The organism is Streptomyces sp. NPDC002125 (assembly GCF_053593715.1).
Window position 1 is genome coordinate 56890 of the sequence record NZ_JBSFDD010000016.1, and the last position, 54528, is coordinate 111417.

A 54528-nucleotide genomic window follows, 5' to 3' on the forward strand; every position below is an offset into this window, starting at 1 on the left:
GCCGGAGGTCAGCGAGGGCGACGACGCGGCCGGGGCGACCGCCGCTCCCTTCGCCGCGTTCCGCGCGGCCTTGCGCTCCGCGCGGGTCGAGCCGGAGCGGCGCTCCACGGCGCGCGTGGTCATGAAGAGCAGCCAGGCCAGGCCCAGCAGACCGAAGCCGAGCCAGACGCTGGGCTTGAAGACGATGCCGGACAGCCACTCGACGACACCGGTCATCACCAGGCCCACCGGCACCAGCGAGTAGGCGGCGATCCGGGTCGCCGTGAGGAACCGCTTGCGGTACGCGGTGATCGCGGCGATGCCCAGGCCGGCCGCAGACACCGCGGAACAGATGGTCTCGGCAAGCATCGGGGCCTCCAGCGATCGGGAAACGTCCCTTCCATCCTGCACCGGCCGTGGCCGGCGGGGCCACGAATGCGGACCACATCAGGGACATTTCAGGGCCGCCGTCCTCCCCAGGTCCCGATTGGGACGCGCGGGTCGCGCCTGAAAGACTGATTCCATGAGCGATTCCCCCTCCGCAGCGCCGGTCGTCCTCGACCTCTGGTGCGAGCTCCAGTGCCCCGACTGCCACCTGGCGCTCTCCGACGTCCGTGCCCTGCGTGCCCGCTACGGCGACCGTCTGGAGATCCGGCTGCGCCACTTCCCGCTGGAGAAGCACAAGCACGCGTACGCGGCGGCGCAGGCGGCCGAGGAGGCCGTCGTCCAGGGCGAGGGATGGCCGTACATCGAAGCGGTCCTGGCCCGCACCGCCGACCTCGCCCGCACCGGAGAGCCGCTGCTGGTCGAGATCGCGGGCGAACTGGGGCTGGACGCCGAGGAGTTCGACACCGCGCTGATCGACGGCCGCCATCTGCTGATCGTGGACGCCGACCAGGCCGAGGGCAAGGCGATCGGGGTCACCGGGACTCCGACCTATGTGATCGGCGACGAGCGGCTGGACGGCGGGAAGAGCCAGGAGGGGCTCCGCGAGCGGATCGAGGAGATCGCCGACCGGCTGCTCGCCGCCCAGGACTGAGCACCGGCCCGCGGCCCGCCGGCTGCCGGCCCGCGATGCGGGGCCCGGCGGCCGGCGGGCGTTCGTCACAGCGCCTTGGCCAGGTTGTACTGCGTCACCTCGTAGCCGAGCGACTCGTACAGTCGCAGCGCGGGCGTGTTCGAGGCGAAGACGTGCAGGCCGAGCAGGCCGAGGCCCGCGTCCAGCGTGATCTCCTCCGCCAGGCGCATCAGCGCCCGGCCATATCCGCGCCCCCGGTGCTCCTCGCCCACCTCGACGTCGAACACGTAACCGAGGTCGTCGCCGTCCGTCCCCTCGCGCCGGGCCACCCAGACGTAGCCGACGACGACTCCGTCGTGGACGAGGACATGGAAGTACATGCCGGGGGTGGCGAGGCCGTCCGGCAGGTTCATGGCGTGGTCGCGCTCGGACTTTCGCCGGGCCTGCTCCTCCGGAACGCCGCGCTCCATCCATTCCCGCGCGTACGTCCCGACGCTGGTGGCCGCCCACGCGGCGTACTCCTGCTCCGTCATCGGACGCCCCGTGACCCCGGCGGGCAGCGCCGGGGCGGTCCGGCGGAGGGGCTTCAGCATGTTCCGGCTGCGCTCGGTGTAGCCGAGCACGGCGGCCAGGGCCCGGGCGGCGTCGTTGTCCACCGGGGCCACCAGGCGGACCTGGGTGCAGCCCCAGCTGCGCAGCACCTCCTCGGCGGCGAGCGCGGCGATCGTGCCGCGCCCGCGCCTGCGGTGCGCCTCCTCGATGGCGAGCGAGTGGAGTATGCCCGCCGTGGGCCCGAACGCCGGGTCGGTGGAGACGCCGACGGTGCCCACGGCCCGCCCGTTGTCGCACACGTCGTACATGCGTTCCTGTGCGCCGTCGGCGCCTTGCTGGATCGGCCCGGACGGCCGGAGGGTCGTGGTCATCAGGGTGTTCTATCCGCTGGAGGGCGGCACGTCACCCCGTTTGTGGTTCGCGGGCCGCCGGGCTCACGGGTCGAGGTCGTCCGCCGAGCGCTCGTCGAAGACCCGCATGGCCTTCGCGGTGACCGGCCCCGGGGCTCCCGGCAGCTGCCGCCCGTCGACCCGGTGGACGGCCTGGATGTCGCGGAGCGTGGAGGTCAGGAAGATCTCGTCGGCCCGTTCGAGCACGTCGAGCGGGAGGTCGGTCTCCTCGGCGCCCGTCCACTCCACCGCCAGGGCGCGGGTGATCCCGGCAAGACACCCCGAGCTGACGGGTGGGGTGTGGACGTGGCCTTCCAGGACGACGAAGACGTTGGAGCCGGTGCCCTCGCAGAGCTGCCCGACCGTGTTGGCGAAGAGTGCCTCCGAGGCACCCTGCTCGTGGGCGCGCGCGAGAGCGATGACGTTCTCGGCGTACGAGGTGGTCTTGAGTCCCGTCACCGCGCCGCGTTCGTTGCGCGTCCAGGGGACGGTGACCACGGCCGTGCTGTCGGGGCGGCGGGCCGCCTCCCCCAGGGCGACGACCAGGCTGGGGCCCGCGTCGCCGCGGTCGGAGCCGAGCGGGGAGAGTCCGCCGGTGTAGGTGATGCGGAGCCGGCCCAGCTCCATCGGGTTGGCCTCGACAACGACCGCGACCGCGCGGCGGACCTCGTCGTGGTCCGGGTCGGCCAGGCCGAGCCCCCTGGCCGAGCGCGTCAGCCGGTCGAGGTGCCGGGTCAGGGCGAAGGGGCGGCCCCCGGCGACCCTGACGGTCTCGAAGACGCCGTCACCCACGGTCAGCCCGTGGTCGAGCACGGACAGCCGTGCGTCATCGGCATCGCGCAGCCCGCCGTTGACCCAGATCCTCATGACGCGGTCCTTCCTGTCTCCTCGTAGGCGCCTGACGCTACAGCGAGCAGCCGGGATGCCTTGAGCTCGGTCTCCGCCCATTCGCGTGCCGGGTCCGATCCCCAGGTGATCCCGGCGCCGGTGCCGAAGCGGAGCAGGGGCGCGGGGCCGGTCCTGTCGATCCAGAAGGTCCGTATCCCGACGGCCAGTTCCGCTGTGCCCCGGTCGGCGTCCACCCAGCCGACCGCTCCGCAGTAGGGGCCCCGGGGGGCTGTCTCCAGCGCCTCGATGATCCGCAGCGCGCTGGACTTGGGCGCACCGGTGACCGACCCGGGCGGGAACGCGGCGCCGAGGAGCTCGGGCCAGCCGGCGCCGTCGGCGAGCCGTCCGCGCACGGTGGAGACGAGGTGGACGAGTCCCGGGTGCTTCTCCACCGCGCAGAGGTCGGGGACGCTCACGCTCCCGGTCGCGCAGACGCGGCCCAGATCGTTGCGGACGAGGTCCACGATCATCACGTTCTCGGCGTGGTCCTTGTCCAGCAGGTCGTCCTCGGTGCGGCCGGTTCCCTTGATCGGGCCGGACTCGACGGTGCGGCCGTCGCGTGCGAGGAAGAGCTCGGGGGACGCGGTCGCGATCTCCACGCCGTGTCCGGGGATCCGGATCGTGCCCGCGTACGGGGCCGGGTTGCCCCGGGCGAGCAGGGCGGTGAGGGCGTCCACGTCGGCGGCGGGGTCCGGCAGCGGCGCGGAGAGCACCCGGCAGAGGTTGGCCTGGTAGACCTCGCCGGCCGCGATGTGTTCACGGATCCGTCGGACGCCCGACGTGTAGGCGTCCTCGTCCAGTGATGACGTCCAGTCCGCCGGGGCGGGACCCCGCCAGGCGCCCGGCACCGGGAGGGGCACCTCCTCGGACCGCACATCGGCGAAGCGGGCGCAGACGAGGCGGCCCTCGAAGTCGGCGGAGACGGCCCAGAAACCGGAGGACCCGAGGGCCGCGGGATCGCTGGTCACATCCCGCAGACCGGTGGCCACGAGGCCGCTGAAGCGGGCGAGGGGGGTGAGGTCGTGCACGCCGTCGAGTCTAGGACGGCGGGCGGTGAGCCGCGGGTGGGCGGCGGTGGCGCAGCACGCTGCGCAAACGCGTTTTTGTACTGGCCCGGGAATCCGCTAGAGTTCAACACGTCGCCGGGACGCGCAAGCGGACCGGGAAAGACAAGCGGACGTAGCTCAGTTGGTAGAGCGCAACCTTGCCAAGGTTGAGGTCGCCAGTTCGAACCTGGTCGTCCGCTCGCAGAAGGTGGGGGATCTTCCCGAACCCCCATCCCTGGTGGAGTGGCCGAGAGGCGAGGCAACGGCCTGCAAAGCCGTCTACACGGGTTCAAATCCCGTCTCCACCTCCAAGGACGATTAGCTCAGCGGGAGAGCACTTCCCTGACACGGAAGGGGTCACTGGTTCAATCCCAGTATCGTCCACTGATCCGCAAGGATCCCCGCGCGATTAGCTCAGCGGGAGAGCGCTTCCCTGACACGGAAGAGGTCACTGGTTCAATCCCAGTATCGCGCACGCAGTACACGCAGGGTCACCCTGCGCGATTAGCTCAGCGGGAGAGCGCTTCCCTGACACGGAAGAGGTCACTGGTTCAATCCCAGTATCGCGCACCAGCCGAAAGCCCCGGTCGTCTCGACGACCGGGGCTTTTGTCGTGTGGGGCGGGTTCAGCCGGTGAAGAGCTGGGTGGCCTTGCGAGCGAGCTCGTACAGCCCGTAGGCGAACGGCACGGCGACCCAGAGCCAGACGAACACCATGAGTGGCTTACGACTGCTGGTGGACACGGGGGCTCCCTTCCTGTGCCTCGTGGAATCGTGCGTGGACGGGGCGGATGCACTCGTTGGCGACGAAGCCGACGACGAGTAGTCCGATCATGATGGTCAGCGAGGTCGTGTAGAGGCTGGGCCCGGTGTGGCCGGCGCGCTCCCCCGCGTCCGCGACGCGGTTGACGATCAGCGGACCGAGCACACCGGCCGTGGACCACGCGGTGAGCAGCCGGCCGTGGATGGCTCCCACCTGGTACGTGCCGAAGAGGTCCCGCAGATAGGCGGGGGCGGTCGCGAACCCCCCACCGTAGAAGGACAGGATCACCAGCGCGCAGCAGATGAAGAGCGGCTTGGAGTCGTTGCCGAGCTGGGCGATCACTACGTACATGAGGGCGCCGACGCCGAGGTAGATCCGGTACATGTTCTTGCGGCCGATCAGGTCCGATGTGGAGGACCAGAGGAGCCTGCCGCCCATGTTGGCCAGCGAGAGCAGCGCGACGAAGCCGGCCGCCGCGGAGACCGAGACCGGGGTGGAGGTGTCCGAGAAGAAGTCCTGGATCATGGGGACGGCCTTCTCCAGGATGCCGATGCCCGCCGTGACGTTCATGCACAGGACCACCCACAGGCACCAGAACTGGGGCGTGCGCAGGGCGTTGCGCGCGGAGACCTGGGCGTTGGTGACGAGCCTGCGGGTCTCCTGCTTCGGCTGCCAGTCGTCGGGGAGCCAGCCCTCGGGCGGTACGCGCACGAGGAGGACGCCGAGCGTCATGAAGGCGGCGTAGACGACCCCGTGGACGAGGAAGGCCGTGGCGATGCCGGAGCGGTCGGTGCCGAAGCTCTCCAGCATCCCGGTGGACCAGGGCGAGGCGATGAGGGCGCCGCCGCCGAAGCCCATGATGGCGATGCCGGTCGCCATGCCGGGGCGGTCGGGGAACCACTTGATGAGCGTGGAGACCGGGGAGATGTAGCCGATGCCGAGGCCTATGCCGCCGATGAACCCGTAGCCGAGGACGACGAGCCAGTACTGGCCGGTCGCGGCGCCGAGCGAGGCGACGAGGAAGCCGGAGGAGAAGCAGACCAGGGAGACGAACATCGCCCAGCGGGGGCCGTTGCGTTCGACGAGGGTGCCGCCGAAGGCCGCGGAGAGCCCGAGCATGACGATGCCCAGCTGGAACGGGAGGGCGCTCGCGGTGCCCGAGAGGTCGAGAGCGGATTCGAGCGGCGGCTTGAACACGCTCCAGGCATAGGCCTGTCCGATGGAAAGGTGTACGGCGAGCGCGGCGGGCGGCACGAGCCAGCGGCTCCACCCCGGGGGCGCGACAGTTCGGGACCTGTCGAGGAAGTTCATGATCCCGCACTCTAGGCATCAGCCATGGCCATGACCAGATCATGAACGAAGTCCGTCGACCGTATGCAATGCGGGTCCGGGCGCTGGGCCCGGACCCGCCCTGCGGCAACGGCCGCGCTGCGGACCGGTCAGGAGGAGAACAGCATCCTGCCGAAGCTCTTCTGACGGTGGTGGCCGCCGTGGTGGCCGCCCTGGTGCGGCGCGCCCCAGGCGGGAGCCTGTGCGGCGGGGTAGGCCTGCGGGGCGGGCGGCGGGGGCGGGGCCTGCTGGGCCCACTGCGACTCCAGGCGGGTCAGGGACTCCAGCTCGCCGTAGTCGAGGAATATCCCGCGGCAGCCGCTGCACTGCTCGATCTGGACACCGTTGCGGTTGTATGTGTGCATCTGTGCATGACACTTGGGGCACTGGATCATCAGGTCGGCTCCTTCGGTCGTGAAGTCGTCGCCGGAAAGCATGCCCGGCGGCGATCGGTTCACCCTACGACGCCCGCCCTTCGGCCAACTCGGGCGGGAGGGAGGCAATTCGGGCACATGCGTCGATCATCAACTGTTCCACCTCATCTGGACGGCGCCCCTCCGCCGCGGACTTGGCGAGAGCGAGGGCGGCGGTCTGCACGGTGAGCGCCCGCGCCGGGACGTCGAGTTCGGGCCAGGGGTCCCCTTCGGCGCGTACCGCCGGGCCGCCGGCGGCCCGGTAGGCGTCCAGGAAGCGCAGCCAGACCTCGGGGGGCAGCAGCCCCGCCGCGAACCAGGCGGCGGGCCGGGCGAGGTCCCAGGCGGGGTCGCCCAGGCCCGTGTCGTCGACGTCGATCAGCAGCCAGGGGCCGTGCGGGGCGGGGTGGCGGACGAGCTGGCCGAGGTGCAGGTCCCCGTGGCAGAGGAATCCGTCCCGGCCCGCCGGGCCCGGCTCCTCGGCGCGGGCCCAGCCGGGCAGCCCGTGCCAGGCGGCGAGCACGGGTGCGACGGCCGGGTTCCCGGGCAGCGCGGCGCACATCCGCGCGACGGCCCTGGCGGCCTTGGCGGGGCCGCGCATCGGCGGGAGCGGGTGGGGCGGCGGGGTGCGGTGCAGCCGGGCCAGGAGCAGTGCGGCCTCCTCCCAGGGGGCCGCCTCGGGGTCCGACGAGTCCACGGGTACGCCGTACGGCCAGAGGCTCACGGCGCGGCCCTCCGCGTGGAGCGGTGGGCGGCCCTCCGCGTGGAGCGGTGCTTCCTGGGCGGAGCACTGATCGGGCGGCGCGTACGACGGGCCGGCCTGGGCCGGGAGCAGCGCGTCGCGGGCCCGTAGCGGCGGGAGCAGGATGCCCGCGAGGCCGGGGGACGCGGCCAGGGACAGGCGGGCGGCCAGCGTCCGGGGCTCGGTGTCCGGGGCGTGGGCCTTGGCGACGACGTCACCGACGCGGACCACCGTGCCGTCGGGCCGGTCGGCGAGCACCTGGGGCGGGGCGCAGGCACACGCACTGCCGGCCGCGTGGGCGCCGGTGTGCGCGGGGTCCGTCGCGTGGGCGCCGGTGTGGGCGAGATCGCCCAGTGCGCGGACGACAGGGGTGGTGGTCATCTGCTCGGCTCCCCCTGCGGTGGTCGGCCGGCCGCGCGGCCGGTCCCGGCGGTGATCGTACGCGTCAGCCGCGAAAGGCCTCCCGCCCGGATCGCGTCCGCCGTGAAAGGCTTCCCGTCCGGATCGCGACCGCCGCGAAAGGCCCCCCTGTCCGGATCGCGTCCGCCGTGAAAGGCCTCCCGTCCGGATCGCGCCGGGCTCGTGTCGGCCCGGAGGGCCCGGCGGACGGCCCCGGACAGCGCGATGTCCGGCCAGCTCCCCAGCTGGCCGGACAAACGCTGCCGCCCGCCGCACCCCCGTCCCCACGGGGCTGTTGGCCGGGATGTCCGGTCCGGACCGCTCTTCCGGACCCGGGACGCCTCTCAGCGACCCAGCATCACGCCCACGGACGACGCCTGTGTGACCACTGCCTCCCAGCCGCCGAAGACGACTACGAGCAGGGCCGCCAGGGGAAGAACCATCGCCGTCGCCACCAGCGGGTGACGACGACCGGACGGACGTACGCCGAACGAGGCGTAGGCCCTGCGTCCCTGCGTGCGGACCATCGTCCGTGCTGCCGTGTCGGCCATGGTTCCTCTCCCGGTCAAGATCTGGAGCGGCGGGCGCCTGGCCTCGGGGGACGAGTTCCACGCCCACCGCTCACGTTCAAGACTAGGGAGACGGAAACCGCCCGGCGTCATGCCCGCGTACCGAATACCGGGCCTCCCGGAGGATGAGCCGGCGGCCTTCGGTGTACTCCCCTGGGTGGAGAGGCGGTCACAGATGCGGTACCCGGCACCTAGGGGGTGCCCCGGGGGCCTGACGTGTACCCGTCGGGCCCTGGTCCGGGCCTTCCGCCGGGGTGGGCGTCAGAGGTCGCCGTCCGCCATGGCGAGCAGCCGGTCGAACACGGCCGGGTCGGCCCGGACGCCGTCGTGGGCGTGATCGGGGCTGACCCAGGTGCGCAGGCCCCGCACGGCTTCGGCGGTGGCGAGGGAGTGGTCGCGGTCGACGTACATGTCGTCCTGGTAGACGGCCGCCACCACGGGGACCTCGTTGGCCGCCAGCCGGCCGAGGTCGTAGAGAGGCGGCCAGTCCGTACGCGCGGCAAGGAGCTCCGCGGCGCCACGCAGCGGGACGAGTGCGGGGTCCTCGTCGAACTGCCAGGGGTAGACCATCTCGCCGGTGAAGCGGACCGGGCTTCCGGGCCGGGCGTCGAAGGCGGGGAACTCCTGCCGGACCCGGTGCGCCGACCAGTCGGTGGGGCGGCCGCCCTGGGCGTAGATCGGCTCGTGGAGCGCCGCGTAGAGGGGGCGTTCGGCGAAGGACACCGCGGCGTCGACGCCCCGCAGGAACGTGTCGGTGAGTCCGGGACCGCGGACACCGTCGGCGAAGGCGGTCTCCAGGAGGTAGTGGAGCGAGTCGAACTTCGCGGAGGTGCCGAAGGTGATGCCGAGCGTCTGGAAGCGGCGCACGGTGAGCCGTTCACCGGTCGGCATGCGTACGTCGCTCGCTTCGAGGTGCGCGGCGACGGCGTCGGCGATCGGCTGGTCGGCCGGGTAACGGGCGAAGTACCGCTCGTTGTGGGCGAGGGTGCGGGCGTAGGCGGCGCGGTACACGTCGTCGGCGTGGCCGGTCAGCGTGGGCAGGCCGCCGGTGATGAAGGCGCGGGTCAGTCCCTCGGGCGCGAGGCTGAGGTAGGTGAGGGTGGCGAAGCCGCCGAAGCTCTGCCCGAGGACGCTCCACGGCCGGTCGTCCTGGAGGTGCCGGCGCAGCAGTTCGGCGTCGCGGACGATCGAGTCGGCCCGGAAGAGGCCGAGGTGGGCCGCCGCCGCCCGGTGGTCCGCGCCGAACCGGGCGAGGGTGAGCCGGTCGGCCGGGGCGGAGCGTCCGGTGCCGCGCTGGTCCATCAGGACGACACGGTGGCCGACGAGGGCGCGGCGGAGCCAGGCGCCCGCGGCGTTGGGCCGTTCCGCGCGGCCGCCGGGACCGCCCTGGAGCCAGAGCAGCCGGGGCAGCCTCTCGTGTTCCCGCCCCTCGGCCACCACTTCGCGGGCGAACAGGCTGATGGCCGGACCGCCGGGATCGCCGTGGTCGAGCGGCACGTCGAGGGTGTGGTCGGTGCAGACCAGGCCGCCGTGGCGGTAGGAGACGGGCGGGGGCGTGGACATGGGCGCTCCTTGTCGCGGGGAGGGGCTCGTCGGGGCGTGCCGGGGGCACGCGCGGAGAGGCGGCGGCGGGCAGGCTTCCTGTGCCTGCCCGCCGCCGCCCGGGCTCAGTAGCCGGCGACGCCGAGGTCGCGGCAGATCTCGACGAGCTCGGGGTGCACGTAGCGCCCGTTCTCCTCGATCGCGACACCGTCCAGGTAGATGGACGGGCCGAGCACGCTGCCGTCGGTGTGCGCGGCGGCGACCCACGGTTCGCCGCCGATCCAGGCGCCCTTGGTGCCGATACCGAGCTCGACGCAGCCGAAGACGCGCTCGTCCTCCACGATGCGGCCCGTCGGGGCGAGGACGCCCGGGTTGAAGCCGAGCGACCAGTGGGCCACGCGGAACATGTTCGGGTCGTCGAAGGACTCCATCCAGCGGCGGAAGGTGTCGGCGTCGGCGCCGCCCTCGATCTTCGTGACGACGCCCTTCTCGACGGTGCAGCGGACCGGGGAGCGCAGCAGACCGATCTCGTCCGGCGGCCACAGGGCGCCGTCGAAGACGAGGATGCCGTCCTGGGTCTCCTCCAGCGGGTTCCATGAGATCTGGCCGGACAGCATGACCGTCTCGCCGGGCTTCTCGGCGGGCTTTCCGCGCAGGTTGATCGGGCGGTCGCCGTTGCGGCCGACGAGGTCGGTGCCGTTGGCGGAGGTGATACGGACCTCGTCGGCGGCCTCCAGGAGGGCGACGAGGGCCTTGCCCAGGCGGATGACGCCCTGGAAGTCGGGGCGACCGACGGTGGCGACCAGCATCTGGACGTCCATGGCGGTGAGGTTGGTGTAGCGGCAGCCGTTCGCCATGGCGGCGCGGAAGGCGTCGGAGTGCATGACGTAGGAGACGGCGAACTCGATCCACACGTCCGCGTCGGCTATCGCACCGGCCACGGGGCGGGGCGGCTCCATGGAGGCGCCGGGCATCGTCTCGTACCAGACGATGACGGGGTGCGCGCCGGCGGCGGCGACGGCCTGTGCGGTGGCCTCGACGACCCGGCGGTCGCTGCTCGTGTCACCGGTGAGGACGACGTGCTCGCCCCGCTTGACGAGCATGACCTCCTCGACGAGCTTGCGTGCGGCCAGGGCCAGTTCGAAGCTGAGGTACTCGGGACGCGGTTCGAGCCTGCTGTACATGTCCACGGGGGGTCTCCTTGCCTTGCGGGTGGTGCGGGGTGATGCGGAGTGGTGGCTTCGGGGTCAGGTCTTGAGGATCTGGGCGGAGTCGCCGAGCGAGCTGCCCGCGATCACACCGGCGCCGATCAGGTTCAGTTCCTCGTCGGCGGCGGGGCCGCGCAGCTTGCGGTAGACGACCCGGACGGCGAGTGCGCCCAGGACCAGCCAGCAGGCCTGCGGGGTGAGGATGAGGAGGCCGGTGGCGAGCATGACGCCCATCTGGCGCCGGGTGCCGCCGATCAGCTGGATGGCTGCGCCGGGAATGGCCCAGAGGAGCATGGTGCGCACCGCGTCGGGGTCGCTGAGGCCGGTCTTGATCGTGTCGGCGTACACCTTGGCGACGGGCGGGATGAGCCCCTGCCCGAAGTAGGAGCGCCAGGCGACGGCGACGACGAGCAGCGCGACACCGAAGCCGATCAGGGCGGCCAGGAACTGCTGGCGGCGGCCCTCACGCTCGTACGGGTCCCAGGGGCGGTGGTCGCGGCGCAGCAGCCAGCCCGCCTTGAGGTCGTACCCCATGTCGGCGAAGGCGGGGCCGGTGGCGGAGACGTAACCGATCAGGAGGGCCAGCGGCACGGAGGGGATGCCCATGGCGAGCCCGAGGATCAGGAAGATCAGGGTGACGGCGAAGGACGGGAACCAGCCGGACTGCATGGCGGCGAGTCCGACGATCAGTTCGTGGACCAGCGCGGCGAAGGCGGCGAAGAGGACCCAGCCGACGATCCCCAGCGGGCTCATGTCCCCGATGAGCCCTCCGAGTACGGCGAGCACGACGGCGCCCGCGGTGAAGAGCGCGTAGCCGCGGATCAGTGCGAGCCGCAGGCCCCGCTCGTCGACGGTGTACTCGACGGTCGGGTCGGTCACCACACGGGTGCTCGCCGGCTCCTCGTCCGCCTTCTGCTTCTTGCGGGCACGGCGGCCGACCAGCATGTGGACCGCCTGCCCCAGGGCGACGACGCCCGCGCCGACCATGACGCCGTGCGGGATGAAGCCGGCCCCGAGGTCGGTGTCGAAGAGGTCGGGGCTGTACTGGCGCAGCATCAGACCGATGCCGAACATCATCAGCGCCCACACATTGCCCAGGAAGGCGACACCGGCGGCGGAGAGCGGCAGGGCGAGCAGTGTGCCGGCGAGCCCGACGGCGGTGCCGCCGGCCAGGATCAGCGCCCGGCGGCCTCCCCGGTCGCCGGCCTTGATGGTCTCGGCCGCGGCCGTTCCGGGCGGCCATGCGGCGTCGGCGGGCAGCAGCCGGGAGCCGAAGGCGCGGTAGAGCACCCAGGCGTCCACGAGCAGGCCGATGAACGATCCGGCGAGCATGGGCCAGACCAGGTCCTGCCGGCCGAAGACGTACGGGATGGCGACGGAGGTCAGCAGCGCGTTCGCCGAGGCGAAGGTGGCGGCGGAGATGGCGCTCTGGGCGAGGTTCTGCCGGTGCACGGACCTCATCCGGCGCAGGAACCCGAGCGGGATGCGGCCGATGAGCATGGCGACGAGCGCGCCGACGACCGAGGTGTTGGCGGAGATGCCCAGCTTGGACACCAGGTCGATGCCGATCACGGCGCCGACGGCGGCGAGCAGCACCAGGATGACCAGCAGCACGGGTTCGAAGACCCGGGGGTGTGACCCGTGGTCGTCGGGGTGGGATCCGGACGGTGGCGGAACGCGGTGCGGGGCGGAGGCTTGGTGCGCCACAGGGCACCCCCTTCGGTGAGCAGGACTGGGGAGACGCCGTCTCCCGTCGGCGCGCGGGCAGGGCGAGGCGCACCGGCGGCACGGGGTGCCGCGGGATCGAGCGGTGGACGGTCGGGGCGGGTTCAGCCGCCGAGAGCCGCGGTGATCTCCGCGGCTCCGGCGCGTACCAGCGGTACGAGGGTGTCGACGGCCCGGTCCACGCGGTGGGAGGGGCCGATCACGGTGAGGGAGGCGGCCACGGCTCCCCCTTGGAGGACGGGCGCCGAGACCGCGGTGACGGCTTCGTCGTACTCGCCGTAACTGACGCAGTGGCCGTCGGAGCGGACCTGGGCGTAGCAGGTGAGCAGGGCGTCCAGGTCGGTGATGGTGCGGTCGTTGAAGCGGGAGAGTCCGGTGGGGCCGAACATCTGCCGGATCTCGCGTTCGGGGTGGTACGCGAAGATGGTGTGGCCGGACGCCCCGGCGTGGCCGGGCATGACCGCGCCGATGATGGCGGTGTAGCGGACGGGGCCCGTGCCGTCGACGGCGGCGGCGCAGCGGTAGCTGGAGCCGTGCGGAACGTTCAGCACGATGCTCTCGCCCGTCTCGCGCAGCAGCCGGGCGAGTATCGGGCGGGCGAGCGAGGGCAGGACACCGCTGTGCTCGCCGACCCGGGCGAGCCGGGAGAGCGCGGGGCCCGGGCGGTAGCGGCGGCTGACGTCGTCGCAGATCAGGAACCCGCGGGCGGTGAGGGTGGTCAGCAGTCTCTGGACCACCGCCTTGTCCCAGCCGTGGTGGCGCGAGAGTTCGCTGACGCCCCACTCGGGGCGCTGCTCGGTGAAGGTGAGCAGGACCGCGAGGGCCCTGTCCACGGTCTGGAGGACGCCGGGTGCCTGGGGTGCGGCCGCGACCGGGGTGGTGTCGGCGCCGTGGTCCGCCATGGGCCGGCCTCCTTCGTTCCGTACAGGTGGTTCGTGCGCCGACCGGGGTGCCGGGCTCCCCGGGTTCTCACCGGGGTGCTCCGGGCGTGTATCGGTGCGGAAATCGCAACGCCGTTGCGTTTTCTGGCGAAAGAATGCGGGTGCATGGACCACGTGTCAAGGGTGTGCCGGGAGATTTCGCACGGCGGCGGGGCAGGCTCGTGCGGGTGAGGGGACGCGCGCCGGGGAGCGCGGGACAGCCCTTGGGGGGGGCAACGCGAAGACCTCCGGTGCGGTGAGGTGTCCGGGCTCACCGCACGACGGAGGTCTTCGTGTCCCTCCCACGGTCGGGCGGGCCGGAACACCGGCCCACCCGATCCGGAGAGAGTCAGGAGGGGTCAGGAAGAGTTACGAGGGTTCCTCCTCCCGGGGGCGCTCGGAGGCGTCCTCCCGGGGGACCGGCTGTTCGACCAGGGCGAGCACCCTGGTCGCCATGAAGCGGGCGGTACGGACAACTGATCCACTTCGGGTGACTTCACTCACTTCCACCACACCCCGGCGGACCGCCGTCTCCACCCGGCGGCCTGCCCTGGAGGCCACCACTTCGTACGTCCTCGTCGTGTCACCCGCGTCCACGACTATTTCCACACGATCGCCCTTCATTGATCCAACTCCCCCTTCAGCGACGGACCTTTGAGATCTCGCACAGGCCGGGGAGTCTGGATCTCCGGCTCCCTGACCACCTCTCAATTCTCCCACCGGGCACTGACAATCGATGGGGCGGCGAGGGCGCGGCCTCTGAGCGCGCCGCGCCGCGGGTACGTAAGCTGTGCCTCGTCAGGCGGACCGGCAGCGGGGATGGGCAGACGATGGCGATGATGCGGCTCCGGCGCGAGGACCCGCGTGTCGTCGGCTCGTTCAGGCTGCACCGGCGGCTCGGCGCGGGCGGCATGGGCGTCGTCTATCTCGGTTCCGACCGCAGGGGCCAGCGTGTCGCCCTGAAGGTGATCAGGCCGGACCTGGCGGAGGATCAGGAGTTCCGCTCGCGTTTCGCGCGCGAGGTGTCCGCCGCCCGAAGGATCCGCGGGGGCTGCACGGCGCGCCTGGTGGCCGCCGATCTCGAGGCGGACCGCCCCTGGTTCGCCACGCAGTACGTCCCCGGGCCCTCGCTCCACGACAAGGTCGTCGAGGAGGGCCCGCTCGCGGCGGCGGAGGTGGCCTCGATCGGGGCGGCGCTGTCGGAGGGGCTCGTCGCGGTGCACGAGGCCGGTGTCGTCCACCGCGACCTGAAGCCGTCGAACATCCTCCTCTCCCCCAAGGGACCCCGGATCATCGACTTCGGCATCGCCTGGGCGACCGGCGCCAGCACGCTCACCCATGTCGGGACGGCCGTGGGTTCGCCCGGCTTCCTCGCGCCCGAGCAGGTGCGCGGGGCCGCCGTGACACCGGCGACGGACGTGTTCTCGCTGGGCGCCACCCTGGCGTACGCGGCGATGGCCGATTCGCCCTTCGGGCACGGCAGTTCCGAGGTGATGCTCTACCGCGTGGTCCACGAGGAGCCGCATCTGTTCGATGTGCACGACGCGCTCGCCCCGCTCGTACGGGCGTGCCTGGCGAAGGACCCCGAGGAGCGCCCGAGCACCCTTCAGCTGTCCATGCGGCTCAAGGAGATCGCGGCGCGCGAGGCCCAGGGGCTGCAGGAGCGCCGGCCTCCGGCGCAGCGCGGCGAGCAGGAGCTGGACAGGCCGACCGGCCGTCTGGAGGGCTCGTACACCGAGCAGGCCACCCGGCGTACGGCCGGCGGCCCGCCTCAGCCCACGCGGTCCCAGGGCCGGCGTCCCGCCCCGTCACGCTCGACGGCGCCCCGCACCGGCGGCTCGCAGCCCCGGCCCTCGCGGAGCGGCACCCGTCCGGGCCAGCAGCCGCACGGCCCCAAGGCCACGAACGGTACGAACGGCAGGCCCGCCTCCCGGTCCGGTGTGCGCACGACGTCGGCGGGGAACGGCGGGAAGCGGCGGCCGGCGAATCCCCGGCTGCTGCGCCAGCGGCTCGTCGTCTTCGTCGTGGTGACCCTGCTGGTGGCGCTGGGGATCGCCGCGGCCCAGGGCTGCCAGGGCCCCGCACGCGGGCTGGGCGGCTCGCCGTCGCAGACGTCCGACGCCGCGGCCCCGGATGTCACACGGGCAGACGGGGCCCGAGGGACTCAGGCGGGGTTGGTCCGGGTCGCGTAGAAGGCGACGGCGGAGGCCGCCGCGACGTTGAGCGAGTCGACTCCCGCGTCCATCGGGATCCGTACGTGGGCGTCGGCCTCGGCCAGCGCCTGGGGCGTGAGGCCGTCGCCCTCCGTACCGAAGACGAGGGCCAGCTTCTCGTGACGCCGCGCGACGAGCTCGTCCAGCGTGATCGACCGGTCGCTGAGGCAGAGCGCGGCCGTGGTGAAGCCGGCCTCGCGCAGCAGCCCGAGGTCCTGGGGCCATGAGGTCAGGCGGGTCCACGGGACGTGGAAGACGGATCCCATGGAGACCTTCACCGCGCGCCGGTAGAGCGGGTCGGCGCAGCGCGGGGTGAGCAGGACCGCGTCGACGCCGAGCGCGGCGGCGTTACGGAAGGCGGCGCCGAGGTTGGCGTGGTCGACGATGTCCTCGAACACGGCGACCCGCCGCACTCCGCCCTCCGACGGGGCCAGCAGGGTGCTCACGTCGGACAGCGGCCTGCGCTGCATGGATGCGAGGGCGCCCCGGTGCACGTGGTAGCCGGTGACCCGCTCGGCGAGCTCCGGCGTGACCGCGTACACCGGTGCGGTGGCCGCGTCGATCACATCGCGCATGACCTCGGTCCACTTGGCCGAGAGCAGCATGGACCGCATCGCGTAACCGGCGTTCAGGGCGCGCCGGATCACCTTCTCGCCCTCGGCGATGAAGAGGCCCTCGGCGGGCTCCCGCCGACGCCTGAGTTCGACGTCGGTCAGGCCGGTGTAGTCGCCGAGCCGGGGGTCGTCCGGGTCGTCGACGGTGATGAGTTCAGCCACGGGGTGCTACTGCCTTGTCGAGTGGGGTGGGATGCGGAGTGCCGCCGGTCGTCCGCTCAGCCTTCGAGCAGACCGGCCGGGTCCGTGACGACTCCGACGACATCGCCGATGACGATGACGGCCGGCGGGCGGACCTCTTCCGCCACGACCCGCTCCCCGACCGTCGCCAGGGTCGCGTCGACCCTGCGCTGGGCCGCCGTGGTGCCCTCCTGGACCAGGGCGACCGGGGTGTCGGGGGACTTGCCGTGGGTGATGAGCGCCTGGGCGATGGCGCCGATCTTGTCGACGGCCATCAGGAGGACCAGGGTGCCGCGCAGCCGAGCGAGGGCCTCCCAGTCGACCAGCGAGCGCGGGTCGTCGGGGGCCACATGGCCGCTGACCACGGTGAACTCGTGCGCCACTCCGCGGTGGGTGACGGGGATCCCGGCCGCGCCCGGCACGGAGATCGAGCTGGAGATGCCGGGGACCACGGTGCAGGCGATGCCCTCGGCGGCCAGCGCCTGGGCCTCCTCCATGCCACGGCCGAAGACGAACGGGTCGCCGCCCTTGAGGCGGACCACGGACTTGCCGGCCTTGACGTGGTCGATCAGCGCCTGGTTGATCGCCTCCTGGGCCATGTAGCGGCCGTACGGGATCTTCGCGGCGTCGATGACCTCGACGTGCGGGGGGAGCTCGTCGAGCAGGTCGCGGGGGCCGAGCCGGTCGGCGATGACGACATCGGCCTCGGCGAGGAGGCGGCGGCCCCGGACCGTGATCAGGTCGGGGTCGCCGGGTCCGCCGCCGACCAGGGCCACGCCGGGGGCGCGGGTGCGGTGGTGCGGGGCGGCGAGCGTCCCGTCGCGCAGGCCCTCCACGATCGCGTCGCGGACGGCGGCGGAGTGCCGGGGGTCGCGCCCCTGCGACGTCGTGGTGAGCACGGCGATCGTGATGCCCTCGCTGCGGCCGGTGGCCGGGGTCCAGGCGGTGGCCGCCTCGGCGTCGTCGCTGCGGACGCACCAGGTGCGGGTGCGCTCGGCCTCGGCGGACGCGGCGTCGTTGGCGGCGGCGTCGGACGAGGCGACGAGGGCGTACCAGGTGTCGGCGAGGTCCCCGTCCTGGTACCGGCGCCGCTCCCAGCGGATCTCACCGGTGTCGGCCATCGCCTCGACGGACGCGGTGGCGGACGGGGAGACCAGGGTGATGTCGGCCCCTGCCGCGATGAGGGCGGGCAGCCGGCGCTGTGCGACCTGGCCGCCGCCGACGACGACGACGCGGCGCCCGTTCAGGCGCAGTCCGACGGGGTAGGCAGGGTGATCGTCATGCTCGGCCATGGTCGGGCGGGCTCCTCGTGCAGGGTGCGGTGTGCTGCGGGCCGCTGCGGCGGTGGAGCGGCTGTGACGTGGGCTGGGTGGAGCGGGTGACGCGTGGGACCACGATACGGGGTGGCCCGGGACGGGGACCCGTGCGGTGGCGCTTGCCCCGGCCTGGTGCCCGGCGTCGTGCCGGGTCCGTTCCCGGACGGGTCCGGGCAGAGCTCCCGTCCCGGCGCGGGCCGGGTTACGGGCGGGATGCGCCCTGGGGCCGGGGCGGGATGCGCCCGGAGACGGGATGCGCCCTGGGCCGGGACGGGCTGCGCCTCGGGACGAGTCGCGCCCCGGGATCGGGACGGGCTGCGCCTGGGCACGCACGGGTCGCGCCCCGGGCTCGGCCCGTACCGGCATGGACCGCGCCCAGGGCCCGGTCCCGGACGGTACGGGTCGCGTCCGGCGCTCGGTCCCGCACGCGTACGGACCCCGAGGGGCGTCGGCCGCGCCGGGTGTGCCCGGACGGGGCTCGGGGCTGCGCCGGTGTGCCCGGACGGGCCGGTGGGCGCGTCCGGGCACGGCGGTCGCTACTTCTCGGTGACGCCTGCCGAGTCGAAGGTCGCCACCTCGTGCATCGCGCGGGCCGCGCTCTGCACGATGGGCAGCGCGAGCAGGGCCCCGGTGCCCTCGCCGAGCCGGAGGTCCAGGTCGACCAGGGGGCGCAGGCCCAGCTTGTTGAGGGCGGCGACATGGCCGGGCTCGGCGCTGCGGTGGCCCGCGATGCACGCGGCGAGCGCCTCGGGGGCGATCGCCCGGGCGACCAGGGCCGCCGCGCCCGCACTCACGCCGTCCAGGATCACCGGCGTACGGAGTGAGGCGCCGCCCAGCAGGAAGCCCGCCATCGCGGCGTGCTCCAGGCCGCCGACTGCGGCCAGCACACCGATCGGATCGGTGGGGTCGGGCTGGTGGAGGTCCAGGGCGCGACGGACCACATCGACCTTGCGGGCGTGCATCTCGTCGTTGATGCCGGTGCCACGACCGGTCACCTCCGCCGGGTCCAGGCCGGTGTAGACGCAGATCAGCGCGGCGGACGCGGTGGTGTTGGCGATGCCCATCTCGCCGGTGAGCAGGCCCTTGTTGCCGGCCGCCACCAGGTCACGGGCGGTCTCGATGCCGACCTCGATCGCCGCGAGCACCTCTTCGCGGGTGAGGGCGGGGCCGGTGGTGAAGTCGGCCGTACCGGGACGGACCTTCCTCGGCAGCAGGCCCGGGGTGGCGGGGAGCTCGGTGGCCACGCCGACGTCGACGACGCAGACCTCGGCGCCGACCTGGGCGGCGAAGGCGTTGCAGACGGCACCGCCGCCGAGGAAGTTGGCGACCATCTGGCCGGTGACCTCCTGCGGCCACGCGGTGACGCCCTGGGCGTGCACCCCGTGGTCACCGGCGAAGATCGCCACGGCCGCGGGCTCCGGGATCGGCGGCGGGCAGAGCCGGGACAGCCCGGACAGCTGCGCGGAGATGATCTCCAGCATGCCGAGCGCACCGGCGGGCTTCGTCATCCGCTTCTGGCGCTCCCACGCCTCGCCGAGCGCCTTGGCGTCCAGGGGGCGGATGTTGGAGATGGTCTCCTGGAGCAGATTGTGCGGCTCCTCGCCGGGCAGGGCGCGGCGGCCGTACGTCTCCTCGTGGACGACCCAGGACAGCGGGCGGCGCTTGGACCAGCCCGCCTGCATCAGCTCGGGCTCCTCGGGGAACTCGTCGACGTAACCGACACAGAGGTAGGCGACGACTTCGAGGTGCTCGGGCAGGCCGAGCGCGCGGACCATCTCCCGCTCGTCGAAGAAGCTGACCCAGCCGACGCCGAGGCCCTCGGCGCGGGCGGCGAGCCACAGGTTCTCCACGGCGAGCGCCGAGGAGTACGGCGCCATCTGCGGCTGGGTGTGCCGGCCGAGGGTGTGACGGCCGCCGCGGGTGGGGTCGGCGGTGACGACGATGTTCACCGGGGTGTCGAGGATGGCCTCGATCTTCAGTTCCTTGAACTGCTTGGCCCGCGCCTTGGGCAGCGACTTGGCGTACGCCTCGCGCTGACGCTGCGCCAGTTCGTGCATCGAGCGGCGGGTCTCCGCGGACCGGATGACGACGAAGTCCCACGGCTGCGAGTGTCCGACGCTCGGCGCGGTGTGCGCGGCTTCGAGAACGCGGAGGAGAACCTCGTGCGGGATGGGGTCGCTGCGGAAGCCGTTGCGGATGTCGCGCCGCTCGCGCATGACCCGGAGGACGGCCTCGCGCTCGGCATCGTCGTAACCGGGGGCGGGCGGGCCGGCGGGAACCGGCTCGGACTCCACGGGATCGGGGAGTTCGGCGGTTTCGACGGTTTCGACGGTTTCGACGGGGGCCACCGCCTCCGGCGCCTCGGCGAGCGGGACGGCCTCGGCCTGGACCGGAGCCTCGGCCTGCGGTGCCACGGCCTCCGCCTGCGCGGCCTCGGGCTGGAGGGCCTCGGGCTGGGCGGTCTCGGGCTGCTGGATCTCCGCCTGCGGGAGCTCCGCTTCCGGGGTGTCGATGATCTCCGGGCCGGGCTCGGGCACCGAGGGGACCTGGGGCTCGGCGTGGGCCACGGGTGCGGGCTCCGGCTGCTGGACGGCGGCCGGCTCCGGTGCCTCCACAACCTCGGGCACCGTCTGTACGGGCTCGGCCGGCGCCGGTGCCACCGGCTCCGCCACGGGCAGCGGCGTGATCTCGGCGGCCTGCTCGGGCTCGGCCACGGGGGCGACCGGTGTCCCGGCCGGCGGGGTCGGGGCGAGGTGCGGAGCCGTCGGTACGGAACCCTCGGCCGGCAGGAACTGACCGGTGTGCGGGGCCTGGGCGACGGCCGCGTCCACCTGCGCGTCCACGGCCGGGTCGGCGGGCACCTCGGCGGGGGCGGCCTGCCGGGCCTGCGCCGGGATGTCGGCCACGGCCTCCACGGGAGGCGCATCGGCCGTCTCCGCCACGGCCTCGGCGGGGGCGGCGTCCGGGGCGACCGTTTCTGCGGGCGCGGCGGGTGCGGCGGCTTCCACCGGAGCGACAGGCTCGGCGGGAGCGGGTGCGGGAGCCGGGGCCGGAGCCTCGACGGGCACCACGGGCTCGGCCGGGGAGGGGGCGGCGACCGCCTCCGGAGCGGCGGCCTGCTCGGGCACCGCGACGGGCTCAGGAACCGCGACCGGCTCGGCCACCGGCTCGGGCGTCACCGGCGCCTCGGGGACGGCCACCGGCTCGGGCGTCACCGGCGCCTCGGGGACGGCCACCGGCTCGGGCGTCACCGGCGCCTCGGGGACGGCGACCGGCTCGGGCGCCGGCGCGCCCCAGGCGGGTGCGCCCTGGGGCGGGATCTCGCCCAGCTGCGGACCGGGAAGCCGTGCCGCGTCGTCCGCCGGAATGTCGAAGTACTCGGGACCCGTCGTCGGCGGGCCCGGGTGCCGCACGGGCATGGGCGTCTGCGGTGCGCCGGCCGGGCCGCGGTCCGCGAGCGAGCGGACCACTCCCCCGGTCGGCGTCCCCCCGTAGGAGGGTGCCTCGGTGGACGAGGGGCCTCGGTGCAGCGGGCGGCGGGAAGGCGCCGCGGCGGCCGGGACCTGCACGGACGCGTGTGCGGGGTACTGCTCGTGCTGGCCCGTGGGGGCGACCGGCGCGTCGCTCCACGCGCCCTGGGGCGCGGGCATCAGCAGGAGGTCGTCGTCCTCGGGGGTGTGCTCGGAGGGGTCGAGGTAGGTGTAGGCGTCCGGGGCGGGGACGCCCGGCTGCTCCACCATGCCTGCGTTCTCCGGCAGTCCCTCGCCCGGGATCTGGCCGGTGTCAGTCATGCGTACCCCTCGCCCATCGTCAGTGCTCCTTCGCCCTTCGCCCGGGATGCCCGAACCACGGCACGCCGGCGCTCGTCAACAAGAACGAGCGGGCCCCCCGCGCGGCACGAAACGCGCGCGGAGCTATACATTCTCGCGGCCGTTCGCCACCGCGGCGGACAGTTCCGCCTCGGCTCGCTGTGGACTGCGCCACGTTGCGCGTCCCCCGGTTGCGCCGTACCACATCGCGGACCAAAACGGTCCACTTTTCCGGACATTGACGAACGAAGCGTCGAACAGCCGGGTGCGGTACAACAATCGGTCAGCCTACCTCGCGCCTCGGCGCGGACGGCTCAGGGGGCGAGGTCGGAACGCACCGCGGAAAGCAGGAACACGACGGAGCGTTCGCGCTCCGTCCAGGCGGAGGTGTCCAGTTCGACGGACTGGAGCAGCGCGCACTCGACCGTGTAGCCGTTCTCGGCGAGGGCCGCGCCCAGCGCCTCCGCCTCGTCACGGTTCGAGGCATGGGTGACGATACGTTCCGGCCGCCGGTCGGCGACCGCGGTGGCGACCCTGACGCCGCCGCCCCCGATCCGTACGACATCGGGTTCGGGCAGGCTCTCCAGGACGTGCGGGGCGGTGCCCCGGACGACCTGGACGGCGACCTGGAAGGAGCGGGCGGCGGCGGCCGTACGCGCGCAGGCGTCGGGGTCGCTGTCCACGGCCAGGACCGCCGCGCCGAAACGGGCCGCCTCCACGGCGAGTGCCCCGCCGCCGCAGCCGATGTCCCAGACCAGGTCGCCGGTGCGCGGCCCGAGGCGGGCCAGCTGGGCGGCGCGGAGCCCGGGCGACTCGCCCTCGCCGCCCTCCACCGCGCCCTCACGGGCGGGGCCGTAGGACGAGGCGGGCAGGGCCCAGCCCCTGACGCCCTCGGGGTTCGCGGGGCGGCGCCCCGCGATCCAGGCGCTGTTCGCGGTGGCCTCGGGCCCGCTGCCGACGACGATGACCACGTTGGGGTCGCGCCAGGTGTGGTCGGCGGTCTTGTCGGAGGTGAGCACGGTAACGCGTTCGCGTACGGTGCCGAGCTCCTCGCAGATCACGAAGGTGCGGTGGACGCCTTCGAGGAGCAGGGCCAGTTCGGCGGGTCCCGCGCCCGGCGAGGTGAGGACGGCCACCTTGTGGTGGGCGCGGATGACGTTGACGGCGCGGCGCAGGGTGCGCGGGTGGGCGACGACGATCTCGGCGTCGTCCCAGGGCATTCCGGCGCGGGCGAAGGCGGTGGCGACCGAGGAGACGGCGGGGACGACCTCGACCTCCAGGCCGTGATCGGGGGCGCGCAGGGTGCGTACGACGCCGAAGAAGCCGGGGTCGCCGTCGGCGAGGACCACGGCGCTGCCGCGGTGTCCGGCGATCCTGCGGGCGGCCAGGTCGACGCTTCCGAGGCGGATGCGTTCCGCGCGTTCGGGGACTTCGGGGAGCGCGAGGTGGTGGGCGGCGCCCGCGACGAGCGTGGCGGCCGAGAGCGCGGCCGTGGCCGCTCTGGTCAGTGGCGAGCCGTCCCAGCCGATCACCGTGACCCGGTCGGCCATCGTCGTCAGTCTCCTGGGGTGTGAGCAGGCGGGGTCCCCGCGGGGTGCGCGGAGCAAGGGTGAGCGTATCCGGTCCGTACCAACGCCCTGCCGGGGGCTCCCCGGGCCCGGGGAGGGCGTCAGTTCCAGTCGTTGTACGTGCCGTAGCCGCCCGCGTCGGCCAGCTGTTCGGCGACGCCCTCCAGGTCCTCGGGCAGGAGCCCCCACACGATGAGGTCGGTCCTGATGTCGGTCCAGCCGCCGTCGGTGCCGTTCTCGGTCCGGGTACGGGCTATGCGGGCGTTGCGCAGGACGCCCTCGCTGATGCAGCCCAGCTTCTGGGCGACCTGCTGGGAGGCGGTGTTGCCCGCGGGGGTGCGCAGCTCGATGCGTTCGAAGCCCTGGTCGCGGAAGAGCCACTCGGCGACGGCCAGCACGGCCTCGGTGGCGTATCCCTCACCGCGCGCCCAGGGGGCGGTGATGTAACGGACCTCGGTGGCCAGGGTGCGCCGGTCGGTGTTGAGGAGCCGTACGGAGCCGACGAGCCGCTGGGTGAGGAACTCGGTCACGGCGAAGACGATCCCGCCGCCCTGGGTGCGCTCGGCCGGGGCGATCCTGCGGACCCAGCGTTCGGCGTCGACCTGGGTGTAGGGGTGGGGGGCGTCGGTCCAGGCCGTGACCAGCTCGTCGTTCATCATCTCGATGTACGCCGGCACGTCGGCCATGTCGAAGGGGCGCAGCACCAACCTGTCCGTGCTGATGGAGATGGACGGGAAGGTGAGAGTCATGCGCAGCTCCATGCCGAAGACCGTGTAGAGACACAGCATGCAGCATCGGGCCGATGATGTGCATGGCCGGGTGGGCACGGCGGAGCCCCGCACACCCGGAGGGGGTGTGCGGGGCTCGCGGGGCAAGTGGCGCCCGGGGGTCAGGACTTGGCGGGCTCGCCGAAGGCGGGGATGATCGAGCCCTTGTAGGTGTCCTCGATGAACTTCTTGACCTCGTCGGAGTTCAGGAGCTTCACGAGCTTCTGGACGCGGGCGTCCTTCTCGTTGCCCTCCTTGACGGCGAGGAGGTTGGCGTACGGGTTGCTGTCGGCGCTCTCCAGGGCGAGGGAGTCCTTGGCCGGCTGGAGGTCGGCCTCGATCGCGTAGTTGCCGTTGATGACGGCGGCGTCGACGTCGTCCAGGGCACGGGGCACGGTCGCGGCCTCGATCTCCTTGAACTCCAGGCCCTTCTTGTCCGTGATGTCGCTGAGCTTGGCGTTGGTGCCGACGCCGTCCTTGACGGTGATCAGCCCGTTGTCGGCGAGCAGCTGGAGCGCGCGGCCCTCGTTGGTGGTGTCGTTCGGGACGGCGATGGTCTGGCCGGCCTTGATGTCCTTGAGGTCCTTGACCGTCTTGGAGTAGAGGCCGAGGGGCTCCAGGTGGACGTTCACCACCGGGACGATGTGGGTGTTGTTCTTCTTGTTGAAGTCGTCCAGGTAGGGCTTGTGCTGGAAGAAGTTGGCGTCGACCTGGCCGTTCTCGGTGGCGGTGTTCGGCAGGACGTAGTCCGTGAACTCCTTCACCTCCAGCTTGAGGCCGGCCTTCTCCGCCAGGTTGTCCTTGACGAAGTTCAGGATGTCGGCGTGCGGCGTCGGGGACGCGGCGACGACGAGCGCCTTGGAGCTGTCCGCACTCGCGCCGGACTCGCTCTTGGAGGCCGGGTCGGAGTCGGTTCCGCAGGCGCTGAGCCCGAAGGCCAGAGCGGCGGTGGCGGCTGCGGCAGCGGTGATCTTGATGTTCTTACGCACGAAGAGTGCCTCTTTCCGGTGGTGATGGTGGTGCGCCCGGACAAGGAGTTCGGGCTTCATGGGGAGATGAGGTTCAGGAGGCGGTCCGGCCCCGGCGGGCCAGCAGCCGCACGGCACCGTCGCCGATGAGCTGGACCACGGTCACGATGACGATCAGCAGCGCGACGGTGATGAGCATGAACTGGTCGTCGAAGCGCTGGAATCCGTACGTGATCGCCTTGGAGCCCAGCCCTTCGCCGCCGACCGCGCCGGCCATCGCGGAGTAGCCGATGAGGACGATGACGGTGGTGGTGACGCCGGAGACCAGGGAGGGCAGGGCCTGCGGCAGCAGGACCTTGCGGACGATCGTGGGGATCGATCCGCCCATCGACTGGACGGCCTCGACGAGCCCGTGGTCGACCTCGCGCACGGCCGTCTCGACGAGGCGCGCGAAGAAGGGGATGGCGCCCACGGCGAGCGGCACGATCATCGCGGAGGGGCCGATGAAGGTGCCGACGACCCAGGTGGTGAAGGGGATCAGGGCGATCAGCAGGATGATGAACGGCAGCGAGCGGCCGATGTTCACGATCACGCCGATGACCTTGTTCACCACGGTGTTCTGCAGCAGTCCGCCCTTGTCGGTGAGGACGAGCAGGATGCCGAGCGGCAGGCCGCCCGCGACGGTGACGAGCGTGGACCAGAGCACCATGTAGAGGGTGTCGATGGTTCCCTGCGTGAGCAGTGGCTGCATTTCGGACCAGGTCACTTCGCCACCTCCTTGGTGAGCGGTGCGGGGGTCTGGGCGGGTACGGCGGCGGGGTCGCCGTTCACGACCTCGGCCTGGAGGCCCTGCTCGCGCAGGAAGCCGATCGGGACGACGTTCTCGTCGAAGTGGCCGGGCAGCTCGATGCGCATGCGGCCGATCTGCTTGCCGCCGACGGTGTCCATCGCGGCGCCCAGGATCGAGATGTCGATGTTGTACGTCCGGGAGAGCTGCGAGATCACCGGGCGGGCGGCGGCCTCGCCGTGGAAGGTGACGTCGACGACGGTGCGGTCGGGGGCGGAGGGGGAGCCGCCGACGGGGAACAGCGTGTGGGCCAGCTCGGAGCCGGGGGTGGCCAGCAGTTCGCCGACCGTGCCCGCCTCGACGACGCGGCCCTTCTTCATCAGCGCGGCGGAGTCGCAGACGGTCTTGACGACGTCCATCTCGTGTGTGATGAGCAGGACGGTGAGGCCGAGCTCCTGGTTGAGGTCGCGCAGGAGCTGGAGGATGGAGCGGGTCGTCTCGGGGTCGAGGGCGGAGGTCGCCTCGTCCGAGAGCAGCACCTTGGGGTCGCCCGCCAGGGCGCGGGCGATGCCGACGCGCTGCTTCTGGCCTCCGGAGAGCTGCCCGGGGTAGGCCTTCGCCTTGTCGGCGAGGCCGACCAGGTCGAGGAGCTCCAGGGCCTTGCGGGTGCGTGCCTGGCCGGAGACCCCGAGGATCTCCAGGGGCAGCTCGACGTTGTCCCGGACGGTGCGCGAGTCCAGCAGGTTGAAGTGCTGGAAGACCATGCCGATGCGGCTGCGCGCCTGGCGGAGCTCCTTGCCCGCGCGCCGGCCGCGGCCGGCGAGGGCGGTGAGGTCCTGGCCGGCGACGGTCACGGTGCCCGACGTGGGGCGTTCGAGGAGGTTGACGCAGCGGATGAGGGAGGACTTGCCGGCGCCGCTCTGTCCGATGACGCCGTAGACCTCGCCCTCGCGGACGTGCAGGTCCACGCCGTCCAGGGCGGTGACCTCACGGCCGCGTGACTGGTAGACCTTCGTGAGGCCCGAAGTGGTGATCACAGGGTTTCCGTCACTGTCGAGTGCACGGCGCGGTGTCCGCCGGGCACGGGGCATTCGTCTGTCGAGACTGTTCTCAGTGGTCGACCGGTGGGAGTCTCTGCATGGGCCCGGACCGGCGGAAGGCCGGGAAGGGCAGGGAGCCGGGCGGGCTCGGTCCGCTGGATACGGACGGCACCGGGCTCGGTCTCGCTTCGGGGCGCGAGGCTCAGGCGGGGGCCCTCAGAAGGCGCGCATTCGACACATACAACGAGCACCGGGCGCGGTGATCGCCTCGGTCGCAGGGCTGCGGTAGCTCGTCGTGGTCATGGCCCAAGTAAAACAGACGTAACGTTCCGCCGAACCGAGGTGTCCGGATAGCGGACGGTCCGGAGGGTGTGCGGCGCGTGCCGGAATGCCGGAGAATACCGCTCCGACCTGCGTAAACGCTGGGTACATCCGGCCTGTGCGCCAAGGGCCGGGTGCTCACACTGTGGGCACGCTGTGGCAAAGGCCACGATCCCGGGGCCCGCCCCGGCACCGTTCCACTGCCGGGCCACCCCCGCGCCGGCGCCGGGCCCGCACGCGGCGGCTCCCGCCGTCCGTAATACCCTCGGCTCATGCTTGACGCCCTGACGGTCGCGGTCGCCGTGACCGCGCTCGCCCTCGCCGCCTGGTGCGGACTCGCCGCCTACCGGGACCAGCCCACGAAGGACTGGCATTTCATCGGGATGGCGGTCGTCTCCGTCCTGGCGCTGGCGCAGCTGTTCGTGGGAATCGTGCAGCTCGCGCGGGGTGAGCGACCGGAACAGGGCATGACGATCTTCATCGCCTATCTGATCGGCGCCTTCGCGGCCGTGCCCGCGGCGGGCTTTCTCTCGCTGTCGGAGCGGACCCGCTGGGGTTCGGTGACGGTGGCGGCCGGCGCGGTCGTGCTCGCCGTCCTCGAAGTGCGGCTCTACGACATCTGGGGAAACTGACCATGAGCGACACCGACCGCGCACAGACGCCTGCCCCGCGGCAGAAGCAGCAGTTCGAGCTGGGCACCGGGCCCGGCCGGGTGCTGGTGTGGTTCTACGGCGTGTTCACGGTGGCCGCCGCGTCCCGCTCGATCGTCGAGATGATCCTGGACTTCGAGAAGGCGCCGCTCGCGTATGTGCTTTCGGCCCTCGCCGCGGTCGTATACGGCTTCATCACCTACTCGCTGGTGCGCGGCGGGGAGAAGGCGCGCAGGGCGGCGCTGATGTGCTGCGCCGCCGAGCTCGCGGGTGTGCTGATCGTCGGCACCTGGACGCTGGTCGAGCCGTCCGCGTTCCCGGACAGCACGGTGTGGTCGGGATTCGGCATGGGCTACCTGTTCATCCCGGTGATCCTTCCGGTCACCGGGATGATGTGGCTGCGCCGCGCGCGGACCGCGTGACACCGGGCCTCACAGGAGCGGTTCAGGCACTGGCCACGTACGCCGGTGCGGTGGCCTCCTTCTCCAGCAGCACCAGTCTGACGCCGTCGCCTCCGGTGGCGTTGCCGACCAGGGCGTAACCGGCCTTGCGGTAGAGCCGCAGGTTTCCCTCGCTGCGCTCGCCGGTGTGCAGCCGGAAGCGGGTGGCCGAACGGCCGTCCGCCAGGCCCGATTCGACGGCCCGCAGGAGCCGGGTGCCGAGACCGTGGTTGCGGAGCCGGGGGTGGACGCAGAGCTTCCCGATCCGTCCGGCGCCGTCCTCGTCGGTGAAGCCGCGCACGGAACCGACGACTTCCTCGCCGAGCCGGGCCACGAACACCAGGTCCGTGGCGACTTCGTCGCGGACGGAGTCGAGGGTCTGGACGAGTGGATCGATCCGGTAGTTGCCGTAGAGCTCCGCCTCGCTCTGGAAGCAGAGGTACTGGAGTCTGAAGATGTGCTCGACGTCCTGTGCTGTCGCCGCCGAGATGGTCACGCTCATGCCCATGTGTGCATGCCTCCCGCTCACCTGGTCCGCCGGTTGTCTACCGCTCCTTTCCCCGCAGTTCAGGAGCTACAACCTCCGCCGCGAGCATTCTGCGCAGACATCCCAGGCATCGGGAACGCATAGGACCCAAACTGCCCTGTGACATACCCAACTCCCCTGCGATCTCACGGTAGGTCGGATCGTGGGGAGCCAGCATCGCCTCCAGTAAGCGGGGGCACCTGCCCGGCAGCCGGCCCACCGCGGTGCGCAGCGCCCGGCGTTCGTCGGCCCCGACGGCGATGCGCTCGGGGCAGCCGGTCCAGTCGGGCGGGGACTCGCCCCCGGTGTAGGCGCGCTCGCGCCTGGCCCTTCGGCGGGCGGTGCGCGCCTCGGCCCGTACGGCCGCGCGGACCCAGCGGGCGGGGTCCTCGGGCATGCCGGACCCGGTCCGGCGTTCCAGCAGCCGCACCCACACCGCCTGTTCCAGGTCGGCGGCCTCGGCACCGGCGGCCTGGGCCTCGGCCCTCGCCTCCGCGCGCACGAGCGCGTGCAGGGCGTGGACGACCGCCCGCCCGCCGTCGCCCTCCGCCTCGGCGGGTGTACCGGCCGAGGGTAAGGAGGACACCCCGGGCGGGGCCTGGGCCAGGGCCTCCGGGGACAGCCCGGGCGGGACCCGGGCCGGGACCTCCGGGGACAGCCCGGGCGGGGCCTGGGCGAGGGCCTCCGCGGACACCCCGGGCGGGGCCCCGGTCGTTGCCACTGGGGCATGATCAAGAAGAGTCATGCCCCGTCAACGCTCCCCGCGCGTGGCCGGTTGCCGCACGCGGAGAGCTCCACCCGTCCGGGGCACCCCGGCCGGGAGGCTGACGTCGTCAGTCCTTGGCGAAGTCGGCCGCGGCGAGCAGGGCGGTGTCCGGGTTGTCGGAGAACACCCCGTCGATGCCCGCCTCGAAGTACGCCCGCAGGGCGCCGAACGCGTCGCCGTACGCGTTCGGGTCCGTGCCGCGCCGGAAGTCCGCCGGCAGGAAGGAGTTCTCGTTGCGCAGGGTGTAGGGGTGCAGGATCAGGCCCCGGGCGTGCGCGTCGGCGACCAGGGTCGTGGGGGTGGTCAGCCTGCCCGCGGCGTCCTTGGGGATGACCAGGTCGAGCGTGGGGCCGATGCCCTGGGCGAACGACGCGATCCACTTCAGCCCGGCGGGCTTCACCAGATCGGCGACGGTGCGGGGGTCGCCGGCCTCCACGAAGTCCCAGGGTCGCTCCTTCGGCCCGGACAGCAGGACCACCCGGGGGGTCGCGACGAGCTTCGACAGCCGCTGCACGGAGCTGGGCTCGAAGGACTGGAGGATCAGCGGGGAGTCCGCGCGGTGCCGGCCGTGGCGGCGCAGCAGACGGGCGAGCGGCTCCTCCAGGCCGAGCCCGAGTCCCCGGAAGTAGGAGGGGTGCTTGGTCTCGACGTAGAGCCAGACGGGCTTGCCCCTCTTACGGCCCTGCTCGTCGGCCCAGCGCAGGACCTCCTCGAAGGTGGGGATCTCCCAGCGCCCGTCGTAGAGCGTGTTCTCCTGGCGGGTGCCGGGGATGCGCTCCTTCGCCCGGAGGGTCTTGAGCTCGGCGAGGGTGAAGTCCTCGGTGAACCAGCCGGTGAGCGACACCCCGTCGACCTGCTTGGTGGCCTTGCGGTTCGCGAACTCGGGGTGCTCGGCGACGTCCGTGGTCCCGGTGATGTCGTTCTCGTGGCGGCAGACGAGGTGGCCGTCCTTGGTCGGCACGAGGTCCTGCTCGACGATGTGCGCGCCCATGTCCAGGGCCAGCTGGTAGGAGCCGAGGGTGTGCTCGGGCCGGTAGCCGCTGGCGCCGCGGTGGCCTATGACGGTGGGGACGGGCAGGTCCCGGTAGGAGCCGTGGCCACCGCCCCGCGTGGTGCCGGCCGTGGCGGCGTGCGCCGTCCCGGACAGTCCGAGGGCCGCCGTACCGAGGACGGCCGCCCCGAGGAGGGTCCGCCGTCCGGGTGCAGTCTGCGCGCGCTCTGTCATGAATGCTCCTCGCATGTGATGTCCGGCACCTTCTGGGGAGGCTTGATCGTAGGCAGCTACGCCATCGGTGGGGCGGCCCGTGGACGAACATGGCGGAAACACACGTCAACACTGCGTATCGGGTCGGTGAACCCGATGTGCGTGGAGGCGGGGCCCGCGAGTATCGTCCTCACCTGCACAGACCCTCGTGAACACCCGCACCGGCCGCCCGGCCACGACACCGGAGGAAGCGTTGTCCCGACTCACGGTCATCAAGGCAGTGCTCGGACCGATCCTGCGCCTGCTCTTCCGGCCACAGGTGGAGGGCGCCGAGAACATCCCGGGTGACGGGCCGGTGATCCTCGCGGGCAACCATCTGACGTTCATCGACTCGATGATCATGCCGATCTGCTGCGACCGGCCGGTGTTCTACATCGGCAAGGACGAGTACGTCACCGGCAAGGGGATCAAGGGCCGGCTCATGGCCTGGTTCTTCACGGGCTGCGGCATGATCCCGGTGGACCGGGACGGCGGGCGCGGAGGCGTGGCGGCGCTCATGACCGGCCGCCGGGTGCTGGAGGAGGGCCAGGCCTTCGCCATCTACCCCGAGGGCACCCGATCCCCCGACGGCCGGCTCTACCGGGGCCGTACGGGTATCGCGCGGCTGACCCTGATGACCGGCGCTCCGGTGGTCCCCTTCGCGATGATCGGCACGGACAAGCTTCAGCCGGGCGGCGCCGGACTGCCCCGCCCGGGCAAGGTCACGGTCCGCTTCGGCGAGCCGATGGAGTTCTCGCGCTACGAGGGCATGGACCGCGACCGCTATGTGCTGCGGGCGGTGACCGACTCGGTGATGACCGAGGTGATGCGGCTGTCGGGCCAGGAGTACGTCGACATGTACGCCACGAAGGCCAAGGCCGCCTGAGCCGGACGGGTGTTCCAGTGGCCCGGCGCGGGTTCGCGCCGGGCCACTCGTCCGTCCGGGCGCCCCGGGGGCGTTCGCCTTCCCGGACGTCAGGCCACTCGTCCGTCCGGACATCCGGAGCCCTTCGCCTTCCCGGACGTGGCCACTCGTCAGCCCGGGGCCATGAGCCCGTGCGAGGACGTCCGGGGCCGTACACGGCCGTCCGCCCGCCGGACGGCGGGGCTCACTCGTCCGCGACGATGCCGTCCTCCAGCTTCTGGTCGCGCAGCAGGAACCACGCGGCCACGGCGGTCGCGAGCAGCACCACCGCGCCGACCGCCGCCGACACCCGCAGTCCGTTGACGAAGGCCTCCTGGGCCGCGACGACGAGACTGTCGCCCAGCTCCGCCGGCAGGTGCTCGGCCGTCTCCACGGCGCCGCCGAGCGACTCGTGTGCGGCAGCGGCGGCAGCGGCCGGGGTGCCCTCGGGGGTACCGAATCCCTTGTAGACCCCCGTGACGACGGACCCGAGCAGCGCGATGCCGAGGGCCGCGCCGAGTTCGTACGCCGTCTCGGAGACGGCCGACGCCGAGCCGGCCTGTTCCTTCGGGACGCTGGAGAGGATGACGTCGGAGGTGACGGTGAAGGCGAAGCCCGCGCCGACGCCCACCACCAGGAGCAGCACCCCGATCAGGGGGTAGCCGGTCTCCTTGTGGATCACCGTGACCACGGCGAGGGACACGCCGATCGCTCCGAGCCCGAGGGAGACGACGGAGCGTACGGAGTAGCGGCGTGCCACCCTTCCCGCCAGGAGACCGGCGGTCACCGCGCCGACCGCCGCGGGCAGTTCGGCGAGCCCGGCTTCGAGCGGGCCGCGCCCCTGGACGAGTTGCAGGAACTGGGAGAGGAAGAAGACGATCCCGGAAAGGCCCAGGATGGTCAGCAGATCGGCGAGGACCGCGCCGGAGAAGCCCCGGTGGTGGAAGAGGCGCATGTCCAGCAGGGGCGCGGGGAGCTTGAGCTGACGGCGCACGAACCAGGTGAGGGCCAGCAGCCCGCCGACGGCCGCCACGCTGTTCCCCCAGCTCACACCGTGTGAGGCGGCCTCCTTGATGGCGTACACGACGCCGATCATGCCGACCAGGGAGAGCCCGACGCTCGGCAGGTCCCAGGGGCCGGGGGCCGGGTTCTTCGACTCGGGGATCATCTTGATGCCGACGGCCACCAGGACGGCCATCACCGGCAGGTTGATCAGGAAGACCGAACCCCACCAGAAGTGCTCCAGCAGGAGCCCTCCCACGACCGGCCCGACCGCCGCGCCCGCCGAGGCCATCGCGCCCCAGATGCCGACGGCGAGGCTGCGCTCGCGCGGGTCGTGGAAGAGGTTGCGGATCAGGGCGAGGGTGGACGGCATCAGGGTGGCGCCCGCGACACCGAGCAGCGCGCGGGCCACGATCATCATCTCGGGGCTGGTGGCGTAGGCGTTGAGCACGGACACGGCGCCGAAGGCGGTGGCGCCGGTCAGCAGCAGCTTCTTGCGGCCGATGCGGTCGCCGAGGCTGCCCATGGAAACAAGGAGTCCGGCGATCACGAAGGAGTAGACGTCGCCGATCCAGAGCAGCTGGGTGCCGGTCGGTTCGAGGTCCTCGCTGAGGAAGGGGGTCGCGAGTCCGAGGACGGTGGCGTCGACGGCGACCAGCAGCACGGCCAGGACGAGGACGGCGAGGGCGATCCACCGCCCCTGGTAGTGGGTGTCGCCCGTGATGCCTGCCCGCTGATCGGTGCTGCTCATTTCTCCACGCTCCGGCGTGCTCCGCCGAGGAGCAACTCGACGACCATGTAGGGGAAGTCCTGCGCGGCGACCCGCCCCGTCTGCACCGACCACGCGCAGCTGCTGATCAGGCCGTACAGTGCCTCGGTCAGCCAGGCCGGGGTGAGGTCGATCCGGAACTCGCCGCGTTCCTGGCCGCGCCGGAAGAACGCCGACACCCGCGCGTCGAGACGGCTCCAGCCCTCGTTGACGTCGTCGCCCTCGAAGAGCTGGTTCTCCGTGACGAGGAAGGACAGCAGTCCCGCGCTCGGCTCGGCGGCCGCGATCAGCCGCCGAAGCCCGTCCTCGGCGCTGCCCTCGTCGAGCCCGGCGGCGTCCAGGGCGGCTTCGAACTCCTGGATTCCGAGGTTCTCCAGCGCGCCCACGAGGGCGTCCCGCCCGGCGAAGTGCCGGTGCAGGGTGGCGCGGCCGATGCCCGCGGCCCGGGCGACCTCGTCCATGGTCGCCGCGGATTTACGGGTCAGCAGTGCGGCGGCGCTGCGCAGCACCTGCTCACGGTCAAGAGTCATGAGACGACAATAGATCAAATGAGACAGTGGCGTCCCACCGGGTCGGGCATACGGCCTACACCCGGGCACCGGGCACCCGGCGGCGGTGCGGAGCGTGGTCCACCGGGCACCCTCACCGAATGAAGCCGCTGCTGCTGATCGACATCGACGGTCCGCTCAACCCCTACGCGGCCCTGGCCCGCACCACTCCCCCGGAGGGCTATCTGCTCCACCGGATGCGGCCGACGGGATGGACGGTGGGAACCCCGCTGCCCGTCCTGCTCAGCCCCGGCCACGGCGAGGAGCTGCTGGCGCTGGCCGTCCGGTACGAACTCGTCTGGGCGACCACCTGGAAGGACGAGGCCAACGAGTGGGTCGGGCCGCGTCTCGGGCTGCCACCGCTGCCGTACATCGACTGGCCCGCGATGCACGCGGTCACGGCCGACGGGACGTACTGGAAGACGCGGTACGTCGTCCAGTACGCCGACGGGAGGCCGTTCGCCTGGATCGACGACGAGATCAAGGAGCCCGACAGGGCCTGGGTGGCCGCGCACCACCCGGGGCGGGCCCTGCTGCGGCGGATCGACCCCTGGGTGGGGCTGGCGCGGGCGGACTTCGAGGCGCTCGCCGACTGGGCGTGAGGCCGGGCCCCGTCACAGCCGGCCGGCCCCACCTCAGCCAGGCCGGCTCGGCCCTCAGCTCCAGGGAAGTGACGCGCGGTGGCGCCAGTACGCCTCCGGCTCCTCCACCAGCGCGGCCAGCCGGTCGAGGCGGCCGGGGTCCAGGTCGAGCAGCGGGGCGTGCAGGTTGGCCGCCAGCTGGGTGACCGTGGCCGCACCGGAGAGGACGACTCCGGCCCACGGCTGGTGGAGCGCGAGCGCCAGGGCGACGGCGTCGGCGTCCAGTCCCGCGTCGGCGCCGATCTCCCGTACGGCGGCGGGCGCCTCGGTCCCGGCGAGCCGGCCGTTGGCCATGACCTCCTTGACGATCACGGTGAGCCCCGCGTCGTGGGCCTCGGCGAGCGCGGACGCCGCGGAGGTCTCCAGGGCGTTGTAGGTGGCCTGGACGGTACGGAAGAGGGGCTCGCCGTCCACGGTCACCGCCAGGGCGGCCCTGATGGCGTCGGCCTGGCCGGGGCCGCTGACGGAGAACCCGACCGTGGTACCGGCGGCGGCGAGTTCGGCGAGCCGCGCGTGCAGTTCCTTGTCGCTCAGCGCCGGGCTGTCCGGGGTCACCGAGTGGATCTGGTAGAGATCGAGACGCTCGCCGAGCAGTCCGGCGGTCTCGGCGCGCTGGCGTTCGAACGAGGCGAGGCTGTGGTCCTTCACCTCGTGCGTCTCGGCGTCGGTGCTCCAGTCGGCGGTGTAGGTGTAGCCCCATTTGCTGCCGACGACCACGTCCGTCACATCGGGGCGGGCGGTGAGCCACTCGGCGAGGAACTCCTCGGCGCGGCCGTAGGAGCGGGCCGCGTCGAAGTAGCGGACGCCCTGTGCGTAGGCGGCGTCCAGGAGCTCGTGGGTGCGGGCCCGCAGCGCGTCGACGCCGCGGTCGCCGGGCAGGTCGCGGTCACGGTGCGGGGTGATGTAGCCGGGCCTGCCGACGGCGGCCAGGCCGAGCCCGATGTGGGAGGTCGGGGTGGTCGCTCGGTTCAGGCGGGCGAAGGGCATCGCGGGCTCCTCTGGGTCGGTCGTTCCGAAACGCCTTCCCGTCAACGTAGCCCGCGATACCCGTGAATCATCCGCGCGCGGTCGCCCAGGCGTGCTGCGTCACCAGGTCGGCCTTCACCTCGGCCAGCTGGACAGCGACGGCGGAGGGGGCGGTCCCACCCCGGCCGTCACGGGAGGCCAGCGCGCCGGGCACGTTGAGGACCGAGCGCACCTCGGGGGTGAGGTGCTCGGAGATCTTCGCGAACTGCTCGTCCGTCAGCTCGTCGAGCTCGATGCCCTGCTGCTCGCACACCTTCACGCACTCGCCCGCGACCTCGTGCGCCACCCGGAAGGGGACGCCCTGCTTGACCAGCCACTCGGCGATGTCCGTGGCCAGCGAGAAGCCGGCCGGTGCCAGCTCCTCCATGCGCTCCCGGTTGACCGTGAGCGTGGCCATCATGCCGGTGAGGGCGGGGAGCAGGATCTCCAGCTGGTCACAGGCGTCGAAGACCGGCTCCTTGTCCTCCTGGAGGTCGCGGTTGTACGCGAGCGGGAGGGCCTTAAGGGTCGCCATCAGCCCGGTGAGGTTGCCGATGAGGCGGCCGGCCTTGCCGCGCGCCAGCTCGGCGATGTCCGGGTTCTTCTTCTGCGGCATGATCGAGGAGCCGGTGGAGAAGGCGTCGTGGAGGGTGACGAAGGAGAACTCCTTCGTGTTCCAGATGATGATCTCCTCGGCGATGCGGGAGAGGTTGACCCCGATCATCGCGGTGATGAAGGCGAACTCGGCGACGAAGTCACGGGACGCCGTGCCGTCGATCGAGTTGGCGACGGAGCCGCGCTCGAAGCCGAGGTCCGCCGCGACCGCCTCCGGGTCCAGCCCGAGCGAGGAGCCGGCCAGCGCGCCGGAGCCGTACGGGGACACCGCGGTCCGCTCGTCCCACTGCCGCAGCCGCTCGGCGTCCCGGGACAGGGGCTGCACGTGCGCGAGGATGTGGTGGGCGAAGAGGACGGGCTGGGCGTGCTGGAGGTGCGTACGCCCGGGCATGGCCACACCGGGGTGCGCCTCGGCGAGGCCGACCAGCGCGTCCTGGAGCTCGGCGATCAGCCCGCCGATGATCCGGGCGTGGTCCCGCAGGTACATCCGGAAGAGCGTGGCGACCTGGTCGTTGCGGGACCGGCCGGCCCGCAGCTTGCCGCCGAGGTCGGGGCCGAGCCGCTCCAGGAGGCCGCGCTCCAGGGCGGTGTGGACGTCCTCGTCGGCGATGGTGCCGGTGAACGAGCCGTCGGCGACCGCGGCTTCGAGCGAGTCCAGCCCCTCGATCATGCGGGCCAGCTCGTCGTCGGTCAGCAGCCCCGCCTTGGTGAGGACACGCGCGTGGGCACGGGAGCCCGCGATGTCGTACGGCGCGAGCCGCCAGTCGAAGTGGACGGACGCGGACAGCTTGGCCAGCGCCTCGGCCGGACCATCGGCGAAACGGCCACCCCAGAGGCGTACGTCGCTGTTTCCGGTGCCGTTGCTCACTGCGTGCTCCTCGGGGGTGCAAGGGATGTACGTCCGCCTCACGGCGTGATGGCATAACTATGCAGTGGTCTGCATGCCTTGTCAAAGCTGCTGGTCGGGGCGGTGAAAACCGGTGGGCCGGGGAGCGAGGCCCGCAGGGCGGCGAGACCCCGGGCTGCCGCTGCCCGCGATGCCCTCGCCCCCGGCGGGGTGAGGCGCCGGGGCCGTACGGAGCAGGTGCGGTGGGGGCGGTCCGCCGTGCCCCGTACGGTCCGGAGCATGCGCCGACTTCTCGTGACCGCCTCGGTCCTGCTCGCCCTTGCCGGTTCGCTCGCCGCCCGGCCCGCGGAGCCGCCTCCTCTTCCGGAGCGGCTGGCCGACACCGGCGGCGGTACGCAGCTGATCACCGCCGAGGCCCCCGGCACGGGCTCCACGACGGGCACGGTCACCTGGTGGGACCGGCGCGGGGGCGGCTGGGTGGCGGCGGGTTCGGCGCCCGCCCGCTTCGGGGCGAACGGGCTGGCCGAGGGCGCGACCCGCGAACAGGGCACGAACACCACGCCCACCGGCCTGTACGGCCTTCCGTACGCCTTCGGGACCGGTCAGGCCCCGGAGGGGGCCCGCTATCCGTACCGGCGGATCGGTGAGGACTCGTGGTGGTGCCAGGACAACGCGTCCACGGCCTACAACCGCTGGGTCGAGCCGAGGCCCGCCGACTGCCGCGCGGAGGAGTCCGAGCACCTCGTCGACTACGCCACCCAGTACGCCCGCGCGCTCGTCATCGGCTTCAACTACCACCGGCCGGTGCGGGGCAGGGGCGCCGGGATCTTCCTCCACGTCGACGGGAAGGGCGCGACCGCCGGCTGTGTGTCCGTGCCGGCGGCCGCGATGGACCGGATCCTGGCCTGGGCCGATCCGGCCCGCCGCCCGCACATCGCGGTCGGTACGGAGTCCGGACCGACCGCGATCGTCCGCTACTGAGGGCCGGTCAGCGGTCGTTCTGGGCCAGCCTCAGCAGATGGTCGGCCAGCGCCTGGCCGCCGTTCGGGTCACGGCTGATCAGCATCAGCGTGTCGTCACCCGCGATCGTGCCGAGGATCGCCTGGAGTTCGGCCTGGTCGATGGCCGAGGCGAGGAACTGCGCGGCGCCCGGAGGCGTGCGCAGCACCACGAGATTGGCCGAGGCCTCCGCGGAGATGAGCAGCTCGGCCGAGAGCCTGCGCATCCGCTCCTCCTTGGCCGAGCCGCCCAGCGGTGCCTGCGGGGTGCGGAATCCACCCTCGCTCGGCACCGCGTAGATCAGCTCACCGCCGGTGTTGCGGATCTTCACCGCGCCGAGCTCGTCCAGGTCGCGCGAGAGCGTCGCCTGGGTGACGCTCAGCCCGTCGTCGGACAGGAGCCTGGCCAGCTGGCTCTGCGAGCGCACCGGCTGCCGGTTCAGGATGTCCACGATCCTGCGGTGGCGTGCGGTGCGGGTCTGCGGCACCGACGGCCCGCCGTGGTCCGTGTCCTGCGCCTCGGTCATCGTCGTCGCCTCATTCTCCGGATCGTCACTCCCCGGATCGTCCGTCCCCGTAAGCCGCGTCGAGAGCTCCCGGCAGAATCCGCAGGAACGCGTCCACCTCGGCGTCACCGATGATCAGCGGCGGCATGAGCCGCACGACGTCGGGGGCGGGCGCGTTCACCAGGAGACCGGCTCCCTGAGCCGCCTGCTGCACCTGGGGTGCGAGGGGCCCGGTGAGCACGATACCCAGCAGCAGGCCGGAGCCGCGTACGTGGGAGACCAACGGGTGGCCGAGGCCCTCCACGCCCTCCCTGATCCGCTCGCCGAGCCGCTTCACGTTGTCCAGGGTGCCGTCGGCGGCGAGCGTGTCCAGCACCGCGAGACCGGCGGCGCAGGCGACGGGGTTGCCGCCGAACGTCGTGCCGTGCTGACCGGGCTTCAGCAGGTCGGCGGCGTCACCGAAGGCGACGGTGGCGCCGATCGGCAGTCCGCCGCCGAGGCCCTTGGCGAGCGTGACCAGGTCCGGCTCGACACCCTGGTGGGCCTGGTACTCGAACCAGGTGCCACAGCGGCCGATCCCGGTCTGCACCTCGTCCAGGACGAGCAGCGTTCCGGTGGCCCGGGTGATCTCCCTGGCCGCTTCCAGATAGCCCTTGGGCGGTACGACGACGCCGATCTCGCCCTGCACCGGCTCGATGATCAGCAGCGCGGTGTCGGTCGTCACGGCGGCCCGCAGCGCCTCGATGTCGCCGTACGGCACGTGGGTGACGTCGCCGGGCAGCGGCAGGAACGGGGTGCGCTTGCCGGGCTGGCCGGTCAGGGCGAGGCTGCCCATCGTCCGGCCGTGGAAGCCGCCGTGGGTGGCGACCATGTGCGTACGCCCGGTGAGCCGGCCGATCTTGAAGGCGGCCTCGTTGGCCTCGGCGCCGGAGTTGCAGAAGTAGACCCTGCCCTTCCGGCCGAAGAGCTGGAGGAGCCGTTCGGCGAGCGCGATCGGCGGCTGGGCGGTGAAGAGGTTGGAGACATGGCCGAGCGAGGCGATCTGCGTGGACACGGCCTCGACCACCGCGGGGTGGGCGTGGCCGAGCGCGTTGACCGCGATACCGCCGACGAAGTCGAGGTACTCGGTGCCGTCCGCGTCCCACACCCTGGCGCCCTCGCCGCGCACCAGAGGCAGTTGCGGGGTGCCGTAGTTGTCCATCAGCGCACCCTGCCAGCGCTGTGTGATCTCCTCGTTGTTCATGACTCCCCCTCTGCGGCCGGCTGTGCGGCGGTTGTCGCGTCCGGCACGACCATGGTGCCGATTCCCTCGTCGGTGAAGATCTCCAGCAGGATCGAGTGCTGGACCCGGCCGTCGATGACACGGGCGGTCTCGACACCGTTGCGTACGGCGTGGAGGCAGCCCTGCATCTTGGGCACCATGCCGCTGGAGAGGTCGGGCAGCAGCTTCTCCAGCTCGGTGGCGGTGAGGCGGCTGATGACGTCGTCGCTGTTGGGCCAGTCCTCGTAGAGGCCCTCGACGTCGGTGAGGACCATCAGCGTCTCGGCGCCCAGCGCCGCGGCGAGCGCGGCGGCGGCGGTGTCGGCGTTGACGTTGTAGACGTGGTTGTCGTCGGCGGAGCGGGCGATGGAGGAGATGACCGGGATCCGGCCGTCGTCCAGCAGCGCCTGGATGGCCCCGGTGTCGATCTCGGTGATCTCACCGACCCGGCCGATGTCGACGGACTCGCCGTCGATCATCGGGCGGTGCTGGGTGGCGGTGATCGTGTGCGCGTCCTCGCCCGTCATGCCCACGGCGAGCGGGCCGTGCTCGTTGAGCAGCCCGACGAGCTCGCGCTGGACCTGTCCGGCGAGCACCATGCGCACGACGTCCATGGCCTCGGGCGTGGTGACCCGCAGTCCGGCCTTGAACTCGCTGACCAGGCCCTGTTTGTCGAGCTGGGCGCTGATCTGCGGGCCGCCGCCGTGCACGACGACGGGCTTGAGGCCGGCGTGCCGCAGGAAGACGACGTCCTGGGCGAAGGCGGCCTTCAGCTCCTCGTCGATCATGGCGTTGCCGCCGAACTTGATGACGACGGTCTTGCCGTTGTGCCGGGTGAGCCAGGGCAGCGCCTCGATGAGGATCTGCGCCTTGGGCAGCGCGGTGTGCTTCCTCGCGGCGCTCATGAGCTGTACGCGCTGTTCTCGTGGACGTACTCGGCGGTGAGGTCGTTGGCCCAGATCACGGCCGACTCGTCGCCCGCGGCGAGGTCCGCGGTGATCCGGACCTCCCGGTAGCGCATGTCGACCAGGTCGCGGTCCTCGCCGACGCTGCCGTTCTTGCACACCCAGACGTCGTTGATGGCGACGTTCAGCAGGTCGGGCTCGAAGGCGGCCTTCGTCGTGCCGATCGCGGAGAGGACGCGGCCCCAGTTGGGGTCCTCACCGTGGATGGCGCACTTGAGGAGGTTGTTGCGGGCGATGCTCCGGCCGACCTCGACGGCGTCCTCCTCGGTCGCCGCGTTGACCACCTCGATCCGGATGTCCTTGGACGCGCCCTCGGCGTCGCCGATGAGCTGCCGGGCGAGGTCGGCGCAGACGCTCTGCACCGCCTGCTCGAACTCGGCCTGCGCGGGGGTGGTTCCGCTCGCCCCCGAGGCGAGCAGGAGCACCGTGTCGTTGGTCGACATGCAGCCGTCGGAGTCGACCCGGTCGAAGGTGGTGCGGGTCGCGGCGCGCAGCGCGGCGTCGAGGGCGGGTGCCTCGACGTCGGCGTCGGTGGTGAGGACGACCAGCATGGTGGCGAGGCCGGGGGCGAGCATGCCCGCGCCCTTGGCCATGCCGCCGACGGTCCAGCCGTCGCCGCTCGCGACGGCGGTCTTGTGGACGGTGTCCGTGGTCTTGATCGCGATGGCGGCCTTCTCGCCGCCGTGCTCGCTGAGGGCCCCTGCCGCCTTCTCGATGCCGGGCAGGAGCTTGTCCATGGGCAGGAGTACGCCGATCAGCCCCGTCGAGGCGACCGCGATCTCCCCCGCGCTGTGGCCGCTGAGGACCTCGGCGGCCTTCTCGGCGGTGGCGTGGGTGTCCTGGAAGCCCTGGGGCCCCGTACAGGCGTTGGCGCCACCGGAGTTGAGGACGACGGCGGTCACCTCGCCGCCCTTGAGGACCTGCTCCGACCAGAGGACGGGCGCGGCCTTGACCCGGTTGGAGGTGAAGACGCCGGCCGCGGCGCGGCGGGGGCCTTCGTTGACCACGAGGGCCAGGTCCGGGTTGCCGCTCTCCTTGATCCCGGCGGCGATGCCCGCCGCCGTGAATCCCTTGGCTGCCGTGACGCTCACTGCATCTCCTCGTTCGCTTCTCCGCCCACGCAGCGCAGCGGCGCGGCTTTCGTCGTGGCCCGCAGCCGAGCGGCTGCGTATGCGTCGCTCACGGGGCGACGCCGATCGTGGAAAGACCTGTGTCCTCGGGAAGTCCGAGGGCGATGTTCATGCTCTGCAGGGCGCCCCCCGCGGTGCCCTTGGCGAGGTTGTCGATGGCGCTGATCACGATGATCCGCCCGGCCGCCTCGTCGTGGGCGACCTGGACCTGAACGGCGTTCGACCCGTACACGGCGGCGGTGGAGGGCCACTGGCCCTCCGGCAGCAGGTCGACGAAGGGCTCGTCGGCGAACGCCTTCTCGTAGACCGCGCGGAGGGACTCGGCGCTCACCCCCTGCTTCGCCTTCGCGCTGCACGTGGCGAGGATGCCGCGGGGCATGGGCGCGAGGGTCGGGGTGAAGGACACGGAGACGGGCTCGCCGGCGGCGGCGCCGAGGTTCTGGATCATCTCGGGGGTGTGCCGGTGGACGCCACCGACGCCGTACGGGGTCATGTTACCCATGACCTCGGAGCCGAGCAGGTGCGGCTTGGCCGCCTTGCCCGCGCCGGAGGTGCCGGATGCGGCGACGACGACGGCCTCGGCCTCGGCGAGACCGGCGGCGTACGCCGGGAAGAGCGCCAGGGAGACGGCGGTCGGGTAGCAGCCGGGCACGGCGATGCGCTTGGTCCCCTCCAGCGCCGCGCGGGCACCGGGCAGCTCGGGCAGGCCGTAGGGCCAGGTGCCGGCGTGCTCGGAGCCGTAGAACTTCTCCCAGTCGGCGGCGTCCTTCAGCCGGAAGTCGGCGCCCATGTCGACGACCAGCACCTCTTCACCGAGCTGCTCGGCGACGGCGGCGGACTGCCCGTGGGGAAGGGCCAGGAAGACGACGTCGTGTCCGCCGAGCACCTCGGCGGTGGTCGGCTGGAGAACCCGGTCGGCGAGCGGCCTCAGGTGCGGCTGCAGGGCGCCGAGTCGCTCCCCCGCGTTGGAGTGGGCGGTGAGGGCTCCGATCTCCACCTCGGGGTGGGTGAGGAGCAGACGGAGCAGTTCCCCGCCGGCGTATCCGCTCGCTCCTGCCACTGCCGCACGTACCACCATCGGAAATCCTCCTCGTCGATGGCATGACTATACGCACCATTGCAGTTTTATGCAAAGGCTTACGGGTATCCGCGTACCCTCTTCCCTGTGCCGGCCTCATCCCCGCATCGCGTAGCGGTCCTCGTGCTCGAAGGCGCGAAGCCTCTCGATGTCGGTATTCCCGCACAGGTCTTCACCACGCGCGTGAGCATGCCGTACGAGGTGCGGGTGTGCGGCGCGGAGTCCGGTCAGGTGACCGGTGGCGACGGCCTGTCGTACTCCGTCGCCCACGGCCTCCAGGCACTCGAGTGGGCCGACATCGTCTTCGTCCCCGGTTACCGGTTCCCGGACCGCGAGGACCCGCCGCGGGCCGTCGTCGAGGCGCTGGTCGGCGCCCACGACCGGGGCGCGCGGCTCGCCGCCATCTCGACGGGTGCCTTCGCGCTCGCCGCCACGGGCCTGCTCGACGGCAGGCGCGCCACGACGCACTGGCACTACACGCGGGCGCTCGCCGCGAAGCATCCGCTCGTCCGGGTCGACGAGAACGTCCTGTTCGTGGACGAGGGCCGCGTGCTGACGTCGGCCGGTGCCGCGTCGGGCATCGACCTCTGCCTGCACATCCTGCGCGGCGATCTCGGGGTGGCCGCGTCGAACCACGCGGCCAGGCGCCTGGTGGCGGCCCCCTACCGCAGCGGCGGGCAGGCGCAGTACGTGCCGCGCAGCGTGCCCGAGCCGCTGGGCGAGCGGTTCGCCGCCACGCGGGAGTGGGCGCTGCACCGGCTGGGCGAGACGCTCACCCTCGAAGCGCTCGCCCGGCACGCGGCGGTGTCGCCGCGCACGTTCTCGCGGCGCTTCGCCGAGGACACCGGGTACACGCCGATGCAGTGGGTCATGCGCGCCCGGATCGACATGGCCAGGGAACTGCTCGAACGCTCGGAGCGGAGCATCGAGCAGATCGCCGCCGAGGCCGGTCTCGGCACGGGGACGAATCTGCGGCTGCACTTCCACCGCATCCTCGGCACCACGCCGAGCGAGTACCGGCGCACCTTCACCCAGGGCGGATAACCCGCCGTTCACGCCTGGCGCGATCCTTTCGGACCGTGGCGATCGCGCCGCTGTCACCGGCCCGGCCGGCGCGCGAGCCTGGTGACGGAACAGAAGGGACACCACTCATGACTCGCATCGCCATCAACGGATTCGGCCGTATCGGACGCAACGTGCTGCGCGCCCTGCTCGAACGCGAGAGCGGCCTGGAGGTCGTCGCCGTCAACGACCTCACGGAGCCCGCCGCCCTCGCGCGGCTGCTCGCCTTCGACTCGACGGCGGGCCGGCTCGGCCGCCCGGTGAGCGTCGACGGGGACACCCTCGTCGTGGACGGCCGCCGCATCACCGTGCTCGCCGAGCGTGAACCGGCGCAGCTGCCGTGGGCCGAGCTCGGCGTCGACATCGTGCTGGAGGCGACCGGCCGCTTCACGTCGGCCAGGGCAGCGGGCGCCCACATCGACGCGGGCGCGAAGAAGGTGCTGATCAGCGCCCCCGCGGACGGCGCCGATGTCACGCTCGCGTTCGGCGTCAACAACGGCGCGTACGACCCGGCCCTCCACACGATCGTCTCCAACGCCTCGTGCACGACGAACGCCCTCGCGCCGCTCGCCGCCGTGCTCGACGATCTCGCCGGCATCGAGCACGGTTTCATGACGACGGTGCACGCCTACACGCAGGAGCAGAACCTCCAGGACGGCCCGCACCGCGACCCCCGCCGCGCCCGCGCCGCCGGCGTGAACATCGTGCCGACCACCACGGGCGCCGCGAAGGCGATCGGCCTCGTGCTGCCGAACCTCGACGGCAGGCTGTCGGGCGACTCGATCCGGGTTCCCGTTCCGGTCGGCTCGATCGTCGAACTCAACACGACCGTCGCCCGCGACGTGACGCGCGAGGACGTGCTGGAGGCGTACCGCGCCGCGGCCGAGGGCCCGCTCGCCGGGGTCCTCGAATACTCGGAGGACGCGCTCGTGTCGTCCGACATCACGGGCAACCCCGCCTCGTCGATCTTCGACTCGGCCCTCACGCGCGTCGACGGCCGCCACGTCAAGGTGGTCGCCTGGTACGACAACGAGTGGGGCTTCTCGAACCGCGTGATCGACACGCTCCAGCTCCTGGCCAACGGCTGACCGGGGGCCGGGACGACAGGCCCTGGCTTCCTTCTCGGTTCCGGCGTCAGCCGGCGGACCGGAAGGCGTCGGTGCGTACGGCACCCGTCCGGCTGGGCGGGTGCCGTACGCGTCCCGTGAGGCGGGCCGGGCGGAACTTCGGTTACATGGCCGACGGGGTACGCGCGTGTGCGGACACGCGGAAGGAGAGCGAGCGGCCATGAGCGATATCACCGACGAGATCGGCCTGGTGCACCGTGAGGTCGGCACCCGCCGGGTGGCCTCGGAGGAAGCGGGCTCGGTGCTGCTGCGGCGCACCTTCGGCACGGGTGTCGCCGATGTCTGGGACGCCGTGACCTCGCCGGAGCGGATCGCCCGGTGGTTCCTGCCGGTGACCGGGGAGTTCCGGGTGGGCGGGCGCTACCAGCTGGAGGACAACGCGGGCGGCGAGATCCTCGAATGCCTGCCCAGGGAGCGGCTGCGCGTGTCCTGGCTGATCGAGCCCGACTCCGGTTCCGGCTTCAGCGAGGTCGAGGTACGTCTCGCGCCGGACGGCGACGACCGGACGGTGCTGGAGCTGGAGCACGTGGCCGTGATCCCGGAGGAGTTCCGCAGCCAGTACGGTCCGGGCGCGGCCGGGGTCGGCTGGGACCTGGCCCTGCTGGGGCTCGGATGGCACCTGGCGGGCGGCGGGCTCAGCCCTCAGGACGCCGTGGAGTGGCAGGCCTCGCCCGAGGCGAAGGCCTTCGTGGCACGCTCGGGCGAGGAGTGGGGCCGCGCGTTCGCCGCCTCCGGCGCGGACCCGGAGACCGTGACCGCGACGACGGTGGCGACGATCGCCTTCTACACCGGGGAGTGACCGGACGGGTCGCAAGGCGGTGTCCGGACCGGTCGCGAGGCAGTGACCCGACCGGTCGCAAGCCTGTGACCAGCCCGGTCGCGAGGAAGCGACCGACCCGGCCGGGGAAGGCAGAAGCGTGTCCGGCCGGGGTTCGGCCCGTCGCTCAGCCGCCACGGCACGTCCCGCTCGCGGACGGCCGCGACGCGCCGGGCACCGCCGGAGGGCGGTCGGCCGCTGGAGGACAGGTCAGCCTCCGGAGGGCGGCTCGGCCGCTGAAGGGCAGGTCAGTCGCGGTCGGCCTGCTCGGCACGTGCCGCGTTGCGCTCCTTGATGCGTACCGCTTCCTTGCGGACCTCGGCCTGGGTGGAGCGCTCCTTCTGCAGCCACTCCGGGGCGTCCTGCTTCAGCGCGTCGATCTGCTCGGTCGTGAGCGGCTCGGTGACGCCGCCGCGCGCGAGCCCGGCGATGGAGACGCCCAGCTTCGACGCGACCACGGGCCGGGGGTGCGGGCCGTTGCGGCGCAGGTCCTGCAGCCACTGGGGCGGGTCGGACTGCAGCGCGTTCAGCTCGGCGCGCGAGACGACGCCCTCCTGGAACTCGGCGGGGGTGGCTTCGAGGTACACACCCAGCTTCTTCGCCGCGGTGGCGGGCTTCATCGTCTGGGTGGTCTGGTGCGACGTCATGGTGTCCAGGGTATCGAGCATGTGCGCCGCCTCCGACCACGGCCGGTAACCTGGCGGAGTGACAGGCTCGGAAGAACCCCCTGCGTTCCGGCTCGCCTACGTCCCGGGCGTGACCCCGACCAAGTGGGTGCGGATCTGGAACGAGCGACTGCCCGGTACACCGCTGACCCTCGTGGGCGTCCCCGCTGCGGAGGCCGCCGGTCTGCTGCGTGACGGCGGCGCCGACGCCGGTTTCGTGCGGCTGCCCGTCGACCGTACGGACCTCAGCGCGATCCCCCTCTACACGGAGACGACCGTGGTCGTCATCCCCAAGGATCATGAGGGGACGGCCGTCGAGGAGATGGCGGCCGAGGACCTCGCCGAGGAGATCGTGCTGCATCCCCTCGACGACACGCTCGACTGGGAGCGCCCGCCGGGCCTGCCCGCGTTCGAGCGGCCCGCCACGACCGAGGACGCGGTGGAACTGGTGGCCGCGGGCATCGGTCTGCTCGTCGTCCCGCAGTCGCTGGCGCGCCTGTACCACCGCAAGGACCTCACCTACCGCACGCTGACGGGTGTCCCCGAGTCCCGGATCGCGCTCTCGTGGCCCGAGGAGAAGACGACCGACCTCGTCGAGGAGTTCATCGGGATCGTCCGGGGCCGGACCGTCAACAGCACCCGGGGGCGCCCCCCGACACCGCCGCAGCCCAAGGCCGCCAAGGCCAGGACGGCGAAGGCCGGCGACAAGAAGGGCGGCGCCCCGCGCAAGCCGGCGGCGGGGCGGAACCCCCGGGGCGGCTCGGGCGCCGCCAAGAACGCCAAGGGCGGCGGCAAGCGCGGTAAGCCCCGCCGGTAGGCGGCCCGCACCGCCCGGCCTGCTACCCGTCATACCCGGGAGCTACGCGCGAGGTGCACTCCCTGGCGGGACGCGGACCACACGGGTCGGTCCATACCTTCGGTACCGGATTCAGGTCGAACCCCCGGTACGGAAGGACCACCCATGGCGTCCCGCCCACGCACCAGCCGCCCGCGCCGCGCCCTGCTCGCCGCGCTCGTCACCGCGTCCGTGGCGCTGCCGGTGTCGGGGGCGGCCCGCCCGGCCGCCGTTCCCGCACCCGTCCCCGCGCGGCTCGCACCGCTGGGCACGGCAGAGCCCTCGGTGCTGGAGGCCAGGTACGCCACCGTCCGGCAGGAGATCCGCGCGGCGCGGGACATGGCCGCCCGCCATGGCGACCGGCGGCGGGCCGCCGCGCTCACGGCCATGGCGGCTCCGGGGCGCGCCTTCCTGATGTTCGACGGGCGCGACGGCGGACGCGGGGTGGAGGTCTTCGGGGATCTGTCGCGGGCCGGACGGATCGCCGTACTGGTGCCGGGTGCGGGCGTCGACCTCGACCACTACGGCCGTTTACGGCGCGGCGCCGAGGCGCTCCTCGGCGAACTGGGCCCGGGGACAGCCGTCGCCGCCTGGCTCGGCTACCGGACACCCACCACGCTGGGCCCTTCCTCCCTCACGGCGGCGCGTGCCGAAGGGGCGGCTCCCGGCCTGCGGACCTTCGTACGGGAGGTGCGCCGGGTCAGGCCCGTCGCCCGGGTCTCCCTCCTCTGCCACTCCTACGGTTCCGTGGTCTGCGCCCGGGCCGCGTCCGGGCTCGATGTGGCGGACATCGTCCTGTACGGCAGTCCCGGCACCGGCGCGAAGGACGCGGCCGCCCTCGGCACCCGGGCCACGGTCTGGGCGGGCCGGGGCGGGGAGGACTGGATCGGCCGGGTCCCGCACATGGTCCTGCCGCTGCCGTTCGGCACCGTCGGGTTCGGGACGGACCCGGTGTCGCCGGAGTTCGGCGCGGAGGTCTTCGACGCGGGCGACGCCGCGCACAGCGGCTATCTGATACGGGGGAGCGTGGCGTTGCGCGGCATCGCCGCGATCGTCGCGGGGACGGCGGGTGCCCGTCATGCGTGACCTCGTGCAGTACAGGGACGTACGTGCACTCGTCCGGCGGATCGACGCGGCCACTCCCCCGGACCGCGACCGCGCGGTCGACGCCCTGCGCGCCCTCGCCATCCTGGGTGTGGTGTGCGGCCACTGGCTGGTGACGGCGCTGGTCACCGACAGCGGCACGGTCCACGGCGCGAGTCCGCTCCGGTACATGCCCGGACTCACCCCGGTCTCCTGGGTGTTCCAGACGCTCGCCCTCTTCTTCCTGGTGGGCGGTCAGGTGGGCGCGAGGGGGTACGCCTCGGCCCGGGCCAGGGGCGAGTCCTACGGTCACTGGCTCGGGGTCCGGATGGCCAGGCTGTTCCGCCCGGTCGCCGTCGTCACGGTCGTCTGGGCCGTCGCCGCCGCCGTGATGCTGGCCTCGGGGGTGGACGGGGCGACGGTGCGCGCGCTCGGCAAGCTGGTGTGGTCGCCGCTGTGGTTCCTCCTGGTGTTCGCCGCGCTGACGGCGGCGACCCCGCTGGTCGCGCGACTGCACCCGCTGTGGCCGCTGGCCGTCGTCCTGTACGTCGACCTGTTCAGGCTGGGGGGCGGTGGCCCGGCCTCCCTGGGGTGGATCAACGTGGCGGCGGGCTGGCTGGTCCCCTACTGCCTGGGGGCGGCGTGGGCCCGGGGCGGGCTGAGCGACCGGCGGACCGGGTGGGTGCTGCTGCTCGGGGGTACGGGGGCGACGGCGGGGCTGGTGCTGTTCGCCGGGTACCCCGCCTCCATGGTCGGGGTGCCGGGCGGGACTCTCTCCAACCTCGACCCGCCGTCGCTCGCGGCCGTGACCTTCGGCCTCGCCCAGTGCGGTGCGGCCCTGCTGCTGCTCGGGCCGCTGCGGCGGGTCCTCGCGCGGCCGGCGGTCTGGGCGGCGGTGGCTGCGCTGAATCTGTCCGCGATGACGGTGTTCCTGTGGCACCAGACCGCGATGATCGCGGTGACGTCGACCGCGCTGTTCCTGAGCGGGCCGCTGCCTGGTCTGCACACGGTCCCCGACGGACCCGGCTGGGTGCTCGCCCGGCTCGCCTGGCTGCCGGTGTTCGCACTGGCGCTGCTGCTGTGCCGGGCGGCGTTCGGGGCGTACGAGCAGCGGGGTGGCGGCGGTTCGACCGTCGTACGGTCCGGTTCCCCCGCCCGGGTGCGGGAGGCGCGCGGTGTCTAAGGTGAGCGGCATGACGAGGGCCGGTGGGCGGATCACAGCGGCGTTGCGCGGTCTGCCGCGCATGCTGCGCGAGGATCTGTGGAGCTCACCCGTCGATCCGATACCCCCCACCGGTGCGCCGGGATCGCCGGTCTGGCGGCCCGCGTTCGGGATGCTGCTCACGCTGGGGGTCACGGCGGTCGCCCTGTGGCACGTGCCCGATCTGGTCCCCCACGGCGCTGCCGTCCCCGCGTACGTGGTGCTCCTCGCCGTGTGCCAGTCACTCGCGCTCCTGGCGGGCATGCGGCAGCCGCTGTACGCCTGGTGGGCCTCACTGGTCCTGATGGTCGTGAGCGTGCGGATCGCGGAGTCCGCGGTGACGCCCGGTGAGATGTTCCCGTGGACGGGTGCCGAGATCGCGCTGCAGAGCGGTGCGCTGTTCCTGCTGACCCTGCGGGTCCACCCGCGCAGGGCGGTCCTCGCGCTGACGCTGAGCCTGCTGGCGGGGCTGGTCTCCAGCGGGTTCACCACCAGGGCCCACAACTACTCCATGGACGTGGGCGCGCTGGTCGTGATCACGGCCGTGGTGATCGGCGCGGCACTGCGCGCCCTCAGGGTCGCCCGCAGCCAGCTGGTCGAGCAGTCGGAACTGACGGAGGAGGAGCGCGCCAGGCGCACCCTCCTGGAGGAGCGCAACCGGATCGCACGCGAGCTGCACGACGTGGTCGCCCACCACATGTCGGTGATCTCCATCCAGGCGCAGGTGGCCCCGCACCTCGTCGAGAATCCGTCGCCCGAGCTCAGGGAGAACCTCGCCGGCATACGGGAGAACGCCGTGGAGGCGCTGGCCGAACTGCGCCGGGTGCTCGGTGTGCTGCGCTCGGAGGACGCGCTGGCGGACGGGGTCCGGCACGCCCCGCAGCCCACGCTGGACCGGCTGGACGAGCTGGTCGGCAAGGTGCGGAGCGCGGGTGTCTCCGTCGCGACGCAGACGACGGGCAGACGCCGCCCGCTCCCACCGGGCGTGGAGCTGTCGGCGTTCCGGATCGTGCAGGAGGCGCTGAGCAATGTGCTGCGGCACGCTCCGGGGGCCGGCGCCCGGGTGGAGGTCGGCTACCACTCCTCCGCGGTGACGGTCCGGGTCACCAACACGGCCCCGGACGCGCCGGGCCGGCCGATGGACGGCGTCGGGCACGGGCTGCTCGGCATGCGCGAACGCACCGCCATGCTGGGCGGCGACCTCACCCACGGCCCCACCCCCGGCGGGGGTTACGAAGTAGTGGCGACCCTTCCCCTGGAGGACCCTTCATGACCATCCGTGTGCTGATCGCCGACGACCAGATGATGGTCCGCCAGGGGTTCACGGTGCTGCTGAACGCCGAGGAGGGCATCGAGGTCGTCGGTCAGGCGGTGGACGGTGTGGAGGCCGTCGAGAAGGCGGACGAACTCGCCCCCGATGTCGTCCTGATGGACATACGGATGCCGCGCCTCGGCGGGATCGACGCCACGCGCCGCATCATCGGGGCACCCGGCGCGACCGTCCGCGTCCTCGTCCTGACCACCTTCGACCTCGACGAGTACGTGTACGAGGCGCTGCGCGCGGGCGCCTCCGGCTTTCTGCTGAAGGACGCGTCGGCCGACGAACTCGCCCAGGCGGTACGGGTGGTGGCGGCCGGGGACGCGCTGCTCGCCCCGAACATCACCAAGCGGCTGATCGCCGAGTTCTCCCGGGTGAGCGCCGGACCGCGCGCTCCCCGGAAGGAGCGCGTCGGCGACCTGACGGAGCGGGAGACCGAGGTGCTGTCCTTGATCGCGCAGGGCCTGTCGAACGCCGAGATCGCGGCCCGGCTGATCGTCGCGGAGCAGACGGTGAAGACCCACGTGAGCCGGATCCTGGTCAAGCTGGGCCTGCGCGACCGGACCCAGGCCGCCGTGTTCGCGTACGAGTCGGGGCTGGTCCGGCCGTCGGGCTACTGAGCCGGGAGCGCCCCGTACACCGCGTCGACCAGCGCCATCTTGCGCGGGTCGTCGGCGATGTGGGGGCCCATGCGGTTCATGACGTAACCGAGCGCGATCCCGGCCTCCGGGTCGGCGAGGCCGCAGGAGCCGCCCGCACCGTCGTGGCCCACCGCGCGGGGGTTGGGGCCGTAGCTCGCGTTGGGGCCGCTCAGCCAGAGGCCGAGGCCCAGCTCGGTCTCGTGGGCGAAGCCGGCTCCGAGCACCAGGTCCCGGCAGCTGCCCTGGCCCTCACGGACCCGCTCGGCCGCCTCCTCGGAGAGGACGCGCCTGCCGTCGAGGCTGCCGCGGCCGGCGAGGATGCCGTAGAGGGCGGCGACCCCGCGGGCCGTCCCGTGGCCGTTGGCGGCGGGGATCTCGGCGGCACGCCACTCGGGGGTGTTGGCGGCGGCGATACCGGTGCCGGGGTTGAGCAGGGAGGCGATGGCCACCGGCTCCATCGCGGCGAAGAGGGCGGCCTGTTCGCGGGAGACGTCCTTGGGCTGGACGAGTTCGGCGACCCGGCCGGCCTCCTTCTCGGGGAGGCCGACGGTGAATTCGATGCCGAGCGGCCCGGTGATCTCCTGCCGCAGGAACTCCCCGGGCAGCAGGCCGGTGATCCGGCGGACGACCTCGCCGACGAGGAAGCCGTACGAGATGGCGTGGTAGCCGGAGCGGGTGCCCGGCTCCCACCAGGGCTCGGTGGCCGCGAGGCGCGCCGTGGTCAGCTCCCAGTCGTAGAGCTCGGCGAGGGTGTGCGGATCGCGCAGGCCCGCGACCCCCGAGCGGTGCGAGAGCAGATGGCGTACGCGGACGGATTCCTTGCCCGCGGCGGCGAATTCGGGCCAGTACGCGGAGACGGGGGCGTCCAGGTCCAGGAGGCCGCGGTCGACGAGGATATGGGCGCAGAGCGCGGTCGGGCCCTTCGTCGTGGACCAGACGTTGACCACGGTGTCCCGCTCCCACGGGCGGGTCCGCTCCCCGTCGGCCCAGCCGCCCCAGAGGTCCACCACGGGGGCGCCGTCGAGCAGGACGGTGACCGCGGCGCCCAGTTCGCCGCGCTCGGCGAAGTTCGCCGCGAACGCGTCGCGCACCGCCGCGAACCGGTCGTCACAGTGGCCATGGATCTGCGGCACAGGTCTCTCCTCGTCTCGGTGGCACGCACCATACCGACTGGTCGGACTGGCGGGAAGACGCTGTGTCCCGCGTTCCTCCGGCCGGGGGAACGCGTCAGTGCGGATGCGTGTCGAGGCTGAGGCTCCAGCGGCCGGGCAGCCCGGTCAGCGTCACGGTGGAGAGCGGGCGCACATCGACGTTCCAGTACGTCGAGGGCGGGGCCTTGAGCGCGTACACGAGGGCGGCGCGGACGACGGCGGGTTCGGCGACGGCGACGACCGAACCCTCCCGCACCGGACGGGTGTCGAGCCAGCACCCTATGCGGGAGATGAAGCCGAGCAGCGACTCGCCGCCGTGCGGGGCGGAGCGCGGATCGGCGAGCCAGGCGTCGACAGCGGCCGGTTCGTGGGCGGCCACGTCGGCCAGGGTCAGGCCCCGCCACCGGCCCATGTCGCAGTCCCGCAACGCCGGCTGGACCAGCGGGGCGAAGCCGAGGGCGTCCCCGGTGGCGCGGCTGCGGGGCGTGGGCGAGCAGTAGCGCAGCTCGGCGGCGGCGAGCGGGACCAGGGTGTGAGCGGCGAGCCGCACCTCGTGCCAGCCCGTGTCGTCGAGCGGCCGGTCGTCGTCGAAGCGCTCGGCGAGGAGGGCGGAGCTGCGTGCTGCGGCGACCAGTGAGACGCGAACACTCATGGGCGCGATCGTGGAGCCGAACGCCACGCCGGTCAAGAGGGCGACGGGCCGTCTGTGCGAACGCCCTCCGGGTCAACCGAGCTTGAGGGCCATCCACATGTCGGGGTCGGCGAGCGGCTCGAACCCCGTCTTCGCGTAGACCCCGTGGGCGTCGTTCGTCGCGAGGAGGATCCGGCGCACTCCCAGCGGTGCCAGATGGTCACGGACGGCGGTGACGATCCGGGTCCCGAGGCCGCTGCCCCGGGCCTCCCGGTCGACGTACACGTCGCAGAGCCACGCGAAGGAGGCGTGGTCGGTCACCACCCGGGCGTAGGCGACCTGTTCGCCCGTCACGACGTCGTACGCACCGAAGTTGAGCGAACCCGCGATCGCACGGTCCTGGTGCTCGCGGGTGCGGCCGACGGCCCAGTACGCGTCCGTGGAGAGCCAGTGGTGGATGCGGTCCGCGTCGAGGCGGGCGGGATCGCTGGATATCTCGTGGCGCCGCTCGGGCGTGTCGTCGACGGTCATGAGGGGGAGAGTACCGCCCTCTCGTCGCAGGCGGCGCGCAGTCTGCGTACGCCCTCGGCGATCTCGGCGGGGCCGGACACGGCCGCGAAGCTCAGCCTGATGTGGCCGGCCGGGGGTTCGGCGCAGTGGTAGGGGCTGCCGGGCGCGACGGCGACTCCGGCCCGCAGGGCGGCGGAGACCAGGGCGGGCTCGTCGGCCCCCGGCCCGGGGAGCCGGAGCCAGACGCTGCCGCCGCCCGACGGCACGTGCGTCAGGGTGAGTTCGGGGAGCCGGGTGCGCACGGCGGACGTCATCGCGGTGCGGCGGCTGCGGAGTTCGGCGGCGACGGCGCGCAGATGGCGGTCCCAGGCGGGGGCGCCGACGAGTTCGAGCGCGGCCTCCTGGACCGGTCGCGGCACGAAGAAGCTGTCGACTACCTGGATGGCCCGCAGCCGTTCCAGGACGGGGCCGCGTGCGGCCAGCGCGCCGACGCGCAGGCTCGGTGACGTGATCTTGGTGAGGGAGCGCA

General features: G+C 72.6%; 54 protein-coding genes and 5 tRNA genes (2 of these 59 cut by a window edge). 20 read left to right on the plus strand and 39 right to left on the minus strand.

The window, feature by feature from the left end; translation table 11 throughout:
- Positions 1-348, minus strand: the 5' portion of a protein-coding gene (locus tag ACWCQM_RS25175) for a hypothetical protein (protein ID WP_450917408.1). 114 nt of this gene lie to the left of the window's left edge; only the first 348 of its 462 coding nucleotides appear in the window; its start codon is at positions 346-348; its stop codon lies beyond the left edge, outside the window.
- Between the two features lie 154 nt (positions 349-502).
- Between ACWCQM_RS25175 and ACWCQM_RS25180 the strand changes: the two genes are divergently transcribed.
- Positions 503-1018, plus strand: coding sequence for a DsbA family protein (locus tag ACWCQM_RS25180; RefSeq protein WP_450917409.1), 516 nt, complete (start codon positions 503-505; stop codon positions 1016-1018).
- A 65-nt stretch (positions 1019-1083) separates the two neighbouring features.
- Here the strand turns inward: ACWCQM_RS25180 and ACWCQM_RS25185 are convergent, their stop codons facing one another.
- The 3 genes from ACWCQM_RS25185 to ACWCQM_RS25195 form a co-directional block, all read right to left on the minus strand.
- A complete protein-coding gene (locus ACWCQM_RS25185; RefSeq protein ID WP_450917410.1) occupies positions 1084-1920 on the minus strand; it encodes a GNAT family N-acetyltransferase in 837 nt (278 codons plus the stop codon).
- A gap of 63 nt (positions 1921-1983) precedes the next feature.
- Positions 1984-2805 carry an aminotransferase class IV gene (locus ACWCQM_RS25190; RefSeq protein WP_450917411.1) on the minus strand — a complete coding sequence of 274 codons (822 nt, stop codon included), beginning with the start codon at positions 2803-2805 and terminating at the stop codon, positions 1984-1986.
- A complete protein-coding gene (locus ACWCQM_RS25195) occupies positions 2802-3854 on the minus strand; it encodes a chorismate-binding protein (protein WP_450917412.1) in 1053 nt (350 codons plus the stop codon). The genes ACWCQM_RS25190 and ACWCQM_RS25195 overlap by 4 nt, the downstream gene beginning before the upstream one ends.
- 145 nt (positions 3855-3999) lie before the next feature.
- Here ACWCQM_RS25195 and ACWCQM_RS25200 point away from each other — a divergent pair.
- The 5 genes from ACWCQM_RS25200 (at position 4000) to ACWCQM_RS25220 (ending at position 4445) form a co-directional block, all read left to right on the plus strand.
- Positions 4000-4072: transfer RNA gene (locus ACWCQM_RS25200), tRNA-Gly, on the plus strand.
- A 37-nt stretch (positions 4073-4109) separates the two neighbouring features.
- Positions 4110-4183: transfer RNA gene (locus ACWCQM_RS25205), tRNA-Cys, on the plus strand.
- Between the two features lies 1 nt (position 4184).
- Positions 4185-4256 (plus strand) — tRNA-Val (locus tag ACWCQM_RS25210).
- Positions 4257-4275: 19 nt separating this feature from the next.
- Positions 4276-4347 (plus strand) — tRNA-Val (locus ACWCQM_RS25215).
- 23 nt (positions 4348-4370) lie between these two features.
- Positions 4371-4445: transfer RNA gene (locus ACWCQM_RS25220), tRNA-Val, on the plus strand.
- Between the two features lie 53 nt (positions 4446-4498).
- Here ACWCQM_RS25220 and ACWCQM_RS25225 read toward each other — a convergent pair.
- The 10 genes from ACWCQM_RS25225 to ACWCQM_RS25270 all read right to left on the minus strand — a co-directional run bounded on the left by ACWCQM_RS25225 (position 4499) and on the right by ACWCQM_RS25270 (position 14105).
- The gene (locus ACWCQM_RS25225) at positions 4499-4588 is read right to left on the minus strand and encodes an MFS transporter small subunit (protein WP_413251899.1); all 90 of its coding nucleotides are present in this window, start codon (positions 4586-4588) and stop codon (positions 4499-4501) included.
- Positions 4589-4595: 7 nt separating this feature from the next.
- Positions 4596-5945, minus strand: coding sequence for an L-lactate MFS transporter (locus ACWCQM_RS25230; RefSeq protein WP_450917413.1), 1350 nt, complete (start codon positions 5943-5945; stop codon positions 4596-4598).
- Positions 5946-6073: 128 nt separating this feature from the next.
- Positions 6074-6358 carry a TFIIB-type zinc ribbon-containing protein gene (locus ACWCQM_RS25235; protein ID WP_450917414.1) on the minus strand — a complete coding sequence of 95 codons (285 nt, stop codon included), beginning with the start codon at positions 6356-6358 and terminating at the stop codon, positions 6074-6076.
- Positions 6359-6422: 64 nt separating this feature from the next.
- Positions 6423-7499, minus strand: coding sequence for a phosphotransferase family protein (locus ACWCQM_RS25240; protein ID WP_450917415.1), 1077 nt, complete (start codon positions 7497-7499; stop codon positions 6423-6425).
- A 362-nt stretch (positions 7500-7861) separates the two neighbouring features.
- Positions 7862-8068: a hypothetical protein gene (locus ACWCQM_RS25245; protein WP_267076761.1), complete on the minus strand. Its 207-nt coding sequence runs from the start codon at positions 8066-8068 to the stop codon at positions 7862-7864.
- Positions 8069-8347: 279 nt separating this feature from the next.
- On the minus strand, positions 8348-9649 hold the full coding sequence (locus ACWCQM_RS25250) for an alpha/beta fold hydrolase (protein WP_450917416.1): 1302 nt from the start codon (positions 9647-9649) through the stop codon (positions 8348-8350).
- A gap of 104 nt (positions 9650-9753) precedes the next feature.
- The gene (locus tag ACWCQM_RS25255) at positions 9754-10812 is read right to left on the minus strand and encodes a M29 family metallopeptidase (protein WP_241839720.1); all 1059 of its coding nucleotides are present in this window, start codon (positions 10810-10812) and stop codon (positions 9754-9756) included.
- 63 nt (positions 10813-10875) lie between these two features.
- Entirely contained in the window at positions 10876-12450 is a 1575-nt protein-coding gene (locus ACWCQM_RS25260) for an OPT/YSL family transporter (protein WP_267077995.1), read from the minus strand.
- Between the two features lie 215 nt (positions 12451-12665).
- Positions 12666-13463, minus strand: a complete 798-nt coding sequence (locus tag ACWCQM_RS25265; RefSeq protein ID WP_450917417.1) for an IclR family transcriptional regulator — start codon at positions 13461-13463, stop codon at positions 12666-12668.
- Positions 13464-13850: 387 nt separating this feature from the next.
- Entirely contained in the window at positions 13851-14105 is a 255-nt protein-coding gene (locus tag ACWCQM_RS25270) for a hypothetical protein (protein WP_450917418.1), read from the minus strand.
- Between the two features lie 206 nt (positions 14106-14311).
- On the opposite strand from ACWCQM_RS25270, the gene ACWCQM_RS25275 reads away from it, so the two are divergent.
- A complete protein-coding gene (locus ACWCQM_RS25275) occupies positions 14312-15673 on the plus strand; it encodes a serine/threonine-protein kinase (protein WP_450917419.1) in 1362 nt (453 codons plus the stop codon).
- Here the strand turns inward: ACWCQM_RS25275 and ACWCQM_RS25280 are convergent.
- From ACWCQM_RS25280 to ACWCQM_RS25315, 8 genes are all read right to left on the minus strand, one after another.
- A complete protein-coding gene (locus ACWCQM_RS25280; protein ID WP_450917420.1) occupies positions 15646-16470 on the minus strand; it encodes a TrmH family RNA methyltransferase in 825 nt (274 codons plus the stop codon). The two genes, ACWCQM_RS25275 and ACWCQM_RS25280, sit on opposite strands and share 28 nt — an antisense overlap.
- Before the next feature lie 56 nt (positions 16471-16526).
- Positions 16527-17780, minus strand: a complete 1254-nt coding sequence (gene cobA / locus ACWCQM_RS25285) for a uroporphyrinogen-III C-methyltransferase (RefSeq protein WP_450917421.1) — start codon at positions 17778-17780, stop codon at positions 16527-16529.
- A 560-nt stretch (positions 17781-18340) separates the two neighbouring features.
- Complete coding sequence (gene cobT / locus ACWCQM_RS25290) at positions 18341-21595, minus strand: nicotinate-nucleotide--dimethylbenzimidazole phosphoribosyltransferase (protein ID WP_450917422.1); 3255 nt, start codon at positions 21593-21595, stop codon at positions 18341-18343.
- A gap of 332 nt (positions 21596-21927) precedes the next feature.
- The gene (gene cbiE, locus ACWCQM_RS25295) at positions 21928-23163 is read right to left on the minus strand and encodes a precorrin-6y C5,15-methyltransferase (decarboxylating) subunit CbiE (protein ID WP_450917423.1); all 1236 of its coding nucleotides are present in this window, start codon (positions 23161-23163) and stop codon (positions 21928-21930) included.
- Positions 23164-23282: 119 nt separating this feature from the next.
- A complete protein-coding gene (locus tag ACWCQM_RS25300) occupies positions 23283-23969 on the minus strand; it encodes a GNAT family N-acetyltransferase (protein ID WP_450917424.1) in 687 nt (228 codons plus the stop codon).
- Between the two features lie 101 nt (positions 23970-24070).
- Positions 24071-24937, minus strand: a complete 867-nt coding sequence (locus ACWCQM_RS25305) for a MetQ/NlpA family ABC transporter substrate-binding protein (RefSeq protein ID WP_450917425.1) — start codon at positions 24935-24937, stop codon at positions 24071-24073.
- 73 nt (positions 24938-25010) lie between these two features.
- Positions 25011-25682 (minus strand): methionine ABC transporter permease, encoded by a 672-nt coding sequence (locus ACWCQM_RS25310; protein ID WP_450917426.1) that lies wholly within the window; start codon positions 25680-25682, stop codon positions 25011-25013.
- On the minus strand, positions 25679-26740 hold the full coding sequence (locus ACWCQM_RS25315) for a methionine ABC transporter ATP-binding protein (RefSeq protein ID WP_450917427.1): 1062 nt from the start codon (positions 26738-26740) through the stop codon (positions 25679-25681). The genes ACWCQM_RS25310 and ACWCQM_RS25315 overlap by 4 nt, the downstream gene beginning before the upstream one ends.
- 596 nt (positions 26741-27336) lie before the next feature.
- On the opposite strand from ACWCQM_RS25315, the gene ACWCQM_RS25320 reads away from it, so the two are divergent.
- The gene (locus tag ACWCQM_RS25320; RefSeq protein ID WP_073751551.1) at positions 27337-27696 is read left to right on the plus strand and encodes a hypothetical protein; all 360 of its coding nucleotides are present in this window, start codon (positions 27337-27339) and stop codon (positions 27694-27696) included.
- A gap of 2 nt (positions 27697-27698) precedes the next feature.
- On the plus strand, positions 27699-28136 hold the full coding sequence (locus ACWCQM_RS25325; protein ID WP_450917428.1) for a hypothetical protein: 438 nt from the start codon (positions 27699-27701) through the stop codon (positions 28134-28136).
- A 22-nt stretch (positions 28137-28158) separates the two neighbouring features.
- On the opposite strand, the gene ACWCQM_RS25330 is transcribed toward ACWCQM_RS25325, so the two are convergent.
- From ACWCQM_RS25330 to ACWCQM_RS25340, 3 genes are all read right to left on the minus strand, one after another.
- Positions 28159-28662, minus strand: a complete 504-nt coding sequence (locus ACWCQM_RS25330; RefSeq protein WP_267076749.1) for a GNAT family N-acetyltransferase — start codon at positions 28660-28662, stop codon at positions 28159-28161.
- Between the two features lie 37 nt (positions 28663-28699).
- Entirely contained in the window at positions 28700-29194 is a 495-nt protein-coding gene (locus tag ACWCQM_RS25335; protein WP_450917514.1) for a sigma-70 family RNA polymerase sigma factor, read from the minus strand.
- A 319-nt stretch (positions 29195-29513) separates the two neighbouring features.
- A complete protein-coding gene (locus ACWCQM_RS25340) occupies positions 29514-30671 on the minus strand; it encodes a glycerophosphodiester phosphodiesterase (RefSeq protein WP_450917429.1) in 1158 nt (385 codons plus the stop codon).
- 232 nt (positions 30672-30903) lie between these two features.
- On the opposite strand from ACWCQM_RS25340, the gene ACWCQM_RS25345 reads away from it, so the two are divergent.
- Positions 30904-31575, plus strand: a complete 672-nt coding sequence (locus ACWCQM_RS25345) for a lysophospholipid acyltransferase family protein (protein ID WP_267076747.1) — start codon at positions 30904-30906, stop codon at positions 31573-31575.
- 223 nt (positions 31576-31798) lie between these two features.
- Here the strand turns inward: ACWCQM_RS25345 and ACWCQM_RS25350 are convergent, their stop codons facing one another.
- Positions 31799-33346, minus strand: a complete 1548-nt coding sequence (locus ACWCQM_RS25350) for an MFS transporter (RefSeq protein WP_450917430.1) — start codon at positions 33344-33346, stop codon at positions 31799-31801.
- Positions 33343-33894, minus strand: a complete 552-nt coding sequence (locus tag ACWCQM_RS25355) for a TetR/AcrR family transcriptional regulator (RefSeq protein WP_450917431.1) — start codon at positions 33892-33894, stop codon at positions 33343-33345. The genes ACWCQM_RS25350 and ACWCQM_RS25355 overlap by 4 nt, the downstream gene beginning before the upstream one ends.
- 119 nt (positions 33895-34013) lie before the next feature.
- Here ACWCQM_RS25355 and ACWCQM_RS25360 point away from each other — a divergent pair, with 119 nt between their 5' ends.
- On the plus strand, positions 34014-34514 hold the full coding sequence (locus ACWCQM_RS25360) for a hypothetical protein (protein WP_450917432.1): 501 nt from the start codon (positions 34014-34016) through the stop codon (positions 34512-34514).
- A gap of 54 nt (positions 34515-34568) precedes the next feature.
- Here the strand turns inward: ACWCQM_RS25360 and ACWCQM_RS25365 are convergent, their stop codons facing one another.
- Positions 34569-35540 carry an aldo/keto reductase gene (locus ACWCQM_RS25365; protein WP_450917433.1) on the minus strand — a complete coding sequence of 324 codons (972 nt, stop codon included), beginning with the start codon at positions 35538-35540 and terminating at the stop codon, positions 34569-34571.
- Positions 35541-35607: 67 nt separating this feature from the next.
- Positions 35608-37041, minus strand: a complete 1434-nt coding sequence (gene argH / locus ACWCQM_RS25370; protein WP_450917434.1) for an argininosuccinate lyase — start codon at positions 37039-37041, stop codon at positions 35608-35610.
- Between the two features lie 258 nt (positions 37042-37299).
- Between argH and ACWCQM_RS25375 the strand changes: the two genes are divergently transcribed.
- The gene (locus ACWCQM_RS25375; protein WP_450917435.1) at positions 37300-38001 is read left to right on the plus strand and encodes a L,D-transpeptidase family protein; all 702 of its coding nucleotides are present in this window, start codon (positions 37300-37302) and stop codon (positions 37999-38001) included.
- 7 nt (positions 38002-38008) lie between these two features.
- Here the strand turns inward: ACWCQM_RS25375 and ACWCQM_RS25380 are convergent, their stop codons facing one another.
- From ACWCQM_RS25380 to argC, 5 genes are all read right to left on the minus strand, one after another.
- The gene (locus ACWCQM_RS25380; protein WP_073751528.1) at positions 38009-38545 is read right to left on the minus strand and encodes an arginine repressor; all 537 of its coding nucleotides are present in this window, start codon (positions 38543-38545) and stop codon (positions 38009-38011) included.
- 25 nt (positions 38546-38570) lie between these two features.
- On the minus strand, positions 38571-39767 hold the full coding sequence (locus tag ACWCQM_RS25385; protein ID WP_450917436.1) for an acetylornithine transaminase: 1197 nt from the start codon (positions 39765-39767) through the stop codon (positions 38571-38573).
- The gene (argB, locus tag ACWCQM_RS25390) at positions 39764-40690 is read right to left on the minus strand and encodes an acetylglutamate kinase (protein ID WP_450917437.1); all 927 of its coding nucleotides are present in this window, start codon (positions 40688-40690) and stop codon (positions 39764-39766) included. Before argB ends, ACWCQM_RS25385 begins: the two co-directional genes overlap by 4 nt.
- Entirely contained in the window at positions 40687-41841 is a 1155-nt protein-coding gene (argJ, locus tag ACWCQM_RS25395) for a bifunctional glutamate N-acetyltransferase/amino-acid acetyltransferase ArgJ (protein ID WP_450917438.1), read from the minus strand. The genes argB and argJ overlap by 4 nt, the downstream gene beginning before the upstream one ends.
- An 88-nt stretch (positions 41842-41929) precedes the next feature.
- Entirely contained in the window at positions 41930-42958 is a 1029-nt protein-coding gene (gene argC / locus ACWCQM_RS25400) for an N-acetyl-gamma-glutamyl-phosphate reductase (RefSeq protein WP_450917439.1), read from the minus strand.
- Between the two features lie 87 nt (positions 42959-43045).
- On the opposite strand from argC, the gene ACWCQM_RS25405 reads away from it, so the two are divergent.
- The 3 genes from ACWCQM_RS25405 to ACWCQM_RS25415 all read left to right on the plus strand — a co-directional run bounded on the left by ACWCQM_RS25405 (position 43046) and on the right by ACWCQM_RS25415 (position 45946).
- Positions 43046-44002 (plus strand): GlxA family transcriptional regulator, encoded by a 957-nt coding sequence (locus ACWCQM_RS25405; protein ID WP_450917440.1) that lies wholly within the window; start codon positions 43046-43048, stop codon positions 44000-44002.
- Positions 44003-44109: 107 nt separating this feature from the next.
- The gene (gene gap / locus ACWCQM_RS25410; RefSeq protein WP_450917441.1) at positions 44110-45108 is read left to right on the plus strand and encodes a type I glyceraldehyde-3-phosphate dehydrogenase; all 999 of its coding nucleotides are present in this window, start codon (positions 44110-44112) and stop codon (positions 45106-45108) included.
- Positions 45109-45307: 199 nt separating this feature from the next.
- Entirely contained in the window at positions 45308-45946 is a 639-nt protein-coding gene (locus ACWCQM_RS25415; protein ID WP_450917442.1) for an SRPBCC family protein, read from the plus strand.
- A gap of 266 nt (positions 45947-46212) precedes the next feature.
- Here the strand turns inward: ACWCQM_RS25415 and ACWCQM_RS25420 are convergent, their stop codons facing one another.
- Positions 46213-46611 (minus strand): DUF5997 family protein, encoded by a 399-nt coding sequence (locus ACWCQM_RS25420; RefSeq protein WP_450917443.1) that lies wholly within the window; start codon positions 46609-46611, stop codon positions 46213-46215.
- A gap of 58 nt (positions 46612-46669) precedes the next feature.
- On the opposite strand from ACWCQM_RS25420, the gene ACWCQM_RS25425 reads away from it, so the two are divergent.
- The 5 genes from ACWCQM_RS25425 (at position 46670) to ACWCQM_RS25445 (ending at position 51686) form a co-directional block, all read left to right on the plus strand.
- The gene (locus ACWCQM_RS25425) at positions 46670-47446 is read left to right on the plus strand and encodes a LysR family substrate-binding domain-containing protein (protein WP_450917444.1); all 777 of its coding nucleotides are present in this window, start codon (positions 46670-46672) and stop codon (positions 47444-47446) included.
- Between the two features lie 144 nt (positions 47447-47590).
- Positions 47591-48550 (plus strand): alpha/beta hydrolase, encoded by a 960-nt coding sequence (locus ACWCQM_RS25430; protein ID WP_450917445.1) that lies wholly within the window; start codon positions 47591-47593, stop codon positions 48548-48550.
- On the plus strand, positions 48543-49730 hold the full coding sequence (locus ACWCQM_RS25435) for an acyltransferase family protein (protein ID WP_450917446.1): 1188 nt from the start codon (positions 48543-48545) through the stop codon (positions 49728-49730). The genes ACWCQM_RS25430 and ACWCQM_RS25435 overlap by 8 nt, the downstream gene beginning before the upstream one ends.
- Positions 49731-49740: 10 nt before the next feature.
- Positions 49741-51021, plus strand: a complete 1281-nt coding sequence (locus ACWCQM_RS25440; protein WP_450917447.1) for a histidine kinase — start codon at positions 49741-49743, stop codon at positions 51019-51021.
- Positions 51018-51686 (plus strand): response regulator, encoded by a 669-nt coding sequence (locus ACWCQM_RS25445; RefSeq protein WP_450917448.1) that lies wholly within the window; start codon positions 51018-51020, stop codon positions 51684-51686. Before ACWCQM_RS25440 ends, ACWCQM_RS25445 begins: the two co-directional genes overlap by 4 nt.
- Here ACWCQM_RS25445 and ACWCQM_RS25450 read toward each other — a convergent pair.
- The 4 genes from ACWCQM_RS25450 to ACWCQM_RS25465 all read right to left on the minus strand — a co-directional run.
- A complete protein-coding gene (locus ACWCQM_RS25450; RefSeq protein ID WP_450917449.1) occupies positions 51680-52840 on the minus strand; it encodes a serine hydrolase domain-containing protein in 1161 nt (386 codons plus the stop codon). The two genes, ACWCQM_RS25445 and ACWCQM_RS25450, sit on opposite strands and share 7 nt — an antisense overlap.
- Positions 52841-52934: 94 nt before the next feature.
- Positions 52935-53510: a histidine phosphatase family protein gene (locus ACWCQM_RS25455; protein ID WP_450917450.1), complete on the minus strand. Its 576-nt coding sequence runs from the start codon at positions 53508-53510 to the stop codon at positions 52935-52937.
- 72 nt (positions 53511-53582) lie between these two features.
- Entirely contained in the window at positions 53583-54020 is a 438-nt protein-coding gene (locus ACWCQM_RS25460) for a GNAT family N-acetyltransferase (protein ID WP_450917451.1), read from the minus strand.
- A protein-coding gene (locus tag ACWCQM_RS25465) for an aminotransferase-like domain-containing protein (RefSeq protein WP_450917452.1) crosses the window boundary here: on the minus strand, positions 54017-54528 show its 3' end. 940 nt of this gene lie beyond the right edge of the window; 512 of the gene's 1452 nt are visible here — the last part of the coding sequence; the start codon falls outside the window, past its right edge — the gene reads right to left on this strand; it ends in the stop codon at positions 54017-54019. Before ACWCQM_RS25465 ends, ACWCQM_RS25460 begins: the two co-directional genes overlap by 4 nt.

Excerpts from the sequence above, each read along its gene's own strand:
- ACWCQM_RS25385 (WP_450917436.1), bottom strand. The coding sequence starts at position 39,767 with ATGAACAACGAGGAGATCACACAGCGCTGGCAGGGTGCGCTGATGGAC.
- ACWCQM_RS25355 (WP_450917431.1), bottom strand. The coding sequence starts at position 33,894 with ATGACTCTTGACCGTGAGCAGGTGCTGCGCAGCGCCGCCGCACTGCTG.
- ACWCQM_RS25325 (WP_450917428.1), top strand. The coding sequence starts at position 27,699 with ATGAGCGACACCGACCGCGCACAGACGCCTGCCCCGCGGCAGAAGCAG.
- ACWCQM_RS25180 (WP_450917409.1), top strand. The coding sequence starts at position 503 with ATGAGCGATTCCCCCTCCGCAGCGCCGGTCGTCCTCGACCTCTGGTGC.
- ACWCQM_RS25360 (WP_450917432.1), top strand. The coding sequence starts at position 34,014 with ATGAAGCCGCTGCTGCTGATCGACATCGACGGTCCGCTCAACCCCTAC.
- ACWCQM_RS25265 (WP_450917417.1), bottom strand. The coding sequence starts at position 13,463 with ATGGCGGACCACGGCGCCGACACCACCCCGGTCGCGGCCGCACCCCAG.
- ACWCQM_RS25275 (WP_450917419.1), top strand. The coding sequence starts at position 14,312 with ATGGCGATGATGCGGCTCCGGCGCGAGGACCCGCGTGTCGTCGGCTCG.
- ACWCQM_RS25330 (WP_267076749.1), bottom strand. The coding sequence starts at position 28,662 with ATGGGCATGAGCGTGACCATCTCGGCGGCGACAGCACAGGACGTCGAG.
- ACWCQM_RS25255 (WP_241839720.1), bottom strand. The coding sequence starts at position 10,812 with ATGTACAGCAGGCTCGAACCGCGTCCCGAGTACCTCAGCTTCGAACTG.
- ACWCQM_RS25375 (WP_450917435.1), top strand. The coding sequence starts at position 37,300 with ATGCGCCGACTTCTCGTGACCGCCTCGGTCCTGCTCGCCCTTGCCGGT.
- argB (WP_450917437.1), bottom strand. The coding sequence starts at position 40,690 with ATGAGCGCCGCGAGGAAGCACACCGCGCTGCCCAAGGCGCAGATCCTC.
- ACWCQM_RS25415 (WP_450917442.1), top strand. The coding sequence starts at position 45,308 with ATGAGCGATATCACCGACGAGATCGGCCTGGTGCACCGTGAGGTCGGC.
- ACWCQM_RS25460 (WP_450917451.1), bottom strand. The coding sequence starts at position 54,020 with ATGACCGTCGACGACACGCCCGAGCGGCGCCACGAGATATCCAGCGAT.
- ACWCQM_RS25245 (WP_267076761.1), bottom strand. The coding sequence starts at position 8,068 with ATGGCCGACACGGCAGCACGGACGATGGTCCGCACGCAGGGACGCAGG.
- ACWCQM_RS25185 (WP_450917410.1), bottom strand. The coding sequence starts at position 1,920 with ATGACCACGACCCTCCGGCCGTCCGGGCCGATCCAGCAAGGCGCCGAC.
- ACWCQM_RS25455 (WP_450917450.1), bottom strand. The coding sequence starts at position 53,510 with ATGAGTGTTCGCGTCTCACTGGTCGCCGCAGCACGCAGCTCCGCCCTC.
- ACWCQM_RS25230 (WP_450917413.1), bottom strand. The coding sequence starts at position 5,945 with ATGAACTTCCTCGACAGGTCCCGAACTGTCGCGCCCCCGGGGTGGAGC.
- ACWCQM_RS25365 (WP_450917433.1), bottom strand. The coding sequence starts at position 35,540 with ATGCCCTTCGCCCGCCTGAACCGAGCGACCACCCCGACCTCCCACATC.
- ACWCQM_RS25240 (WP_450917415.1), bottom strand. The coding sequence starts at position 7,499 with ATGACCACCACCCCTGTCGTCCGCGCACTGGGCGATCTCGCCCACACC.
- gap (WP_450917441.1), top strand. The coding sequence starts at position 44,110 with ATGACTCGCATCGCCATCAACGGATTCGGCCGTATCGGACGCAACGTG.
- cobA (WP_450917421.1), bottom strand. The coding sequence starts at position 17,780 with ATGGCCGAGCATGACGATCACCCTGCCTACCCCGTCGGACTGCGCCTG.
- cbiE (WP_450917423.1), bottom strand. The coding sequence starts at position 23,163 with ATGGCCGACCGGGTCACGGTGATCGGCTGGGACGGCTCGCCACTGACC.
- ACWCQM_RS25420 (WP_450917443.1), bottom strand. The coding sequence starts at position 46,611 with ATGACGTCGCACCAGACCACCCAGACGATGAAGCCCGCCACCGCGGCG.
- ACWCQM_RS25235 (WP_450917414.1), bottom strand. The coding sequence starts at position 6,358 with ATGATCCAGTGCCCCAAGTGTCATGCACAGATGCACACATACAACCGC.
- ACWCQM_RS25445 (WP_450917448.1), top strand. The coding sequence starts at position 51,018 with ATGACCATCCGTGTGCTGATCGCCGACGACCAGATGATGGTCCGCCAG.
- ACWCQM_RS25440 (WP_450917447.1), top strand. The coding sequence starts at position 49,741 with ATGACGAGGGCCGGTGGGCGGATCACAGCGGCGTTGCGCGGTCTGCCG.
- ACWCQM_RS25250 (WP_450917416.1), bottom strand. The coding sequence starts at position 9,649 with ATGTCCACGCCCCCGCCCGTCTCCTACCGCCACGGCGGCCTGGTCTGC.
- ACWCQM_RS25340 (WP_450917429.1), bottom strand. The coding sequence starts at position 30,671 with ATGACAGAGCGCGCGCAGACTGCACCCGGACGGCGGACCCTCCTCGGG.
- ACWCQM_RS25190 (WP_450917411.1), bottom strand. The coding sequence starts at position 2,805 with ATGAGGATCTGGGTCAACGGCGGGCTGCGCGATGCCGATGACGCACGG.
- ACWCQM_RS25430 (WP_450917445.1), top strand. The coding sequence starts at position 47,591 with ATGGCGTCCCGCCCACGCACCAGCCGCCCGCGCCGCGCCCTGCTCGCC.
- cobT (WP_450917422.1), bottom strand. The coding sequence starts at position 21,595 with ATGACTGACACCGGCCAGATCCCGGGCGAGGGACTGCCGGAGAACGCA.
- ACWCQM_RS25380 (WP_073751528.1), bottom strand. The coding sequence starts at position 38,545 with ATGACCGAGGCGCAGGACACGGACCACGGCGGGCCGTCGGTGCCGCAG.
- ACWCQM_RS25350 (WP_450917430.1), bottom strand. The coding sequence starts at position 33,346 with ATGAGCAGCACCGATCAGCGGGCAGGCATCACGGGCGACACCCACTAC.
- ACWCQM_RS25270 (WP_450917418.1), bottom strand. The coding sequence starts at position 14,105 with ATGAAGGGCGATCGTGTGGAAATAGTCGTGGACGCGGGTGACACGACG.
- ACWCQM_RS25320 (WP_073751551.1), top strand. The coding sequence starts at position 27,337 with ATGCTTGACGCCCTGACGGTCGCGGTCGCCGTGACCGCGCTCGCCCTC.
- ACWCQM_RS25300 (WP_450917424.1), bottom strand. The coding sequence starts at position 23,969 with ATGCTGTGTCTCTACACGGTCTTCGGCATGGAGCTGCGCATGACTCTC.
- ACWCQM_RS25435 (WP_450917446.1), top strand. The coding sequence starts at position 48,543 with ATGCGTGACCTCGTGCAGTACAGGGACGTACGTGCACTCGTCCGGCGG.
- ACWCQM_RS25225 (WP_413251899.1), bottom strand. The coding sequence starts at position 4,588 with ATGGTGTTCGTCTGGCTCTGGGTCGCCGTGCCGTTCGCCTACGGGCTG.
- argC (WP_450917439.1), bottom strand. The coding sequence starts at position 42,958 with ATGGTGGTACGTGCGGCAGTGGCAGGAGCGAGCGGATACGCCGGCGGG.